Here is a 54286-nt window from a genome sequence, read left to right as displayed (position 1 = left end):
CGGACGACCCCTGCTCGGCGCTGTACCCGAGCCCGCGGCGCGCGAACGACGACCACAGGGTGCACTGGTTCTCGCCACCGGTCAGCACGCGGTCGGCGGCGAGGATGGCGTCACGCCCGGTGACGAACCCGGGAGCGCAGCCCTGCATCTTGAGACCGTCGATGACGAGCTGGTAGGCGAGGTTGTTGCCGCCGGTGTCCCAGGCCTCGTAGATGTTCGGGTTGAACCCGTGCCGGTCGATGAGGTCCCACGTCATGTCCCACAGCACGGACGCCCAGCCGTGGCCCACGCCGTGCGGGGTGGCGAGGGAGCCGCCGTCGAGCCAGCCGCCCGTCTTGATGCTGTCGTACGTGAACGGCTGGATCTCCATGTTGCGGGAGTAGGGGCGGGGCCGGATGCCCGCTCCGGTGCGGTCCTCGTTGAAGACGGCGTAGGCGCCCATGCCACGCGGACCCTCCGGGTGGTCCAGCTCGGGGTCGATGAGCGCCGCGAGGGCGACGTAGTCGCTCCAGCCCTCGCCCATCTGCTCCTGCCCGGACAGGCAGTTGATGCCCGGCCCGCCGGTGAGGCGGTTGGAGAGCCCGTGGCCGTACTCGTGGAAGATGATGCCGGCGTCGAAGTCGCCGTCCCGGATGCCCGGGTGCTCGGGGTTCTTGCGCAGGGCGCCCACCGTGTGACCGGCAGCCACGGCGTCCTTGATGACCGCACCGTCCTGGGCGGTGACCGCCACCGCGGGGATGCCGGGCATGCCGTCGGCGAGGGAGCCGCTGAGGATCGGTGCGGCCTGGTCGGCCACGGGGTGCACGACGACGACGCCGCTGGCCCCCAGCGACTCGGCGACCCGCACGCGCTGCAGGTAGCCGCAGGCGGAGGTGTCGCCGTCGACGACGGCCAGCCACGCGCCCGTCTGGACGCCCGGGTACTCCGCGGTGGTGCAGCCCTGCCCGCCGACGACGAGGCCGAGGTCTGCCACCCCCTCGGAGGTCACCGGGGGAGTGAAGCGCGCCCACGACGCACCGAACGACCCGACGCCCTCGACCCGCACCTCGTTCTGCGCGCCGAACTGGTTGCCGGGCCACACGTACATCTGCATGCGGGGCGTGCCGCCGTCCTGGGCGGGGGTGGAGAAGTTGGCGTTGTTGACGCCGTTGCCGTCCTGCGCCTCGGCGCGCACGTAGTCACCGGCGACGCCGCCGCGGCCGTAGTTGTTGGCCTGGAAGTTCCCGGAGGCCTCGTCGAACCCGTACCGGTAGAAGATGTCGTGCACCACGTTGTTCCAGAAGAACAGGTTGGTGACGGCGGCCTCGCGGCTGGCCTGGGCGTGCTCGCCCAGCGCCACGGGGAAGTCGAACGTCAGGCCGGGCCCGCCGTCGGGGCTGCCGCCCGCGTCCGGCTGGTTGTTCGCGTCCTGGTCCAGGTAGGCGTGCACGTTGTTGCCGCGCGTGATGGTGTGGTCGGCACCGGGGGCGCCGTCGGTGTCGTGCCAGCCGAACGGCGAGGCGAGCGCGTCGGCGGGGTTGTGGACGACGTCGTGCCCCGTCTCGTACGGGCTCTCGGCCGGCGGCCCGAACACCCGGTACGACGAGCCGTCGTCCACCGTCTGCGGGGAGCGGAGCGCCGAGGCGAGCAGGGTGCCGGACGCCGCCGACGACGCGACGTCACGGCCCAGGGTGGCCTGCAGGTCGTCCGCGTGGTCGTGGTCGGTCCAGTCCTCGGCCTCCAGCAGCTCACCGGTGGAGGCGTCGACGACGGCGCTCCACAGCGACTCCGAGCTCACGTCGTCGATGACGAGCTGCCAGGCCAGGCGCAGGCCGCCGTCCGTGGGCTGCCAGCCCAGGCGGGCCGGGATGGCCTCGGTGGAGACGCCGGCTCCGTCGACGAGCGTCTCGCCGTCGGCGCTGCGCTGCCCCAGCACGCGGGGTGCGGTGGGCTCGGGCAGGTCGAGCTCGTCGGCGGCCGCCTCCACCGCCTCGACCGGGTCGACGGCGGGCTCCGCCGCGCGCCGCGTCGTCGGGGCCGCGACGCCGGGGGCAAGCCGGGCGCCGACGTAGGCGACCTCGCCGTCCGCCGTGAGGGTCACGGTCACGTGCCCGCCGAAGACCTCCAGCCCGTCGCGGTGCTGGAGCAGGTTCACGTGGCGGGCGCCGGTGTGCGAGCTCTCGTAGCTCGACAGGACGCCCAGGTCGGCGACGTCGGCCGCGGTGACGCCGAAGTCCTCCGCGTGCTGCTGCACGTGCTCGGCGGCGAGCGCGTCCAGGTCCAGGGAGTCGGGAGCGGCGCCGGCCGTGCCGGGGACGGCGAGCCCCACCCCGGTCAGGCCCAGGGCGCCGGTGAGGGCGAGGGCGAGCGGACGGGAGCGCGGTCTTCCGTGCGGTGGCATGGTTCCTCCGTGATGCGTCGTAGCAGGTCACGGCGTCCCGGGGGCCGGGCGCCGGCGGAGCACCTCTCTGGTGGGAGCAGCGTGTTCCGAGCGTGCTCCCAGAGAGACCTCAACAGACGTCCGGTGAAATTTCCTACTGGAACGGTGAAATCTACGTAAACTCGCCGCCGACGCGACCGCCCTCTAGGAGCCCTCGTAGCCGGTGACGCGGTCGAGCACCGCACCGGCCACGTCGTCAGGCCGCGTCTCGGGCAGCCAGTGACCGGCGTCCAGCTCCACGAACCGGTACGGGGCGTGCACGTACCCCTCTGTGCTCTCCGCCGCCCAACGGCCCAGCGCGGGGTCGGCCGAGCCCCACACGTACGTGGTCGGCACCGCGACGTCGCCCACCGCCGGGCGGGACAGGGCCAGCGCCCGGTACCAGTTGAGGGCCGCCCGCATCGCCCCCGGCTCCCGCATGCGGGCCGCGTAGCGCGCGGCGTCGTCCGCGGGCAGCCCCATCCGCACCAGCGTCCCCTCCAGCGTCCGCCGCATCCCCACCTCGGGCAGCACCGGCACCTGGAAGAAGCCCACGTACAGGGACCGCAGAGCCTGGCCGGAGCGCACGAGCGAGCGTGCGAGCGCCGCAGGGTGGGGGACGGACAGCACCGTCAGGCTGCGCACCCGCTCCGGTTCCCGGGCCGCCAGGGCCCAGGCCACGTTGCCGCCCCAGTCGTGCCCGACGACGTGGGCGGGCCCCGTGGTGTCCAGCAGGTCCACGACGTCGTCCACCAGGTGCTCCAGCCGGTACGCCGACCGCTCACGCGGTCGTGCGCCGGGGGAGTAGCCGCGCTGGTCCAGCGCGACGGTGCGCAGGCCCGCCTCGTGCAGTGCCGGGAGCACCCGGGACCAGCTGCTCGAGTCTTGCGGGAACCCGTGCAGCAGCACGACGGGCACGCCGTCGGCAGGGCCGTCGTCGTGCACGTCGAAGACCAGGCGGCCGCGGCGGAGCGTGGTGATCCGGGGGAACGTCACGCCTCCAGCGTGCGGACGGCGGCGCGCACCGGCAACGGGAAGGGTGCGGTGCGGGACCGCCTGCGGAGGAGTTCCTCAGAGGAGGAAGGGGCGACTGCGCTGCACGACGCCTGCATGCCGACGTCAAACAACAACCCTGCTCGCGGTGGGCAGTCTCGGGACCCGATGCCGTCCAACGGCACCGACGCCACCTCGGCGAACTGGGCGAACCGGATCCCGTCCGCACAGTTCGTCCAGAAACACGACGACTGCGGGGTGCCGGGCCGGGATCAATCCTGGCCGGGCACCCCGCAGTCTCGAGTCCGTACGGCTTCGCGCCGCGTCTGCGCCACGGGGTCCTGCTCGGAGAGCGCATGACCGGAGGTCGAGGATGCTATGGCCTCAGCAGGATGCGTGCGAGGAGGTCGCCGTTCCGCACAGGGGTTCTTCCAGCTCAGGGGCAGTGTTCTGCGGACCCCATTCCAGCACCGTGGCTCGGTAGAGCAACGTGCCGTCCGCATCGAATATGCGAGTCTCGAGGAGAGTGCCGTCGCCGGGATTCAGCATGAGTACGAATCTCTCCAGGCCCTGGTCGGAAAAGTCAGCTTCCACGGCAGTCACGGTGCGACTGGCACTGTCTGTCGTCTTTCCGAGCAGCTCGATGCCAGGGATGGAGGCCGCGACCTCCCACAGAGCCCGCCGGAGCTCAGGGCTCGCAGGGCTCTCCTGCAAGAGGCTCGCAGTAGCTTCCCACAAGGCCCAGTCCTTCCCGTGGCCCGATTCGGGAAGGTTGTCGGTGAGCCATTGCTTGAGGCGGACCGGGTCTGTCGGCAGTCGTTCGAGCTGCTCCCATGTCACGCTCACGCCGTCACCGAACGGTGGCACCACACCGTCCTGATTGGTGATCTCCTCGACTCGCACCAACTCAGGATCCAGCGCCTCCTTGCCCTCCTGCGCAGCACGGAAGGCCGCTGACTGCTCGTCGCGCAGCACGGAACGTTCCTTGGATCGCCAGATCTCGCGCTGGTAAGGAATCGTCTGCGGGTCCTTGACCTGAGAACGCACGTACCAGTACTCGGAGGTCACGGCAGGCTGACGCGCAGCGTTCTCGGCCGCCTCGAGGAGGACGCGTTCGGCCGAAGCCGGCATGGTGGCGAAGACGGTGGCACCGATGGCAGCGAGCACGGTGAGGCCGGCTGCGGCGGCTCTGCGGCCGATCCTGGAGGCCTGTCGGGGTGCCCGGGCAGGCCGACGAGGGCCCGTCATGATCCGATGCAACAGCGCGTCTGCGCGGAGTTCCTGCGTGCGGGTCAGCGGCCGCACGGGAGCAGGATCCAGCTCGGCGAGCTGCTTCAGAACTGGGTCGTTCATCAGGCGGTTCATGACTTGCTCCTTTCAGCGAGCACGGAGGTCGAGTGCCGGATGACGGCCTCGGACCCGGGCTCCAGCACGGCTTCCTTCGCATCGAGCAACCGCTTGAGCCGCCGGCGGGCCCTGGTGAGACGGATGGAGAAGGCGGCCCGGGTGCAGCCCAAGACCTGGGCGGCCTCTCGGCCCGTCATGCCGTCCCATGCGACGAGGCTCAGGACCTCTTGATCGGTGGCGGACAGCCGCGCCCAGGCGCGACGTAGATCGAGCGTCGTGTCTGTCAGGGACGTTTCGTCACGCTCGACGGGCCGGTCGTTCTCGACGCGCAGCTCCAGTCGTCGATGCCGGTCTCGAGAACGACGGCTGCTCGCGGTCAGGGTCCGGGCCACACCGAAGAGCCAGGGGCGCATCTCGTCGAGCGGGATCCGACCCCAGCCGTCCCAGGCGATCGCAAAGACCTCGGCAGCCAGGTCCTCGGCGTCGTGCGGGTCGACACGGCGCGCCAGGAAGGCCAGCACGGCGGGGTACGTCGCCCGGAACATCTCGCTGAAGGCGGCGTCCGACCCGGAACCAGGGTCGGGCCTCATGTTTTCATCCTTGCTCGCACGCCTATACATGGTCGCCGGGTGTTCGGGTGCAACACCACCGTGTCAGTGAGCATCTCGACGGCACTCATGACCGCACCGCTTCGGCAGGCTCGACGCGGCTGGCGGCGACGGCGGGCAGAAGCCCACCGAGGAGCCCGAGAACGAGAGCGCCCAGGAGCGGGATGAGCAGGAGCCGGAGGTCGAAGATCGACTGCCACCTGGAGCAGGGCGTTCCGTCATCCCGCGGCGGCGCGCGTGGCGGCGAGGGCCTGCCGGGTGGAGGCGATCTGGTCCGCCGGTGCACCGTCGGCCTCGCGCAGCCGCAGCGCCTCCGTGAACCGGTCCAGCGCCTCGGCGTGCCGCCGTTGGTCGAACAACGACTTGGCGGAGTGCTGCAGCGCGAAGGCTGTCAGCGCGGTGTGCTCGAGCCGTCGAGCCTGTCGCAGCGCGTCGTCGAACAACGCGTCTGCCTCGGCGAACCTGCCCTGCCACTGCAGCACGTGAGCGAGGCGCAGGAGAGCTGCCGCGTGCTGCGCCGTGCCGGGCTCAGCCCGCTGCACGACGGCGCGCCCGAGCCTCGCCGCCTCGTCCAGCTCGCCGAGCACCCGCAGCCAGAAGACACGTTCAGCATCGCCGTCAGGGCCCCGCGCAGTGAGCGCGGCCACGTGCGCGCGAGCGGCGCCGACGTCGTCGGGCACCTCCCGGAGCGTGACGGGGTCGATCGTGTACGAGGGCATCTCAGCCCTCCGGACGGGCCGCCGCTGGCGCGTACGGGTGCGCCACCAGCTCCACCTCGAACCCCGCCTCGTCCTCCAGGTACGCCGCGTAGTGGTCCGGACCGCCGGCGAACGGGTGCCGGTCGGGGAACATCAGCGTGAACCCGTGCCCGGTGGCGCTCGCGGCGAGCGCCTCCACCTCGGCCGGGGTGCCGGCGAAGAACGCCACATGGTTCATGCCGGGCCGGGTGCGCTCGTGGGGTGTGTCGACGACGTCAGGCCCCGACTCCAGCACCACGTACGAGCCGCCGAGGTGCCACGACTCGCCCGATCCCCAGGTCTGCTCGCGCCGATACCCGAGCTCGGCGAGCAGCCAGGGCAGCCCGGAGTCCGGTGAGGGCGCCTCCCGGAGCCAGATCTCCAGGTGGTGCAGGTGGCCGCGCGTCGTCATGGGCGGACACTATCGAGCGTCAGCGCACCATCCGCAGGGTGGTGGTGTCGTCACCCTCTCCGAGCACGTCCACCGCGCCGTCCGGCTCGAACCCGTGGCGGCGGTAGAACGCCTGAGCCCGGGCGTTGCCCTCGGCCACCCACAGGAAGCACGGGGCGTCGCCGACGGCGGCCTCCAGCAGCACGTCCGCCGTGCCCGTGCCGTACTCCGCGGCCAGCACGTAGAGCCCCACCAGCTCCAGGGGGCGCACCGCTCGTGCACCGGTGGCCTGCGCCCAGCTGAAGCCGACCACCTGGCCGGAGCGTTCCGCCAGCCAGTAGTGGTCGCCGCGGGCGTCCGAGAGGCGCTCGGACCAGCGGGGCCGGGCGGTCTGGGCGTGCCGGGCGATCACCTCGGCCGAGAGCAGCGAGGAGTAGGCCTCCTCGTAGGAGCGCACGTGCACGTCGGCGATCGCGACCGCGTCTGCCGCGTCGGCCAGGCGCACCCGTGCGGGCCTGCGCGGGACGACCGGGGGCTGGGGGCTGATGGCGCTCACCCGCGCGAGACTATCCATCCCTGGCACTCCTGAGGACTGCCGGCTCCTCTCCGCCGTCATGGGGCGTTGTGACCTTGCCCGTGAAAACTTGACCACTTCCAGAAAAGCGCGCACCGTGGACGGCATGACCACCGCGATCGACGCCGAGGAGATGCTGCGTGGCGCCTCCTTGCGCGTCACGCGGCCGCGGCTCGCCGTCCTCGGGGCGGTGCACTCCCTGCCGCACGCCGACACCGACTCGGTGATCGCCGCCGTCCGCGACGAGCTGCAGGACGTCTCGCACCAGACGGTCTACGACTCCCTGCGCACCCTGACCGACGCCGGGCTGCTGCGCCGCATCCAGCCCGCCGGTTCCGTCGCCCGGTACGAGACGCGGGTGGGGGACAACCACCACCACCTGGTGTGCCGCTCGTGCGGCACCATCGTCGACATCGACTGCGCGGTGGGGGAGACGGTCTGCCTCACGCCGTCCAGCGACCACGGTTACCGCATCGACGAGGCCGAGGTCGTCTTCTGGGGCCTGTGCCCCGACTGCGCGGCGAGCTCCACCGTCGACGCCGGCTGAGCGTGAGCGGCCATCCCTGCGTGCTCCGCTGACGGGGCCGCCCCGGGCGCCCTGGACCCGTGGCAGGCGCTCGCCCTTCTGCGTCTGGCCTGCGACCATCCCGCCATGGACCCACGCGTGCACGTGATCCACGACCCGTCCCGGGCGGCGTTCGACGGCGGTGGCGCCCGGCCCGTGCGGATCTACGAGTGGCGGGCGCCGGCCGCCGAGGCGCCCCTGGTGGTGCTGTCGCACGGCACCGGCGGCGGCGCCCCTGGCCTGGCCTGGTGGGCGCAAGCCCTCTGCACGGCGGGGTTCGACGTCGTCGCGCTGGACCACCACGGCAACAGTTACCTCGACGACTACGTGCCCGAGGCGTTCGTGTGGTGGTGGGACCGGGCGCTGGACGTCACGTTCGTGCTCGACCACGTCACCGCACGCGGCCCGGCAGGGGTGGGCGGCTTCTCCATCGGCGGGTACACGGCTGCGGCGGTCTGCGGGGTGCGGGTGCGCGCCGACCGGTTCGAGGCGCTCATGACGGGTGCGCTCTCGGTCGGCGCGGCCCCGGAGTACCCCGGCCTGGCTGACGAGCTTCAGGAACGCTACGACCACCGGACCCGCGCGGCGTGGGCGGAGCCTGCCGCTGCCGACCTTCGTGATCCGCGGGTGTCCGCGGCGTTCCTGCTGTGCCCCGCAGCCGGTCCGCTGCTGGACGAGGCCAGCCTGGCCGCCGTCGAGGTCCCGGTGGCCGTGCGATGGACGGCGGCTGACCGGATGGCGCCGCCGGGGGAGAACGGGGTGCGTTACGCCGCCCTGATCCCGGGAGCCGAGGGCGGCACGGTGGGCTCGACGGAGTCGGGCCACTACGGGTTCGTGCTGCCTGAGCACGACGACCCGCAGGCCAAGGCCGACGTCGCCGAGCAGTCCGTCGACTTCTTCCGCCGCACGCTCATGAGGCACGTGCCCTGACGTGGGCGGCGGCGGGTCAGGGTGGGTCCAGCGGCCGCACGAGCACCGCGCTGCGGTAGACCTTGCCCGGCCACTGGATGGTCTCGACGCGGGCGAAGCCCCAGCGCTGGTAGAGGGCGAGCAGGTGGGTGGCGGGTTCGGCGGTGTCGATGCCGACCGACGTGGCACCCTGGGTCCGCGCCCAGGCGAGCCCGTGGTCCAGGAGGCGGCGTGCCAGGCCTGCCCCTCGGTGCTCGGGGGCGACGGCGAGCTGGTTGACCCATGCACGTCCAGGCCGCCCGGCCTCCGCGCTGAGGCCGCGCAGCGCCTCGCCCGGCGGGCACGACACCGCCACGGTGGCCACGATCGCGTCGCCTTCGGTGATGACCCAGGACGCCCCGGCAGACGCGCGGTAGAGCGTCGTGGCCACCGACTGGTCCACCGCCGTGAAGTTCAGGCCCTGGGCGCCCAGCTCCGCGTAGGCGCGGTGCAGCATCCGGGTCAGCGGCTCGGCGTCAGCAGGGTCGAACGGGCGCAGGTCCATGCCGGGACGGTAGCGCCCGCTACTCGACGACGGTGAGCACGTCCGAGCGCACCACCGCGCCGTCGTCGGCGGTCATCTCGACCTCCAGCTCGGTGCCGGGGTCGACGTCAGGCACGAACATCTGGGCTCTGAAGGTGCCGTCCGGCTCGGCGGTGAACGGCTGGGGCTGCTCGGGCTGCGGCTCGTACGGGGCGCCGTCGGTCAGGAGGGTGACGGTCAGGCCGGTGAGCGGTGCTGCGTCGCCGTCCTGCGTGCCGTCCGCGCCGGTGTCGTCGCAGCCGGTCAAGAGGTGGGCGCCCTCGAGGAGCACGTCGTCACCGGCCCGTGCCGTGGGCTCCGTCCAGCGCAGCTCGGGGGCCGTGCACGACGCCGCGGAGCCTGGTGCTGGTTCGGTGGGGCCTCCGCACCCGGCGGCAGTCCCGGCCACCATCATGAGCGCCGCTGCTGCCATCCACAGGCGTCGGTGCACGGTGGCCTCCTCGTCGGGTGCGTTGCGGTCACCGTAGCGGCTCCCCGCCGGGCGGTCCCGACGGCCGCCCGGCCGTCAGTCGTGCCCCACCCCGAGCAGCCGCTCCAGCACGCGCACCACGCCGTGATCGTCGTTCGACGGCGCCCGGAAGCGCGCCCGCTCCAGCACCTGCGGGTGGGCACCCTCGACGGCGAACGACCACCCGGCGGCGTCGAGCATCTCCACGTCGTTGAGGTAGTCGCCGAACGCCACGGTCTGCTCCCGCGTGACGCCCAGCTCCTCCTGCAGCCGCTGCACGGCGTCGCCCTTCGTCACGCCGGCGGACATGACGTCGACCCAGTGCCGGCCCGAGATCACCACCTGCTGGGCCGGCCGCTCGGCCGAGTCGCGCCCGAACGGCTGGAGCGCCGGCGCCACGGCCACCTCGACGTCCTCGAAGTCGAACACGGCCACCTTGAGGATCTCGTCCTCGACGGCCGTGAGGTCCTCGACCTCCTCCAGCGCGGCGTAGTACATGGATGCCTGCTCGCGGAAGGGGGCGTCCGTGCGTTCCACGTACGCGGAGCGCTTGCCGCACACCACCGTGCCGACGTCGCGCCCGCCTGCGGCGACCTGTCGCACCGCCTGCACGACGTCGTACGCGACGCTGCCGCGCCGCACCCCGCCGGGGATGGTCACGGAGCTGAGCTCCACGCCGTCGCGAGCCACGTAGGAGCCGTTCTCCGCGATGATCGGCATGCCCTCCAGCGCGCCGGAGAACTCGCGGGCCAGCGTCGCGTACTGGCGCCCGCTCGCCGGCACGAGCACGATGCCGCGCTCGCGCATCAGGTCGAGCAGCGGCCAGAACCCGGCAGGCACGTTCTTCGCGGAGTCGAGCAGGGTGCCGTCCATGTCGGTGACCACCAGCCGCACGTCGGGCAGCGGCGTCAGGTCGGCGTCGGTGAGGGCGGGCGTGCCGGTTCCGGCGGGGGAGTGCTGGGTCACCCGTCGATCCTCCCACCCGGCAGCAGGCGTACCATCGATGGTGGCTCGGAGCGCACTCCCGGGCCTCAGAGACGACAGGAGCGAGAGATGCGGGACCACGCCGCGGGCTGCGAGGTGGCCGTCATGGCCTGCTCGGCCGACGCGCGCACCCGCGCCACGCACCGCTGACCCCATCGCGCCGAGCGCGGTCCAGGTCCGGCGGAGCGGGGTGCGGCCATGCCCCCTGCCCTCCGCCGGTCGTGATGCCGCGCCGCGCACGTCGTCGTCCCTCCCCGGGCCGACGGCGGCGCTGGCCACCTGCAGCGGACGCCCGCCGCCACAGTGCACGTGGTGAGCGACGTCGTCGTCCGCCGTGCCTGAGCACGACGCCGGCAGCCCTGTGAACCTGGAAGCCGAGAAGACCCATGAACCCCCTCACCGAGAAGCAGATCCGCGCGTCCTTCGTCAACGCCTCGAAGCGCGAGGCCGCCCAGGCCACGCTGCCCGACCTCGACGCCGTCGACTGGGCCGCCCTGGAGTACCTGGGCTGGCACGACCGCAAGGCGCCGCTGTCCGCCTACGTGGTCCTGGAGATCGACGGCGAGCCGGTCGGCGTGCTGCTGCGTGCCGGCGACGCCAAAGCAGGCCGGTCGCGCCGCAAGGGCGTCTGCGCGTGGTGCGAGGACGTCGTCGTCACCGACGACGTCTCCCTGTACGTGGCCCGGCGCGGCGGCGCCTCGGGCCGCAACGGCAACACCATCGGCACGCTGATCTGCACCGAGTTCCTCTGCTCGCGCAACGTGCGCCGGGTGCCGCTGATCGCCGAGGCGTCGACTCCGGAGGAGAAGGCCGTGCTCGTGGAGCGGCGGATCGCCGGGCTGCGGGAGCGGTCCGCGCGGTTCGTCGCCGAGGTCCTCAGCACCCGCTGACCCCGCCTGCCCGGCGGCGCACGGCCCAGCCGCGCCGCCGGGCGAGCGCGGCCGCCCGGTGCCACGGTGGAGCCTGCCGTCGAGGGAGGTCACCGTGCCGAGCCGGATGTCGCAGCTGAGCGAGGTCGCCGAGGGCGTCCACCGCATCGACCACGCCTACGTCAACGTCTACCTGGTGTCCGACGGCGGCCGCGTGCTCGTCGTGGACACCGGGCTGCCGGCCACCTGGCCGCTGATCGGCCGTGCCCTGCGGGAGATCGGGCACCGGCCCGACGACGTCGCCGCCGTGGTGCTCACCCACGCCCACTTCGACCACACCGGCTGCGTGGCCCGCGTGCAGGAACGCCTCGGCGTCCCCGTGTGGCTGCACGCCGAGGACCATCGCATCGCCGCCCACCCCTACCGGTACGCGCACGAGAACGTGCGCGGCCTCTATCCCCTGCGGTACCCGGGCGCCCTGCGCACCCTCGGGGCGATGGCCGCCGCCGGTGCGCTGCGCGTGCCCGGGGTCACGGGGCTGCGGCCGATCGAGCCGGGCACGCAGCTTCCCGTGCCCGGCTCCCCGCGGGTGGTCTTCACCCCGGGTCACACCGACGGGCACTGTGCCCTGCACCTGCCCGACCGGGACGTGCTCATCACCGGTGACGCCCTGGTGACCCTCGACCCGTACACCGGCAAGCAGGGCCCCCAGATCGTCGCCGGGGCCGCCACCGCCGACAGCGCCCAGGCGCTGCGCTCGCTCGACGCTCTCGCCGCGACCGGGGCCGGCACGCTCCTGCCCGGTCACGGCGAGCCGTGGGCGTGGGGCGTGGCCGGGGCGGTGGACCAGGCGCGCAAGATCGGCGCGCACTGACGCGACGGCGCACACCGAGGTCCCGCAGCGGGGGCGGCCGGGAGGCCGACGATCGCCGAGCGCAGCCAGGGGAGAGACGCCGAGGCCCGGGCGCCCGCCGTCACGGCGGGTGCCCGGGCCTCGCCGGCCGGTGCGCGATCAGCTCGTGAGCTTCTGCCGCGCCACGGACACGACCTTGCCGGCGTTGACCGTCCAGCCCACCCCGAACACGCGCGGGCTGATCACGTTGTCGCCGTCCGGGTTCCACAGGCGCTCCTTGATGCGCTCCACCGTGGGGAACCGGAAGTCGTAGGGGACCACCGAGGCGACCTTGCCGTTCCACGTGCGCTGGCCCTCCGGCGTGCGCAGCTCCTTGACCACGGCGGCCACGGTCAGGGCGGCGGTCGCCACCGTGACGAGCTTGCGGAGCCCGCCCTTCTTCTTCGATCCCATCGGGTACCTCCTGGGTCTCGACATCGTCGTCCCCATCCTGGCGCAGGTGGCGCCGCTCGCTCGGCGGGCGGCGTCGGACCCGCGCCGTACGCTCGCGGCCATGCCCTCCCTGCGCGTCCTGCCCGACCGGTTCACCCTGGAGCACCAGCCCGGGGCCACGTTCCCCGAGGACGACGAGTGGGTCGCCCTCGTCCGTGCCCCCGAGGGGCTCACCGTGCTGCGGCACGCCTCCCCGTTCGCCGGCCCGGACGCCGAGCGGTGGGCCGGCTTCTACGGCGACCCCCACGGCCTGGACGTGCCCGGGGTGCTCGCCTCCGTCGTCGGGCCGCTCGCCGGGGCGAGCATCCCCGTGTTCGTGGCCTCCACGTTCCACGCCGACCTGGTGCTGGTGCACGAGCACCGGCTGGAGCTCGCTGCCGACGTGCTGCGCGACGCCGGGCACACCGTGGCGGCCTGACCCCGCCCGGTGCCCGCCGGTCGGAGCGCCGACCGGCGGGCCCTGACGTGTCGTGGCACGACGGCAGCCCCGCTGCCGTGCGGGTTACTGTCGCCCTCTCGTCCGCCGTCCTGGGAGGGGCCGTGCCCGTTCGTTCGATCGTCCTGTTCGCTCTCGCCGCCCTCCTCGAGATCGGCGGTGCCTGGCTGGTGTGGCAGGGGCTGCGTGAGCACCGCGGCTGGGTGTGGGTGGGCGCCGGGGTGATCGCGCTCGGCCTCTACGGGGCGGTGGCCACCCTCCAGCCCGAGGCCAACTTCGGGCGGATCCTCGCCGCGTACGGCGGAGTCTTCGTGGCCGGGTCGCTCGTGTGGGGGATGGTCGTGGACGGGTTCCGGCCCGACCGCTGGGACGTCGCGGGAGCCCTCGTGTGCCTGGTGGGCGTGGCGATGATCATGTACGCCCCGCGCCCGAGCTGACGCCGGCCGCCCCGGACCACGCCCGTCGTGGGCGTGCGGGTGGGTCAGTCCCGGCGGCGCAGCAGGCGCAGCGCGACCAGCACCGCAGCCCCCGCCAGCACCACGGTGCCGCCGGCGATCGCGAGCACCGCACCGAGCGGCACGGTGCCGTCGTCCACCTGCGCGGTCGCCGGGCTCGCCGACGGCGTGGCGTCACCGGACGTGCCGTCGCCGGCCTCGGCGGCGCCGTCCCCTCCGGCGGAGCCGGGCTCGTCAGCCCCCGTGCCGTCGTCGGCGGCCTCCGGCTCGCCCTCCGCGCCGCACGCCGGCCCCGACGTGCCGGCCACGGGCGTGACGCCCTCCGGCGGCTGGTAGTCGAACGTGAAGTCACCGCTGATGGGGTGCCCGTCGGCCGAGACCACGCGCCACACCACCGTGTACGTGCCACCCTCACCGAGCGCCGCGGACGCCGAGACGGTGCGGTCGAGGATCACGGGGCAGGACGTCTCGTGGTGGGTGCCGTCCGGGCCGGTCACCTCCAGGGCGGTGCCGGTGCCGTTGCCGTCGAGGTCGAGCAGCACGTCGTTGAACGTCACGGACACCTGGTCCACCGGCTCCGACGTGGCCTGGCCCGCGGCCGGCACGGTGCCCACCACGTAGTTGTGGGCGGACGCCGGGCCGGCGGCGGCGACCGTCACGGCGAGGGAACCGGCCATGCCTGCGCCCACCGCACCGAGCACGGCGAGGGCGAGCACCGCCGCCGTGCCGGCGGCGCTCCGTGCGGTCGTGGCGAGGGTGCGCCGCGTCATCGGTCGCCCTCCGCGCCGTCGTGCCCGGCCGGGGTGCGACGCCCGCTCCCGTCACGCCCGCTGCGTGCGAGGGCCACCACGCCGGTCACGGCACCCACGAGACCCAGGCCGAGGCCCGCTGCCCCGAGCGCGGCGGCGAGGCCGGGTCGGTCGTCCGCGGCGCCGGCGCTCTCCTCCCCGGAGGCGTCGCCGTCGGCGGGCGCGGCCCCGTGCCCGCCGCCGGACCCTGCCGAGACCCGCAGCAGCGGCGCGGGGTGCGCGGGTTCCTCGCCCGAGGCGGGCGTCTCCTCGTCCCAGGTGACCACGGTGCCGTCGGAGTACGTCTGGGTGGCGGGCAGCAGCACCTGCTCGACGTCGGGCACCGGCCCGGCGGACACGACGAACCGGCGGAACTCGCCGTCGTGGACGGCCGCGGCGTCGTCGTCGGCGGTCCAGGTGATGGCGGACGGCGCCTCGGTGACGGTGGCGCCGTGCACCTGCACCGGCTCGGGCAGGGGTGCGCGCTCCACGGTGGCCGTCCAGCCCGGCACGGGCTCCACGGACACGCTGGTGAAGGGGGTGTCGGTGGGCAGGTCGACGCGCACCTGGGTGGTGGAGGCGGTCTCGGACTCGTTGGGCACGCGGAACGTGAGGACGGCGTACCCGCCGGCGGTGGCGGTGCCGTCGCCGCCCGGGTCGACCCGGACGTGGGCGGCGGCAGGGCCGGCGAGCAGCACGGCGGCGGACAGGCCGAGCAGGGTGGCGCCGGCGGTGGTGAGAGCGCGCGGGGCGCGCGCGGAGGTCGTGGACATCGAGGGCTCCTGTGGTCGGAGAGGAAGGCGGGGCGCCCGCTCCTCTCGTGACGGCAGGAGCGGGGTCAGGCGAGCGCCGTCCGCAGCACCGGGACGGGTGCGGACGGCGTGGCGGCGCGGTGCGGCGGTGGCCCGCGGAACCGCAGCCCGCCCGCGGCGAGCAGGTCGGCCAGGCGGCGCGGCAGCAGGGGGTCGACGACGGCGGCCGGGCGCGGCGTCGGGCGTGCCGCGTGGGAGGCGGCCCGCACCAGGAGGACGACGGCGGACAGCCAGGCGGTCAGGCGGGCGGCGGCGCGGTCCCCGCCGGCCAGGACCAGGGCGGTGAGCAGCAGCGCGGCGGCGTGGGCGGCGAGCATCAGCCCCGAGGGCACGAGCTCGACGGCGTCCGGCTGGGGCAGCGGGACGGGCAGGGGCGTGTGGCCGGCGTGCGGGCCACCGTGGGCGAGCGCGTGCGGGGTGCCGTGCCCCGACAGGACGGCGAGCTCCACGTGGAGCGCGACCTGGAGCACGGCGAGGGTGGGCAGCAGCCGGGGGAGGGTCAGGCGGCGGCGTGCGGTCACGACGGCGACCGGCGCGGTGGTAGCGACCAGCGCGGCGAGCGCGAGGCCGGAGGACGGCAGGCCGCCGTCGGCCAGCGCGTGAGCGCCGACGGCGAGCGCGAGCGCGGTGACGGCGACCAGCACCGCCCGCACGCGCACCACGAGACCGTCCACGGGGGCCACCCTAACGAGGGGTGGCGGGGGTGTCGCCAGCCCCTGGGACGCACGCCGTGCCCGCGCTGGGCGCCGGCTCGGCGTGGGCGCTCAGGCGGTGCGGCGGTCGTCGTACGTCTCACGGGCGGCGAGCACCCCGGACAGGTGCTGCACCGACCACTCTTCGAGGGCCTTGAGCGGGCCGGTGAGGGTGCGGCCGGCGTCGGTGAGGGCGTACTCGACGCGGACGGGCACCTCGGCGTGCACGGTGCGGGTCACGAGGCCGTCCCGCTCGAGCTCGCGGAGCGTCTGGGTGAGCATCTTCTGGGAGATGCCCTCGACGCGGCGGCGCAGCTCGGAGAACCGGGCGGTGCCGCCGGACAGCACGCCCACCACCAGCACCGTCCACCGGTCGCCGATGCGGTCGAGGATGTGGCGGGTGGGGCAGCCGTCCACGTAGGGGTCGCCCTCGGGGTAGGGGGTGCCGTCGGGCCGGGTGCCGAGGCGCACGGCGTCAGCGGCCGAGGTGGTTACCACGAAGTGCCTTCTTCCCCTAGGAGTGCTGGTCTCCTACGGTAACCAACGAGGCCACCGCGCCGGAAGGGCCGGTGGCGAGACGACTCAGGAAAGGGCGATCCCCATGAACATCACCGTCGTCGGAGGCACCGGGTACGCGGGCGCCGCGATCGTCGCCGAGGCCGCGCGCCGAGGCCACCAGGTCACCGCGCTGAGCCGCAGCACCCCCGCCGAGCCCGTCGAGGGCGTCCGGTACGTGCAGGGCGAGGTGCTCACGGGCGACGCCGTGGCGCAGGCCGTGGCGGGCGCCGACGTCGTGGTGGGTGCGCTGTCCCCGCGCGGCGAGCTGGCCGGCCACCTGGGCGAGGCCTACGGCCGCGTCGTCGAGCAGGCACAGGCCGCCGATGCGCGCTTCCTCCTCGTGGGCGGCTGGAGCACGCTGCGCACCGAGGAGGGCGGGCCGCGCGTCGTGGAGACCGACCAGGTGCCCGCCGAGTTCGCCGGCGAGGCCCGTGAGGTCGCCGCCCTGCTGCCGTGGCTCCAGGGCACGCCCGAGTCGTTCGACTGGGTGTTCGTCAGCCCGGCCGCCACCTACGGCGCCTACAACCCCGGCGAGCCTCGTGGTACCTACCGCGTCGGCGGGGAGGTCGCGATCTTCGACGCCGAGGGCAAGTCGGAGATCTCCGGCGCCGACTTCGGCCTGGCCGTCGTCGACGAGGCCGAGAAGGCGGCGCACCACCGCGAGCAGATCAACGTCGCCTACTGACGCCTGGCCCCCCGCCGACGGCTACGGATCGTCACGCAACCCGCCCCGGTTGCGTGACGATCCGTAGCCGTCGGCGGGGGTGGTCGGCGCGGGTCGGCCACCCGGCCCGCGTCCCGTGCGAGCCTGGCGCCCATGGGCGCCGGACACCTGCACACGCACCTCGATCACAGCGCCGCCGCACCGTCGGGCAGTGCCGCCGCACCGGCGTCGGCGCGCCCCGCGCCGGCCTCCCTCCGCACCCGCGTGGTGCTCGCCGTCGCGCTCCTGCCGGCCCTGCTGGCCACGGTCTGGGGCGCGTTCGCCCTGTGGCCGGCGGCCGACGAGGTCCCCGCGCGCGAGCCGGTCGTGGCGCAGGGCAGCAGCCTGGTCGACGTCACCGTCACCGGGCCGTGGGACGCGGAGACGGGCACGTTCCCCGTCGAGCTGCCCGACGGCGGCACCTCCCGCATGCAGTGGTCCAGCGGCACGCTCGAACCGCAGCCGGGCGACACCGTCGTCGCCCTCCACATCACGCAGATCGGTGACCTGCCCGCCCCGTACGCGTTCATCGACTTCCAGCGCGAGGCGCCCCTGGGCCTCCTGGCCGTCGCGTTCGTGCTCGTGGTGCTCCTGGTCGCACGGTGGCGGGGCCTCGCGGCGCTCGCGGGCCTCGGGTTCGCGTTCGCCGTGTTCCTCCTGTTCACCGTCCCTGCCCTGCTGGCCGGCCACAGCGCCCTGCCCGTGGCCCTGGTGACGTCGTCCGCCGTGATGTTCGTGGTGCTCTACCTCGCCCACGGCTTCACCACCCGCACCACGACGGCGCTGCTCGGCACCCTCGTCGGCCTCGCCCTCACCGCCGGCATCGGCACCTGGGCCATCGGTGCCGCCCGCGTCACCGGAGCCGCCGACGAGCGCGCCGCCTGGCTGCCCCAGATGGTGCCCGGCCTGTCCCTGCAGCAGATCGCGCTGTGCGGGCTCGTGCTCGCCGGCATGGGCGTGCTCAACGACGTCACCATCACCCAGGCGTCGGCCGTGTGGGAGCTGCGCGAGCTCGCCCCCCACGCCCCGCGTCGCGTCCTGTTCGCGCGCGCCATGCGCATCGGCCGCGACCACATCGCCTCCACCGTGTACACGATGGCGTTCGCCTACGTGGGTGCCGCGCTGGCCGTGCTCATGAACCTGTGGCTCATGGAGCAGCCCGTCGCCGACGCCCTGTCCTCCAACGAGATCGCCGAGGAGATCGTGCGCACCCTCGTGGGGTCCATCGGCCTGGTGCTCGCCATCCCCGCCACCACCGGGATCGCGGCGCTCGCGGTGCCGGGCCCGACGGCGGAGCCCGTTCCGGTGGGTGAGGTCAGCGTGCCGGCGGGGCCGACGGCGCCAGAACCCGCCGCAGCCAGCTGACCGGCGCCGCCAGGGCGTCCTGCGAGACGCGTGCCGAGCGCACCGTGCCCGCGAACCCGTGGAACCCGCCGGGCCACACGTGCAGCTCGCACCGCCCGCCGGCCTGCCAGATGCGCTGCGCGAACGCCACCGTCTCGTCCCGGAACGTCTCGGCCGAGCCGACGTCGAGGAACGTGGGCGGCAGCCCCGACAGGTCGGTGGCCCGCGCAGGGGCCGCGTACGGGGGCACGTCGCCGGTGCCGTGGAGGGGCCCGAGGTACGCGCGCCAGCCCAGCTCGTTCGCGGTGCGGTCCCACATGCCCAGCCCGTCGAGCTGGCGGGCCGACGCCGAGTCGTTCCGGTCGTCGAGCATGGGGCACAGGAGGAGCTGGGCGGCCACGGCCGGGCCGCCGCGGTCGCGGGCCAGCAGCACGGTGGCCGCTGCGAGCCCTCCGCCCGCCGAGCCGCCCGCCACCACCAGCCGGTCCGGGTCCACGCCCAGCTCGGCGGCGTGCTGGGCCGTCCACACCAGGCCCGCGTAGCAGTCCTCGACCGGTGCCGGGTACGGGTGCTCGGGCGCCAGGCGGTACTCGACCGACACGATCGTCAGCCCCAGCGCCTGGCCCCAGTCGAGGGCCAGGTCCATGCCGGTGGCCCGGTCGCCGAAGACCATCCCGCCGCCGTGCACGTGGAACACCACGGGCGTGGCGACGTCGTCGGGCACCGACGTGGGCCGGCACACGAGCAGCGTGACGTCCGGGGCGCCGTCGGGCCCGGGCACGGTGCGGTGCCCGACGGCGAACGCGCCGTCGCGGGCCAGGTGCTCGTCGCTCGCCGAGAGGCGGCCGAGCGCCGCCGTCGCGGCGTGCACGGCGGGCAGCTCGTCGAGGGTGGGCATCGTGCCCGTCGGCGGGGCGGTCGCGAGCCAGGCGGCGAGCTCGTCGTCGTACGGCGGGGGTGGGCCGAGCGGAGCGGGCGCTGCGGGCGCGGGTGAGGCGGCTGGTGCGGCGGGGGCGGTGGTGGACTCCGGTGTCACGCGCCCACTCTGCCGCCGACGGCTGCGGAAAGTCACGCAGCTGGCCCGAGCTCCGTGACTCTCCGCAGCCGTCGGCGAGAAGGGGTCAGCGCGTGGCGGCCCACCAGGACACCGCGACCAGGGCCACCGTCGCGACCGGCGTCGACAGCGCTACGACGATCGCGGCACCCCGACCCTTGGTCGGCTGCCGCCTGCGTCCGCCCGCACCGGCGCCTGCGGCGGGCAGCGGTGGCACCACCGGGTCCTCGACCAGCTCGGAGGGGCGCAGGTTCCACGCTGCGACCACGAGGACGGCGAGCACGCCGGCGACCAGCACCGGCAGCGCCGACATGTGCACCGCCTCGCGGCTGAGCACCAGGTCGGTGGTGAGGCCGGCGACGCTGGGTGCCACGACGACGGCGATGGCCGCCATGCTGGCCAGCCACGCTCGGAACGGGTGGTTGACGACGGCGCGGACGACGGGGTCGGTCCACCGCAGGAGGGCGGTGATCACGGCGATGCCGAGCGCCACCGCCGTCAGGATTCCCCACGTGAGCGAGAGGTCCTCCTGGCGGGCGACGGCGGGTGCTGACGTGATCGCGAGCATCATCCCCGCGAACGAGACCGCGTTCGGCAGGAGCATCTGGAGGACCGACCGTCCGGCCTGCTGCTCGCTCTGGGGCAGCTCGAGGCTGCGGGCGTAGGCCGCGGGGTCGCCGAACGCGACGTCGGCGGGGGTGCCGCTCTCGGCCACGTGCGAGTCCACCTCTGCCAGCGCCTGCCCGATGTCGTCCCCGCCCACGCCCTGCAGGCGCAGCTCGAGCAGGAACGACTCGGCCCACCGCTCGTCCACGTGCGGGGCGAGCGCGCGCTCGATCTCGTAGCGGTTCTCGTGGGCGCGCTGCCGCAACCTGGTGATCATCGTCGTGCCTCCGTGGTGCCGTGCTCGGTGCTGTCCTCGGTGCTGTGCTGCCGTGTCCCGCCGGGGGCGGCGTGGGCCACGAACCGGCTGGTGGCCCGGGAGAACGCGAGCCACTGCGCCGAGCGCTCGTGGAGCACGGCCCGGCCGGCGTCCGTGAGGTCGTAGTACTTGCGGCCGGGGCCGCCGTCTCCGGGGCGCCACTCGGTGCTGACCCACCCGGCGGCCTCGAACCGCTTGAGCAGCGGGTAGAGGGTGCCGCCCTTGGTGGTGCCCAGACCGCCCTCGGCCAGCGCGGCGGTGATGGCGTACCCGTAGGTGGGGCCGTCGGCGAGCACGCGCAGCACGCACACCTCGAGCACCCCGCGCAGCCAGTCGCTGGGCCACGGCTGTATCTCGTCCACGACTAGATGGTCACACCAACTAGCAAGGAAGGCAAGTCACCTCGCTTCCCTGGACGTGCGAGAGCCCCCACGGCCTGGCGGCAGCGGGGGCTCCGGTCGGGCGCTCGCCGGGGGCGGGCGCCGGGGCGGGCGCTCGCGGAGCGCGGTCAGTCCTTCTCCGGCGGCTTCGTGGTCGAGGCGTGCACGGCTGCCTGCGCCTTCGGGGGGAGCACCGCGCCCGTGGCGGCCTGCATCTTCGCCTTGAACGACCGCACCACCACCTTGTCGTCCCCCTTCAGCAGACCCTTCACGGCCTCCTTCGCCACCTTGACCGGGTCGTCCTTGGGGCCCTGACCCACCGGCAGGTCCTCCATGTCGTTGTCCTCGAAGAACTCCGTGTCCGTGGGGCCGGGCACCAGGGCCGTCACTGTGACCCCCGTGTCCTTGAGCTCGTGCCGCACCGCCTCCGCGAACGACAGCTCGAACGCCTTCGACGCCGCGTACGTCGCGTACCAGGGCCCCGGCATCGTCCCGGCCACCGAAGACGTGACGAGCACCGCGCCCTCGCCGCGCTCCACCATCGGCGGCACCAGCTTCTTGGCCAGGTACACCACCGCGGTCACGTTGAGCGCCACCACCTCCAGGTCACCCTCGAGCGGGGTCTCGACGAACGGCCCCGCGTTCGCGACGCCCGCGTTGAGCACGAGCGCGTCCACCGGGCGCCCGACGGCGTGCACCGCCTCCACGAGCGAGTCCAGCCCCTCACGGGTGGTGAGGTCCGCCTGGACGGCATCCACCCTGCTTCCGGTCAGCGCCAGCTCCTGGGCCGCTGCCGTGAGCCCCGCGTCCTCCGCGGTGACGATGACGTCGAACCCCTTGTCGATCAGCTCGCGCGCGATCTCCAGCCCGATCCCGCTGGACGCCCCTGTGACGACGGCGACCCGGTTCGTCCCTGCCATGGCTCCTCCTCGCGTCGGTGTCCTCTGACGCTAGGCAGGCGGGCGGTCACCAGCACGCGGTGCCGGTGCCACCAGCGGCGACGACCCGGGGTCGTCACGGTCTTGGACGAGCGTCCGATACACCTCTTCGGTGTCACTCGCACGGCGGGCCGGACTTCACCCTCTTAGGCTGTGGACGGCCTGGAAAACCGCGGATCCTCCGCCCGGGCTCACCCACTACAGTGAAACGACCGCTGCCTCGCCGAGCGGCGCCGCCGCGCGCCCGCACCAGTGAAGGAGACTCATGTCCGTCCTCGCCCCCGAGCACCTCGCACAGCTGCTGGAGGACCAGAGGGAGGTGGTCAGGTCCGTCTGGCTGGAGGCTGCGTCCGCCGAGCTGCGCGGGCGCACCTCGCGAGGCGAGCTGGAGCGTGAGCAGGACGAGCTCTACGACGCCCTGGTGGCCGGTCTGAGGTCGGGTGCCACCGACCTGTACTCCGGCGCGTTCGACTCGCTGCGCGGCATCCTCGCCGACCTGTCGACCGCGCGCGCCCGCCTCGGTTTCACGCCGCGCGAGACGGCGGTGGCGATCTTCGCCCTCAAGGAGGGCCTGTACCAGGTCACGAGCGCCTCGGCCGCCCAGCTCGCCCCCTTGCTGCGCCTGGTGGACGACCTGGGACTGTTCACGTTCGAGACGTTCGCCGCCACGCGTGAGGGCATCATCGCGGAGCAGAGCGAGCAGCTCCTCGAGCTCTCCACCCCGGTGGTCAAGCTGTGGGATGGCATCGTGGCCGTGCCGCTGGTGGGCACGCTCGACTCGGCCCGCACCCAGGTGGTGATGGAGAAGCTCCTCAGCACCCTGGTGGAGACGGGCAGCGAGCACGCGATCATCGACATCGCCGGCGTGCCGGCGGTCGACACCCAGGTGGCCCAGCACCTCCTCAAGACGGTCGTGGCCGCCCGCCTCATGGGCGCCGAGTGCACCATCAGCGGCATCCGGCCCCAGATCGCGCAGACGATCGTCGCGCTCGGCATCGAGTTCGGGGACATCCGCACGCGTGCCTCTCTGGCGGACGCGCTCGTCGACGCGCTGCGCGTGGACCGGCGCGCGGCCGGACAGGGTGGCTCGACGGCGGTGGGGACCGGCGCATGACCGACGTCGTCCCGATCCTCAAGATCGGCTCCACGCTCCTCGTCTCCATCCAGACGGACCTGCAGGACGACACGGCGCTGCGCCTGCAGGAGGACCTGGCGGAGCAGATCACCCGGACGGGCGCCCGCGGGGTGCTGATCGACATCTCCGGCCTGGAGATCGTGGACAGCTTCATCGGCCGCATGCTCGCCTCGATCGCCGGCATCTCGCGCGTCCTGGACGCCGCCACGGTGGTGGTGGGGATGCGCCCGGCGGTCGCCATCACCATGGTCGAGCTCGGTCTGTCTCTGGGTGGTGTGCGCACCGCCCTGGACGTCGAGCGCGGGCTGCGGGTCCTCGCACCCGTCGAGCAGTCGCCGGAGGAAGTGCTCCTCGCCGCGGCCCAACGAGCCGGTGAGTGACCTCGGCGTGCGCCCGGGCACGGCCGACGGCGTGCTGACGATGCCGGTGGACACCGACGCCGACGTGGTCAAGGTCCGCCAGGCCGTGCGCGGGCTCACGCAGCAGGCCCGCCTGTCCCTCGTGGACCAGACGAAGTTCGTCACCGCCGCGAGCGAGCTGGCCCGCAACACCCTGGTCCACGGTGGCGGGGGCCACGTCGAGGCGCAGGTCGTGTCGGAGGGACGCCGCACCGGGGTGCGTGCCGTGTTCGTCGACGACGGTCCCGGGATCGCGGACATCGACCTGGCGATGACGGACGGCTGGACCAGCGGCACGGGCCTGGGGCTCGGCTTGTCCGGCTCCCGCCGGCTGGTGGAGCGGTTCGTCATCGACTCGGCCCCGGGCGCGGGCACGCGCGTGGAGATCGTGTCGTGGTCGCGATGACGCCGGCCGAGGTGGCGTCCACCGAGGACGTGGAGTGGGTGGCCGTGGACCACGAGAGCGCGGTGGGCGCCGCGCGGCGGGCCGCCACGGCGCTCGCGGTGCGTCTGGGCTTCGCCGAGGCGCGCCGTGCGGAGGTGGCCCTCGTGGTCAGCGAGCTCGCCACGAACCAGCTGCGGCACGCGGGCTCGGGCTCGGTGCTGCTGCGGGCGCGGCGCACGGACCAGGACGCCGCGGTCGAGGTGCTCGCCGTGGACTCCGGCCCGGGCATGCGGGACGTCACCGCGGCCATGCGCGACGGCGCCTCCAGCGCCGGGACGCTGGGGATCGGGCTCGGTACGCTGCCCCGCCTGGCGTCCGCGTGGGACGTGTGGTCGGCGCCGGGGCAGGGAACCGTGGTGGGGGCCACGTTCGGACCCGATCGCGACCCGGTGCCGTGGGCAGCGAGCGCCACCAGCGTCACCCGCACGATGACGGGACAGTCGGTCTGCGGGGACGCCTGCGCCGTGCGGTCCGACGACGGCGTGGTCACGGCGCTGCTGGCTGACGGTCTGGGGCACGGGCCGCTGGCCGCGGCGGCCTCGGGCGAAGCGGTGCGCGTGTTCCTGCTGGGCCCGGCGCGCGGCCCTGCCGAGCACCTGCGCGCGGTGCACCGGGAGATCGCCGGCACCCGCGGTGCGGCCGTGTCGGTGGCCCAGGTCGTGGGGTCGACGGTGCGGTTCGCGGCCCTCGGCAACGTGGCGGCGTTCCAGCTCGGGCAGGGCCGGCGGCGCAGCATGGTGACCCACCCCGGGATCGCGGGGTCGGGCAGCGCGCAGGTGCGGGAGACGACGTACCCGGTGGAGGCGCCGGGCGTGCTGGTGCTGCACAGCGACGGCCTGACGGAGCGGATGGACCTGGGCCGGTACGCCGGTCTCACCGCCCGCACACCGCTGGTGGTGGCCGGGGTGCTGCTGCGTGACTTCGGCGTGCGGCGCGACGACGCGAGCGTGCTGGTGGTGCCGCTCGGTGACAGGAGCGCGGCGTGACGCCGGGCGGTGGGCTGCCCGGCAAGGAGCTGCTGCGGTTCCCGGTGCGCAGCGACGCGGACGTGCTGGAGCTGCGGCGCACCGGGCGCTCGGTCGCGGAGGGGCTGGGGCTGGACCTGCAGGACCAGGTGCGGTTCGCGACGGCGCTCTCGGAGGTCGGGCGCAGCGCGGCCGCCGCCGGGGGCGGTGTCGCTACGGTCACGGTGCGGCAGGAGACGGGGGAGAGCGTGCTGGCGGTCACGCTGACCACCACGATGACGATGCCCGTCTCGGGCCAGGCGGAGGACGGCGGGGTTCCGGCCGCGCGTCGTCTGGTGGACGACGTCGTGGTCAGCTCGGGCCCGCCCACGGAGGTGACGCTGGTCAAGCCGCTGCCGGCGCAGCCGAGCACCGACCGGCTGGAGTCGCTCCGGGCGGCCCTGGACAGCCACCCGGACACCGACGCGCTGTCGCAGATGCGCGCGCACAACGCCGAGCTGATCGACATGCTCGAGGAGCTCAGCAGCACGGCCCGGCAGCTGGAGGCGACGAACGCCGAGCTGGAGGAGACGAACCGGGGCGTCATGGCCATGTACCGCCAGCTCTCCGACGAGCTGGAGGAGACGAACTCCGGCGTGGTGGCGCTGTACGCCGAGCTGGACGAGCGTGGCCGCCAGCTCGCGGCGGCCAACGAGGCCAAGACCCGGTTCCTGCGGCACGTGAGCCACGAGCTGCGCACCCCGGTGAACTCGATCATCGGCCTGGTGTCGCTGCTGGACGACTCCCCGCTGGACGCCGAGCAGCGCCGCCAGGTGAGCTTCCTGCAGGACAGCGCGACGGCGCTGCTGGGGCTGGTCAACGAGCTCCTGGACCTGGCCCGCGCCGAGTCGGGCCGCCAGGAGGTCACGCTGTCCGACGTCGACCTGCCCGCGCTGCTGGCCGAGCTGCACGGCACCACGGCGCCGCTGGTGCGCGACGGCGTCGTGCTCGAGGTGGCGGACGCGCCCCGCGCGGTGGTGCGCACCGACCGGCACCTGCTGGCACGGGTGCTGCGCAACCTGCTGACCAACGCGGTGAAGTTCACCGAGCGGGGCAGCGTGCGGCTCACGGTGGAGGAGCGGGACGGCGAGCTGTGGTTCGCCGTCACGGACACCGGCATCGGCATCGCGCCCGAGCACCTGGAGGAGGTGTTCGAGGAGTTCGCGCAGATCCCCAACCACCTGCAGCCCACGGTGCGCGGCACGGGCCTGGGCCTGCCGTACGCCCGTCGTCTCATGGAGACGCTCGGTGGCCGGCTGGAGGCGTCGAGCGTGCCGGGAGAGGGCAGCACGTTCGTGGCGGTGCTCCCGCCGGCTCTCCCTGACGGCACTGCAGCGGGCATCGCCGCCTCGTCCGGCAGCAGCGCTGGAGCCGGCGCTGGTGTCGCTGAGGGCGCGATGGGTCCAGTGGCGGGGGCGGCGGCGGAGGCCGACGCACGGTTCCCCGGCCGTGCCCTGGTGGTGGACGACGACGACGCGTACCGGGCCCTGGTGGTCGAGAGCCTGCGCGGGGCCGGTGCGCGGGTGACGCAGGCCGCGACGGTGGCCGCCGCGGTGGACGCGGTGCGCGGTGCACAGCCCGGTGAGGCCCCGGACGTGGTGGTCCTGGACGTGCGGATGCCCGACGGTGACGGGGTCGAGGCGGTCGTGCGTCTGCGCGAGCTGCGTCCTGACCTGCCCGTGGTGCTGATGTCGAGCGGGCCGGCGCCACAGCTCCCGCCGCAGGCCCGTGACGTCCCGTTCGTGGGCAAGGACTCCAGGGACCGCACGGCGCTGCTGGCGGCGGTGCGGAGGGTGGCCACGGCGCCGGGAGGTGCAGAGGGCGCATGACGGAGACGATGACGGGCACCGTGCTGGTGGTGGACGACACCCCGGCGCACCGCTACGTGATGACGAGCTGGCTGCGGCGGGCGGGGTTCACCGTCGTCGAGGCGGGGACGGGCAGCGAGGCGTTGGCGCTGTCCGGTCCGGACCTCGACGCGGTGGTGCTGGACGTCAACCTGCCCGACATCCCCGGCACGGAGGTGTGCGCGCGGATCAAGGCTGCGGAGGAGACGGCACACCTGCCCGTGCTGCACGTCTCGGCCACCTCCACCGACGTCGCCTCTCGCACGGCCGGGCTCGAGCAGGGGGCGGACGCCTACCTGGTGGAGCCGTTGGACCGTGGGGAGTTCCTGGCCACCGTGGGCGTGCTGTGCCGCACGCACGAGGCGCACCGCGACGCCGACCGCGCGGCGCAGCGCATGGAGCGGCTCAGCGCCGCGCTCGTGCCGCTGCACCGGGCGCGCTCGTACGACCGGTTGGCGGACGACGCGGCCGTGGGCGCGTCCCAGGTCCTGGGGCGCCCGGCGCTCGCGATCGCCGGCGTGGAGCACGAGGACGTGGTGCGTGCGCTGTGCGTGCGGACGGACGCGCCGCTGGTCCGGTCGCGCAGCCGTGACCCCATCACGGGGCTCGACCCGGCCGGGCCGTCGGTGCTGGCCGGCTCGGCCGTGCCGCCGACGTGGCGTGACCTGCTGGCACGCATGGACCGGCAGCCGAGCGGTTGGTACACGACGGTGCTGACGGACTCCTCCGGCGCGGTGGTGGGAGGCCTGGCCGTGGGGGTGGACGACCGCGAGCCGTTGCGCTCGGAGGACGTCGACGCGGTGCACCGGCTCTCGGAGGCGATGAGCGTGGCGCTGTCGAACCTGCGCTCGTTCGCCGAGGAGCACCGGGTGGCCCTGGCGCTGCAGTCCGCGATGCTGCCGGGGGCGCTGCCGGCGGGCGGGCCGCTGGAGATCGCGGCCCGCTATGTCGCTGCGGACGAGATGCTCGCGGTGGGTGGCGACTTCTACGACGCCTTCGAGCTGGGCGAGGGGCGCACGGCCCTGGTCATCGGCGACGTCCAGGGGCACTCGCTGCGTGCCGCCACGGTGATGGGCCAGCTGCGCACCGCGCTGCGCGCCTACCTGATCGAGGGGCACCCGCCTGCTCGGGCCACGGAGCTGCTCAACGTGCTGCTGCGCCGGTCGCACCCGGAGTTCGTCACGGCGTGCGTGTGCGTGGTGGACACCGCCACGGGGCGGCTCGAGATGGTCAACGCCGGCCACCTGCCGCCGCTGCTGGTGGGTGCGGACGGCACCGCGCGGTTCCTGCGCGGCACGACGCGCCTGCTGGGCATGGACGCCGACGAGCCGCGCACCTCGCGCACGGAGCAGCTCAGGCCAGGGGACACGCTGCTGCTGGTCACGGACGGTCTGGTGGAGCGGCGTGGTGTCTCGCTGCGCCACAACCTGGGCGTGCTGGAGTCGGTGACGGCCGGGCTGGCGGGGACGGACCCGCAGGAGCTGTGCGACGCGGTGCTCCGGCACTTCGACGACGGGCACGAGGACGACGTCGCGGTGCTCGCGGCACGGTGGGTGGGGCCGCCGGTCCCGGTGGCCGAGGTGCAGAGCCCGGTCATGGCGGGCACCGGGTCCTGAGGCCCGGTCGGCGCGGGGCGGCGCGGGCAGCCCAGGCGCCGCCGGTCCGCGGCGCCTGCCCCGTGGCGCCCCCCGCGGCACCTACGCCTCGCTGCCGCCGTCGCGCACAGGCCGGTCGATGACGCGGGACATGACGACGGCGGTGCGCGTGCGCTCGATGCGCCCGCTCGTGCGGATGCGCTCCACGGTCTGCTCGATCTCGGCCATGCTCTCCGCCATGACGCGCACGATGGCGTCGGCGTCCCCGGTGACGGTGGCGACCTCGACCACCTCCGGGATCGCGCCGAGGTCTCGTCGCAGCACGGCGGGGGAGACGATGCCGCGGCAGAAGATCTCCACGTACGCCTCGATGGCCCAGCCGAGCACGTGGGGGTCCACCTTGACGGTGAAGCCGGTGATCTCGCCGCGTGCCCGCATGAGGTCGACGCGGCGCTTCACGGCAGGGGCGGAGAGCCCGACGGCCTCGCCGATCTCCTGGTAGGTGGCCCGGCCGTCCTGGAGCAGGTGGCCGACGATCTTGCGGTTCAGGGCGTCCACCACCTCAGGGTACGAGCGGATCGTTCAGGTCGAGCCTCTGTGCCGCAACGGATCGCCGTCAGATGTGCAAGAGATCGTGGTTCGTTGCGCAACGGGTGGTTCGTAGTGTCGGGGGCATGACGCTGACCGACCTCCCCGGAGCCACGCCCGGGCCGCCGGCCCCCGCCGCTGTGCCCACTGCCGCTGCGCCCACCGCCGTCGCCGCGGCCGACGGCGCCCCCGCTCTCGCCGCTCCGGAGCGGACGGCGACGCCGCGCCGGTTCCTCATGTGCCCACCCACGTACTTCGACGTGGTCTACGCGATCAACCCGTGGATGGACCTGTCGGTGCCTGTGGACAACGCTCTGGCGGTGGCCCAGTGGGAGGCGCTGCGGGCGGCCTACGAGGCGCACGGCCACACGGTCGACGTCGTGACGCCCGAGCCGGGGCTGCCGGACATGGTCTACGCGGCGAACGGCGGCGTCGTCGTGGGCGGCCGTGCGCTCGCCGCCCGCTTCACGTTCCCGGAGCGGCAGGCTGAGGGCCCGGCGTACGAGGCGTGGTTCGACGCCGCCGCTCCGGCCGGCGCGCTCGGAGAGCACGCGGTGAACCTGGGGCAGGCGGCCGAGCAGAACGAGGGCCAGGGCGACTTCCTCCTGGTGGGGGACCTGCTGCTGGCCGGCACCGGGTTCCGCACCTCGCGCGCGGCGCACGTCGAGGCGGTGCGCCGTCTGGAGCTGGCCGCCCAGGGCGTCACGCTCGTCACGCTCGAGCTGGTGGACCCTCGCTACTACCACCTGGACACCGCCCTGGCCGTGCTCGACGACGGCAGCGTCTCCGGCGAGCGCACCGTCGCCTACCTGCCGGAGGCGTTCAGCCCGCAGTCGCAGGAGACGCTGCGCGCGCTGTTCCCCGACGCGCTGCTCGCCGCACCGGAGGACGCCGCGGTGCTGGGTCTCAACGCCGTCTCCGACGGCCGGCACGTGTTCCTCACCGACCGCGCCACCGGGATGCACGCACGGCTGCGCGAGCGCGGCTTCGAGCCCGTGGGCGTGGACCTGTCCGAGATCTTCAAGGGCGGCGGCTCGGTCAAGTGCTGCACGCTCGAGCTCCACCCCGCCCGCACGCCCGTGCCAGAGAAGGAGGCCCGCGCATGACCACCGTCCCGTTCCTCGACGTCCCCTCCACCGCCCGCTGGGTGGCCCGCCGCGGCCCCGAGCAGGTCATCAAGGCCCTCACCGATGCGCTCGAGCGTGACTTCGCACGCTGGCCCGAGCTCGAGAAGCGTCCCCGCATCGCCTCGCACTCGCGCGACGGCGTCATCGAGCTCATGCCGACGCAGGACGCCACCACCTACGGTTTCAAGCTGGTCAACGGCCACCCCCTCAACCCGGTGCGCGGCTACCAGACCGTCACCGCGCTCGGCGTGCTCGCCGACGTCCACAACGGCTACCCGTCGTTCCTCGCCGAGATGACGATCCTCACCGCGCTGCGCACCGACGCGACGTCGGCTCTCGCCGCCCGCTACCTGGCGCCGTCGGGCGCTCGCACGGTCGCCCTCGTGGGCTGCGGGTCGCAGGCGGAGTTCCAGGCGCTCGGCATGCGTGCCGAGCTCGGCGTCACCACCCTGCGTGTGCACGACGTCGACCCCGCCGCCGCGGCCAAGCTCGCGCGCAACGCGCGAGCCCTCGGCTTCGAGGTCACCGTGTGCGACGACGCGTCCGACGCCGTGCGGGGCGCCGACGTCGTCACCACCTGCACCGCCGACAAGCAGAACGCGACGGTGCTGCACGACGCCGACGTCGTCCCCGGCCAGCACCTCAACGCCATCGGCGGCGACTGCCCGGGCAAGACGGAGCTGGACCCGCGCATCCTGGAGCGGGCGTCGGTGTTCGTGGAGCTGGAGGAGCAGACGCGCGTCGAGGGGGAGATCCAGCGGCAGCCGGCGGACTTCCCCGTCACCGAGCTGTGGCGCGTGGTCACCGGTCAGGCGCCGGGCCGGCGCGACGCCCAGGAGATCACCGTGTTCGACTCGGTCGGGTTCGCCGTCGAGGACTTCACGGTGCTGCGCATGGTGCGCGACGAGCTGGTGGGCACCGCCGAGGGTGCGGTGCTGCTCCAGCAGCTCGACCTCGTGGCCGAGCCCGCCGACCCCAAGGACCTGTTCTCGCTGGTGGTGGCGGCTGGGGCGGACCGGTCGACCGTCCCGGCCGCCGCGGTGGCGGCCGGCCGGGCGGCCGAGCCGTCGCTCGCCTGAGGGGGCGTCCCGCTGCCCGGGTGCCGGGCAGCGGGTGCCACCGGGGGCACGGGTCGTCGGCCGTTCGGGCTGCGAGGACCGCGCTGCCGTGATGCCCTGGAGTCAGCGGGGCATTCGAGCAGACGGTGCCCGCGGACCCCGAGGACGGCCTACCGGCCGTCGGCTGAAGGAGTGAGCGACATGGGTCTCGGTGACAAGATGCAGCACAAGGCCGAGGAGCTCCAGGGCAAGGCCAAGGAGGCCTTCGGCAAGGCGACCGACAACGAGAAGACGGAGGCGGAGGGCAAGGGCCAGCAGGCCGGCGCCAACGTCAAGCAGACCGGCGACAAGGCCAAGGACGCCGCCGACGACGCGTTCGGTCGCTGACCTTCCCCCGTCGGCCGGCGTGCCCCTCGCCGGCCCGGGATCGAGGCGCCCGCACCACCCCCTGGGTGCGGGCGCCTCTCCGTGCCCGGAGCGTGGTGGACCGCTCGCGCGCCGTCTGTCGAATCGATACGGCCGCCGGGGCTAGGGTCAGGGGCATGTCGACCCTCCCGCTCTACGCAGCCGACCCCGCCCGGTACGACGGCTCCATGACGTACCGCCGCACCGGGCGCTCTGGCCTGGACCTGCCCGCGATCTCGCTGGGCCTGTGGCACAACTTCGGTGACGACGTCCCCCTGGACCGCCAGCGGGCCGTGCTGCGCCGCGCGTTCGACCTGGGGATCACCCACTTCGACCTCGCGAACAACTACGGCCCGCCCCACGGCTCCGCGGAGACGAACTTCGGGTACCACCTCGCCCGCGACTTCCGCCCGTACCGCGACGAGCTGGTCATCTCCTCCAAGGCCGGCTACGACATGTGGCCGGGCCCCTACGGCCAGGGCGGCGGCTCGCGCAAGTACCTGCTCGCCTCGCTCGACCAGTCCCTCGCACGGATGGGCCTGGACTACGTGGACATCTTCTACAGCCACCGGTTCGACCCCACCACACCGCTCGAGGAGACGATGGGCGCCCTGCACACCGCCGTGCAGTCGGGCCGGGCGCTGTACGCCGGCATCTCCTCCTACAGCCCGCAGCAGACCCGCGAGGCCGCGCGGATCCTCGCCGACCTGGGCACGCCGCTGCTCATCCACCAGCCCAGCTACTCGATGCTCAACCGGTGGATCGAGACGGACGGGCTGCTCGACACGCTCGCCGAGGTGGGGGCCGGGTGCATCGCGTTCTCCCCGCTCGCCCAGGGGATGCTCACCGACAAGTACCTGCACGGTGTGCCCGAGGGCTCGCGCGCCACGCAGGGCAAGTCGCTGGGCGAGGGGATGCTGAACGACGAGGCGCTGGGCCACGTGCGCGCGCTGAACGAGATCGCCGCGGGGCGCGGCCAGTCGCTCGCGCAGATGGCGCTGGCGTGGGCGCTGCGGCACGAGCGGGTGACGTCCGTGCTCGTGGGGGCCTCGTCCGTGCGGCAGCTCGAGGACAACGTGGGCGCCCTGCGGAACCCGGGGTTCTCCGCCGACGAGCTCGCCACGATCGACGAGCACGCCGTCGACTCCGGGATCGACCTGTGGAACGCGTTCCGCGGTGGTGAGATCACCCACCGCTGACACCCCGACGACGTCGTGGGCGGGAGGCGTGCCGCAACCCTCAGGGTCCCGGCACTCCTCCCGCCCACGACGAGGAGAGGTGCTTACTGGACGGTCACGCCCTGCGGCGTCCCGTGATGGCGCCCCAGATCAGCAGCACGATGATCGAGCCACCGATCGCCAGGAGCCAGGTCTGGATCGAGAAGAAGTTCTCGAGCGGAGCGTTGAACAGCAGGCTGCCGAGCCAACCGCCGAGAAGTGCGCCGACGACGCCGACGAGCAGGGTGGCGATCCAGCCGCCGGCCTGCTTGCCCGGCAGGATCGCGCGGGCGATGGCGCCCGCAAGCAGACCAAGAATGATCCATCCGATGATGCTCACGGAGATTCCTCCTTCTGTCGGATACCGACCCCTTGACACTGGCACGGGTCTGTGGTGTTCGCACGTCGATGCAGGTGAGGTGCGCTTCCGGTGGCGCTCCGTGCCTGTTCGCGGGATCATTCCCGGCCCCGAGCCGCGGGTGGCATCATGTGGCCGCAGATCCGGCGCCCAGGATGAGCGCCGGCGGACGGGGGAACGGTGAGCACCACGCAGGACGACGTCGCGCACGGGCGGCTCCGCACGGGCGAGCGCGCCGTCGACGACGCGCTCGAGCGCATGCGCCGGCTCCTGCCCGGCACCGCTCCCGGCGAGCCCGGGTCCGCGGAGCCCGACCTGGTGCGCACGGCGCTCGCGGGCCTGCACCACGACCACCAGCGCCTGCTGTGGCTGCGGCACGTGGACGGCCGCAGCGACGCCGAGGTGGCCGGGGCCCTCGGGCTGCCGCTCGGGTCGGTGCGCCGGGGGCTGCGCGAGGCCGAGCGTGCCCTGTCCGCCGGGTTCGCCGCCGCGCACGCCCGTGCGGCGGCGTCGGCCCCGCAGGCGTGCGCCACCACTCGCGGTGCGCTGGGCGACTACGTGCGCCACCGTGTCGCACCGCAGGCCCGGCGGGTGCTCGAGGACCACCTCTTCGGCTGCCAGGACTGCATGCGCGCCTTCATCGACGTGCGGCAGGCGGCGTGGTCGCTGCGGGACGCGGCGCCCGTGCTGCTCGCGGGCTCCACCGGGCTGGCCCTGGGTGGCCCGATGGTCTACGGCACGATGGCGGCCCCGGCCACCGCGGCGGGGCCGCTCGCAGCCATCGGGTCGGTCGGCGTGCTGCTCTCGGAGGCGGGCGACCGGGCCGGGGCCGCCGTGCGCGCGCTCTCGTCGTCGGGGCGTCGCCTGTCGCTCGTGGTGGGCGCGGGCGTGGTGGCGGTCGTGGCGGCCGGCGCGGTGGCCGCGGCGGTGGTGCTGGACGACGACCCGCCGTCCCGGCCCGCGGCGTCCGCGCCGGGACCGGCCTCGTCGCAGGCCCCGGCGCCGCCTCCGGGGGGCGGGGCGCAGGGCACAGCGTCGGAGCCGCCGGCCGGTGCCCTGTCGGAGCCGTCCGCCGCGCCCGCCGAGGAGGAGGCCCCCGGCCCGCAGGACCTGCCCGCCGAGGCCCCGGGGGAGGCCGCCGTCGTGCCCCAGCCGGCGGGGGGCTCCGCGGGCGGTCGCGGTGAGGGGAGGCCCGCACAGCCGCAGCCGCTCCCCGAGGCGCCTCAGGCGGCCGATCCGGGGGCCCCGGCGCTCGCGGAGCCGCCGGCCGGTCCGGCGCCTGCGGAGCTGCCGGACGCGCAGCCCGCCGCTCCGCCCGCGCCGGCGCCCGGCCCCGAGGTGCCGGCTGCGCCGACAGCGCAGCCGACGCCGTCGCAGCCCGCGCAGCCGCAGCCGTCTCCGTCGGCTCCGCCCGCAGGTCCTGCGCCGGACGGCCCGACGACGACGCGGCTGCCGCTCACCGTGCCCGCCTCGTGCGTGCCGGGGTGGCTGGGGAACCGGGTACCGGACGGCACGGTGTATCACGTGGAGGTCGGGGGCCAGGTGCTCACGGGCGGCGCGGGCCGGGTGGCGGGCGCCGTCTGGCCAGGGAGGGACGGTGCCTGGCGGGTCGCGAACCTGCGCGTCTCCTGCAACGCCTGGACCACCCACGTGCACCTGCACACCGCGGTGCCGGTGGGCACGGCGGTCACGCTGGTCCCGGCCGGCTGACCCGGCGGGACCGCCCGAGGTCGCCCCGGGGCCGCCGCCGAGCGCTCAGACTCGTTCGAGCAGGGTCAGCACCTCGTAGTGGCGGGTCTGCGGGAACATGTCGAGCAGGCGGGCGCGCACGGGCCGCAGCGACGGCATGTGCTCGAGGTCCTTGGCGAGCGTGACGGCGTTGCAGCTCGAGTACAGGACGTGCCGCGCGCCGGACGCCTCGAGCCAGGCGGCGAGCTCCGGCCCGACGCCGCGCCGGGGCGGGTTGACGATCACGAGCTCGGGCACGTCGTCGGGCGCCGCCGCGAGCGCGAACGCGGTGGCGTCGCCCGCAGCGAACCGGACGCCGGCCATGGCGTCGGCCCCGGCCGGTGACGCCGCCGCGATCTCGCCCCGGCTGACCTCGGCGCTGGCCACGGCCTCGGCGGAGATCTCGATGCCCGTCACCTGCCGGCCCGGGGCCGCGCAGTGCAGGGCGAACCCGCCGACGCCGCAGTACAGGTCCCACAGGCTGGCGGGCGCCACCTCGTCGACCCAGGCCACGGCCTGGCGGTAGAGGGCCGCGGCCACCTCGGTGTTGGTCTGGAAGAAGCTCTGCGGGCGCAGGTGCAGGGTCACGCCGTCGAGCCGCATGGGGAGCGTCTGCCGCTCGGTGAGCACGATCTCGAGGTCGCCCTCCAGCACGGCCTTGTGCTCCGGCTGGACGTTGACGCTGAGCACCGCCAGGTTCGGCAGCGCCTCCTGGAGCCACGGCAGGTGCTTGCGCAGCCGGGCCACCGGCTCCTGGGACCGCACCACCAGGCGCACCAGCAGCTCGCCGTCGGGCGACATCGTCACCAGCAGGTGCTTCAGCTCCCCGCGCCGGGCGGCGTCGCGCGGCGTGACGCGACCGCGGGCGGGCGTGAGGTCGTACGGCTGGAGCCTGGCGCGCGTGATCAGCTCGCCCAGCGGGCCGAACGCCGCCTGGAGGATCGGCGGGTACAGCGGGCAGTCGGTGAGGTCGACGCCCGCGTGGGCGAACCCGGACTCCATGTCGGCCATCGGCTGGGCGCCCAGGATGCCGAGCACCGGGGCCTCGACCGTGCCCGTGACCACCATCTTGCCCTTGTTGCGGAACCCGCCCTCGACGCTCTCCACCGGGGGCAGCCACTCGACGGCCGCGGCGGCCGGGCCCAGCACCGGCTCGAGCAGCTCGCGCACGTGCCGCTCCTTGTCCGCGACCTGGGTGGGGTACGCGACCTCCAGGAGGGTGCAGGAGTGGCACCGTCCGGCGTCGTAGTGGTGGCAGCGCACCGCACCATTCTCCCCGACGCCGCGCCCGCCGGGTCGGTAGCGTGGGGCACCACCAGGGAGGTGGTGACGATGGCCGGTGCCTACCCGACCGTGAGCCAGGTGGTGCTCGACACCACGGACGTGCGCGGCCTCGCGGAGTTCTACCGCGAGCTGCTGGGCCTGGAGTACCGGGAGGGCGACCAGCCCCCCGGTGCGGGCGAGGCCGACGACGCCGACTGGCTGGTGCTGCGCAACCCCGGCGGCGTGCAGCTCGCCTTCCAGGAGGTCGAGGCGCTGTCGCCGTCGACGTGGCCCAGCGACGAGGTGCCGCAGCAGCTCCACCTGGACTGCACGGTGGCGGACGTCGAGGAGCTCGACGCCCAGACCGACCGGGCGCTCGCGCTCGGTGCCCTGCTGCTGCTCGACGTGTCCGACGACGAGGAGGAACCCTTGCGAGTCTTCGCCGACCCGGCCGGGCACCCGTTCTGCCTGTTCGTCGCGTGAGCCCGATGAGCACCCCTGTGACCGGTGAGCGGGCACCCGTCCCCGGGAGGTGGCCGGCGCTCGCGGCCGGTGGCGCCGCCCACGACGTGCTGCGGCTGACGGCGGCTGCCCTGGTGAGCCTCTCGGCCGTGCTGCTGTTCGCGGTGCACGTGCGCCCGTTGGCCTACGTGCCGCTCGTGGCGGGCGTGGCGCTCGGGCTGCTGCTGGACCGCGCGCTGGGCCGGGACCTGCTGCTGATCGGCGGGGCGCTGGCGATCATCTCGGCGATCCCGCTGGAGGCGGACCTCTCCGACGCCGGCATCGCCCGGTTCGCGGTGGCGCTGTCGCTGGCGGTGCTGGTGCCGTGGGCGGTGTCCCGCTACGTGTACCGGGACGACGCCGTGCGGTTCCCGGTGCTGACGGGCAAGCGGTGGACGTCGGGGCAGTGGGTGTACCTGGTGGTCGTGGTGGTGGTCGGCTACCTGGTGCTGCCCTGGTACTTCCTCGGGTCGGGCGCCTACCTCAACTGGCCTCCGCTGGAGGGATCGCAGGACATCGCGCGGCTGTTCGTGGGCGTCAACGCGGTGGGCATCTGGGACGAGCTGTTCTTCATCTGCACCTGCTTCGCGCTGCTGCGGCGGCACTTCGGGCTGCAGGTGGCGAACGTGCTGCAGGCCGTCATCTTCGTGTCGTTCCTGTGGGAGCTGGGCTACCGCGAGTGGGGCCCGCTGCTGACGGTGCCGTTCGCGCTGGTGCAGGGGTGGATCTTCGCGCGGTACAAGTCGCTGAGCTATGTGGTGACGGTGCACCTGCTGTTCGACGCCGTGGTGTTCGGTGTGCTGGTGCACGGGCACCACCCGGAGCTGTTCGACGTGTTCGTGACCGCTCCGTAGGGGCGTGGTGCGACCGCCTTGCATGGGCGGGCCTGGTCAGAGCCCGGCGAGGATGTCCCGCATCCGGTTGATCTCGGCGGTCTGCCCCACGGAGGTGTCGGTGGCGATCTCGTTGGCGTAGAGGTCGCTGCCGTCCCGCAGCGCGTCGTCGGCCATGTCCACGGCGCCGAGGTGGTGGCGGATCATGAGCTCGAGGAACAGGCGGTCGAACTCGGTGCCGCTGGCGGCCTCGAGGGCGGCGAGGTCGTCGTCGGACACCATGCCGGGCATGTCCTCGTGGCCGCTCTGGCCGTGCCCGCCGTGCCCGGGGGCGCGCGGCCCGGAGCCGGCAGGGGCGGAGGGGCCGGGCTCGGCCTGGTCGAGGTCTGCCTCGGGGGGTCGGGGCAGCTCGCGGGCGTCGAGCCACCCGGCGAGCCCGCGGATCTCGGCGGCCTGCGCGCCGGCGACCCGGTCGGCGAAGGAGAGGACCTGCGGTGAGCTGGCGCGGTCGGGGGCGAGCGCGGCCATCTCGAGGGCCTGGGCGTGGTGGACGATCATGCGGGTCACGAACGCGACGTCGGCGTCGTTGTGCGGGCCCTCGGCGGAGCCCTCGTAGGTGTAGTCCTCGGGCGCCACGGTGCGGTTGTCCTCGCCGGGCCGGCCCGGCTGGACGACCACGGAGCTGGGCGTCACCGTCGGTTCCTGCGGGCTGGTGCACCCGGCTGCGAGCAGCGCCGTCGCCAGGACGACGACGGCGCCCGGGACCGCCGCGTGCGGGCGGCAGGCGTGCTCTGGTCGAGGGCTGTCCGGTCGGAGCCTGGGAGGTCTCTCCACGGCCACTGTCACCACCCCGTTAAATCTCGGGCCGACGTCTGGTGATCGGCGTCACAGTAGTTCAGAGTGGGGGGACCCTACCAAGGAGGTGTTACGCCCGTGCATCGTCTCGACGCCAAGCACAGACGCTCCACCCTGGCCGTGGGTGCCGCCGTCGGCGCCCTCGTCCTGACTTCCCTGGCCGTGGCTCCCGCGTCCGCGGAGCCCTCCGACGGCTCGCCGTCGGCCACGACCCGCCTGCTGGAGCAGGCGTCCCCCTTCGCCGCGGGAGCGGCTCCCGTGCTCGGTGCGGGGGAGATCGCGAGCAGCCCCAACATCGAGCTCGTGGCGAACATCCCCAAGAACGGTGCCTTCGCCCCCGAAGGGCAGTACAGCTCGGACCTGGCCTTCCAGGGCCGGTACGCGTTCGCCGGCAACTACGGCGGCTTCACGGTCTACGACGTCGCAGACCCGCGCGCACCGGAGCAGGTGGCCCAGGTGGTCTGCCCCGGGTCGCAGAACGACGTGTCCGTCTACGGCAACCTCCTGGTGCTGTCCACCGACTCCTCGCGCAGCAACGACTCGTGCGACAACGTGGCCCAGTCCGCCACCATCAAGGACTCGTGGGAGGGCCTGAAGGTCTTCGACATCTCGGAGCCGACGTCGCCCCGGTACGTCGCCTCGGTCGAGACGCTGTGCGGCTCGCACACCCACTCGCTCGCCCCGTCCAAGGACGGCAAGAGCGTCTACGCGTACGTGTCGTCCTACGGGCCGAACGCCGCCTACCCGGACTGCCAGCCGCCGCACGACCTGATCTCGGTGGTGGAGATCCCGCTCGCGGACCCGGCGTCCGCCGCCGTGGTGTCCACCCCCGTGCTGTTCCCCGACGGCGGCAACCCGGGCGGCAACGGCTCGAGCACCACGAGCGGCTGCCACGACATCACCACCTACCCGGAGAAGGACGTGGCGGCCGGTGCCTGCATGGGTGACGGCATCCTGCTCGACATCTCCGACCGTGCGAACCCGGTGGTCACCGAGCAGGTGCGTGACACCGAGAACTTCGCGTTCTGGCACTCGGCCACGTTCAACAACGACGGCACCAAGGTGGTGTTCACCGACGAGCTCGGCGGTGGCGGTGCCCCGACGTGCAACTCCGGCATCGACCCGGAGAAGGGTGCGGACGCCATCTACGACATCGTGGACGGCAAGCTCGTGTTCCGCAGCTACTTCAAGATCGACCGCGAGCAGTCGGACCTCGAGAACTGCGTGGCCCACAACGGCTCGCTGATCCCGGTGGCCGGCCGCGACATCATGGTCCAGGCCTGGTACCAGGGTGGCATCTCCGTGTGGGAGTTCACCGACTCGGCCAACCCCGTGGAGCTGGCGTGGTTCGACCGCGGCCCGCTCTCGGACGAGCGCCTGGTCATGGGCGGCTCGTGGTCCGCCTACTGGTACAACGGCGCGATCATCTCGAACGACATCCAGAAGGGCCTCGACGTCCTGCTCATGGACGACCCGGCCGTCGCGCCCGCCACCGTGGTGCGGCAGGACGAGTTCAACCCGCAGATGCAGCCGTCGTTCCAGGCGCCCGACCACTGGTCGGCCTCGAAGGCGTACGGCGAGGGCGACCACGTGTACCGCGACGGCGCGCTGTGGAAGGCGTCCTGGTACACGAAGAACCAGGTGCCGGGCGACCCGTGGGGCCCGTGGCAGGAGATCGCGCTGCCGGGGGCCGAGGGCGTGGCGGCGTGGACGCCGAGCCGCATCTACGACTCCGGCCAGACCGTGCTGCACGAGGGCACCGTGTACACCGCCAAGTGGTGGACGCGGAACCAGGCGCCCGGCGACCGCTGGGGCCCGTGGGAGCCGGTGTCCTGACGCGCTCCTGATCCTGCCTCGCGCGAGGTGGGCCGACGGCGGTGCCGGCCTGCGGGCCGGTGCCGCCGTCGTCGTCTCCGGGGACCGGGCGCTCGCCCCGGTGTCAGCCGGGGAACCGTCCGGCGATGCCGCGGAGCCGTTCCAGGTGCGCCGCACGCTCGGCGTCGGGCGTCCAGACGTTGCTGTTGCGAGGACTGAGCCCCACCGCGCCGTCGATGCCCTCGCGCAGCACGTCGGCGTGGCCGGCGTGCCGCTGGAGCTCGGCAAGCAGGTGCACCAGCACGGTGTGGAGGTCGACGTCCCCGTCGGCGCCCCACCACGGCACGTGCCCGCGCGCGTCGAGCGGGAGGTCGGCGACGGTGGCGTCGGCGAAGGTCTGCGCGCGGCGGTACAGGTCCAGGATGCCCGCAGCCGTCTCGTCGGCCGTCGCGTACATGTCGGCCTCGGGGTCGTCGTCCGGGGCGTCGGGGTCCGACCAGGCTGCCATCCACGGCACCTCGTGCGGGTGCGGCCACGGGCGGCCGAACGTCACGCCGAGGTAGCCGATCTCCACGCTGGCGCAGTGCTTGACCAGACCGAGGAGGCTGGTCCCGGTCGGGGTGCGGGGCGTGCGCAGCGCCCGCTCGGACAGGCCCTCGGTCTTCCACACGATCGCCTCGCGGGCGTGCCGGAGGTAGCGGTGGAGCGTGGCCTTGGGGTCGGCGGCCGGAGCGTGGTGAGCCATCTGCCGATGGTGGCACGGGCTGGTGGCACGGGCTCGGGACGTTCGGTGCCGGGGGCGGGACCTTCGGCCGTGGGGCCGGCACGGGCGCGCTCGTAGCGTGGCCGGTGAGGCGCCTGACGGGGCGCCGGGCCGTGGCTGCGACGGGGCACCACGGCTGCTCGTACCCGGTCGTGGCAACCGGGTGCCCGAGCCCGCGCGGCCTCCTGAGGCGGGCCGCGCCGAGGGGCCGTGGTCCGTGGTTCGCGGGCCACGGTCCCTCTTTGTGCCAGAGCGAGCGTGGGGAGGGCCCTGTGCCGGTTCTGGCACGGGCGGTGCGGTCAGCGGCGCCGCCGGCGGGTCGTGAGCGCCGGGACGGCGACGGCGACGAGCGTGAGCGCGGCGCCCACGTAGGTGGCAGCGCCCGGGGGCTGGGCGCCGGGCGTGACGACGTCGAGCAGCAGTGCGCCCACCACCTGCCCGGCGATCATGCCGAGCCCCAGCAGCAGCACCCCCACGCGGTGCACCACCGCCGCCGAGATGGCGATGAACGCGATGCCGATCAGGCCGCCCGTGTAGAGCAGCGGCTCGGGCGGGAGAGCGCCGTGCGGTACGCCGCGCACCAGCACGGAGATGCCGAGCGCCACCAGCAGCACGGCCGTGCCCACCACGAAGTTCAGGAACGTGGCGGCGACGATGCCGCCCGACCCGGTGCCCGCGGCGGCACGGACCCGGCCGTTGACGGCCTGCTGCCACGCCGAGCCGACGCCGGCGAGCAGCGGCAGCACCGCGAGCGCGAGCGTGGCCGGGGAGCCGAGGTCGCCCCAGACGGCCACGAGCACCGCCACCACCGTCAGCGCCGGGCCCACCGCGCGGCCCACGGTGATCAGCCGCACCCCGCCGGGGGCCAGGCCCAGCCGGTCCACCAGCAGCGAGCTCACGGACTGGCCGGCGACGATCGCGACGATGAAGATCGCCACGCCCAGGGCGCCCACGGTCAGGCCCTGCGTCGCCACCAGGAAGCCGCCGGCGGCACCGCCCAGGCACTCCCACCAGCGCAGGCCGCCACCGCGGGGACCGCCCTCGCGCAGGCGGGTCACCACCTGGCCGAGCGCGGCGCGCGAGCGGCGTGAGACCACCAGCGCCAGCGCGAGCCACAGCAGGCCCGAGCCGAACGAGATCGCGGCGGCGAGGAACCCGCTGTCGACCCGGTCGGCGAGCGTGCCGTTGACCCGGCTCTGCAGGGCGACGCCGAACCCGGCGACGACGGCGAGCGCGACGCCGAGCACCTTCAGGGCCTCCGAGGAAGCGTCGTCCGCGGGCACCGGGCCCGGCTCGACGGGATCGTCGGTCATGGCCGCGAGTGTATGCCCGGGCATCGTTCGTCGAAGGTCACGGGGTCGTTCGCCGGGTGCAACACCCCCGAAACGCCCGGAGGTCACGCTGGGGGCGGTGCACCGCCCGTGCACCGCCCCGGAGCACAGGAGCCCTCATGGAAGCGAACCCCTCCGTCCTCGCTCGCCGACGGCCGGCCCGGGCCGAGCCCGCGCGGCCGCGGCAGAGCCCGCGCCGCGACGACCTCACCGTGGATCCTGGTGACCGCCGCCGCCGTGCGAACGCGGCCCTGCTCGAGCTCGTCGTCGAGCGCGGCGCACGTCGCGCCGGGTGAGAGCCCGACCGGGGGAGCCCGGGATCGCCGCGGCGGTACGGCCGCGCGGCTAGTGTCGGCGTCGTGGCCCCACGCCGTGGTTCCGACGACACCTTCACGTTCGACCTCGTGCCGGACGACGAGGTCGACGAGCCGCTGCCTGGCACGGAGGACCAGGAGCCTGCTCCCGGCAGGGCGCCCGACGGCGATCCCGGCCAGGACGGCGGCAGCCGCCCGTGGTGGGTGCGTGTGCGCGGTGCGTCCCGGCGTCGGACGGTGGCCGCGGTGGTGGTGCTGGTGGCGCTGCTCGGCACGGCCGGCACCGTCTCGACGGTGCGCGACCGCGAGCGCACCGAGCGCCTGCGGGCCGCACCCGGGGGTGTGGCCGACCTGAGCGTGCCCCTGCGCGAGCGCTGGACGTACGGCGAGGGCGACCCGTGGCCGGTGGCCGCCATGCGGGACCTCGTCGTGGTCATCACCGGCACCGGGGCCCTGGCCCTGGAGCAGCAGTCCTGGTTCCAGCCCGAGCCGCTCACGCCGCAGCCCCAGGGCGGGGTGCTGCGCGGGATCGACCTCGACACGGGGCGTGAGCGCTGGCAGGTGCCCGTCGAGCGGGTGGAGAACTGCGGCCCCAGGGCGGACGGGGCGTTCGGCGTACGGCCACGCATGCCGGTCTCCGAGGTGGTGGTGTGCGTCGTCGAGGTGGACGGGCAGCGCTCGGTGCTCACCGTCGACGGGCAGGGGCGGACGACCGTGCGGGCCTTGGAGGAGGCGGGCCCCGCGGGTGACGTCGCGGTGGCTGCGGGAGGAGCCGTGGTGCGGGCGGAGACCGCGGGCGAGATGCCACCGCTCCTGCCGGATATCGTCGGCGACGAGCGGATCGGCTGGGACGTCAGCGAGGCGTTCCAGCCGCCGGACGTGCGCGTGGTCATGGAGGACGCCCGGACGGGCGAGGTGCGGTGGGAGCGTCTGCTCCCCGTGCCCGAGGTGCGTCCCGGTGGCGACTGGTGGGCTTGCGCGCAGTGGTCCGGAGGGGGCGACCCCGTGCTCGACGTGGGACGGGTCTCCCTGGGGGGTGGGGATCCCGTCGTGGTGACCGCCTGCGGCCTGACGGCTCAGCTGACGTCCTCCGGTGAGGTCGTGGCCGGGTCCGGCCTCGACGAGAGCGGGCGCAGGTACGAGACCTGGGCGCACGCGTTGGCCGACGGCGGGTTCGCCGTCGTGGACATGTCTCGCTCCGGCGACCTCACCAGGGGGCCGGCTCGTGTGCTGGACCGCGACGGGCGGGAGGTGGCGTCGCCGGACGGTGGCGTGCTCGACCCGTTGAGCACCGACGGGACCCAGGCCGACCTGGTGCTGACCCGGGACGGCGGCGAGGTCGTCGCTCTCGACGCTTCCGGGCGGGAGGTGTGGCGGGCCGAGGGCCTCTCGGGTGTGCGAGGCGCCGTGGCGCGTGCCGGTGGCACCGCCGTGCTGCTGCGCGACGACTCGGGCCGGTTCCTCGTGGGACTCGACCTGGGGACTGGCCGGACCCTGTGGACGTGGCCGATGGACGTCGGGACCGGGGCCTCGCCCGGATACGTGCCCGGGGTGGACGAGTACGTCCGGGGCGCCTGGACCGACGGGCGGGTGCTCCTGGTGGCAGGGCCCGGGTACGGCGCGACCGAGCGGCCCGCGTCGTGGACGGCGCTCGACCTGCGCAGCGGCGACGTGATGTGGCAGGTGCCGCAGGACGAGGCCGGCCCGTCCCTGCCCGGCACCGGCGTCTACCGGGCGGTCGACGGGCGGGTGCTCTTCTGGGACGGCACCCGGGTGACCCGCCTGGGCTGAAGGGAGCGCTCGCGACGACGGCGGCCCGCCCTTCGCGGGGCGGACCGCCGTCGTGCTCTCGTCCGGACGCCGCGCGCCGGCTCTTCGCGGCTGACCTGGCGCGCACGGCCCCGGGCGCTCAGGCCTCGCCGTCGGGCTGCTCCGCCGTGCCCGGTGCCGGGCCGTCGGCCAGCAGGCGGTACAGGTCGCGTCGGGCGGTGTCGAGCACCGCGGACGCCGCCTGTGCCTGCTCGGGCGTGCCGGTGCGGGCGACCTGCTCGACGGCGCCGAGCAGCGCCCCGACGGCCTCGCGCAGCTCGCGGCGGTGGCCGTGGCCCCGCCCGGTGCGGTCCCAGGGGGTGCCGAGCTCGTCGCGGTGCCGCTCGACGTGCTCCGCGCCCGCCTCGGTGAGGGAGGCGAGCTTGCGCCCCTCGTCGTCGGTGATGGCGACCAGGCCCTCGTCGGCGAGCATGCTCAGTGCCGGGTAGACGGCACCCGGGCTGGGCCGCCAGGAGCCCTCGGTGCGCTCGGCCAGCTCGGTGATGATCTGGTACCCGTGCATGGGCCGCTCGGCCAGGAGCAGCAGGATCGCGGAGCGCAGCTCGCCGCGGGCCCGGCGCCCGCCGCGGTGGCCGCTCCGCCGGCCGGGACCGCCGGGGCCGAAGCCAGGGCCGAACCCCGGCCCGCCAGGGCCGAAGCCAGGGCCGGGGCCGAACGGTCCGGGGCCGCTGCCTCCGCGGCGCCCGGGGCGCGTGGGTGCGGGCTCGCTGCCGTCCGGGGTGGGGCGGCCGGAGTGGTCGACGCCGTGGTGCCCGGGGCGGCCGTGCGGCGGCTCGGGGAAGGGGATGCGCATGGAGTCTCCGTGGGGAAGCGGGGCGAGGCTGCGAGGCTCGACCTGACAAATCCACGATAGGTCGACGATATATCGTTAAGCAAGACCCAGTGCTGCGGGCCGCGTGCGAGCCCGCGAGCCCGGCGCTGCCCGGCGGGTCCCCGCCCCGTCCGCCGCGCCGGGTGGTTCGCTCGTCGTGTGACCGGCTACGACCCCACGTTCCTCGTCCCGGCCCCCGACCGCACGCCCGGCGGTGCGCCCGGCAGCCCGGTCGCCGTCCCGCTCCCCGAGCCGCGCGACGGTCGCCCGCTGCGCCGCCTGGACCACCCTCGCTTCACGGTGCTGCTCGACCCGGCACGCCGGCTCGCCGCCGCCACGGCCGTCGGCATCGACGGCTCCGCCCTCCAGGCGCTGCCGCGCACCGGGTCCTGGCGGCTCGACCCGGGAGCCCCGCCCGAAGAGCAGGCCGGCCCCGACCTCTACCACCGCAACGACCTCGACCGCGGGCACCTCGTCCGCAGGCGCGACCCCATGTGGGGCACCGTCGAGGAGGCCCGCGAGGCGGGCGAGGCCACGTTCGTCTACACCAACGCCGCACCCCAGGTCGGCCGCTTCAACCAGTCCAAGGAGCTGTGGAACGGCCTCGAGGACCACGTGCTCACCTACGCCGAGGCCCACCAGCGGCGCGCCGTCGTCCTCACCGGCACCGTCCTCGCCGACGACGACCCGGTGTACCGGGGCGTCGGCATCCCGCGCCGCTTCTGGAAGGTAGCCGCCTGGGCCACCAGCCGCTGGCAGATGCCCGACGACGGTGCGAGCAGCGGGATCACCCAGGTGCTCACCCTCGCCTCGGCCGCGTTCGTGCTCGACCAGTCCCCGCTGCTCGACGACGACACCCTGGCGCACGCCACCGCCCAGGCGCTCGCCGCCGACCAGGCCCCACCCCTCGGCCCCTTCCGCACGTTCCAGGTGCCCGTGGCCGACGTCGCCGCGCTCACCGGGCTCGACCTCGGGCCGCTGCCCGCCGCCGACGTGCTCGGTGCGGCGGTGGCGCCATCGGCCGTGCTGCCGCCCCCGCCTGCCGTGCCGGCGGCCTGGACCGTGCTGGAGGGGCCGGGGGACGTGCGGGTCTGACGGGCCCGGCCCGCGCCGGCCCGCGCCAGGGCGCACCCCGGCGCTCGGGTGCGACACGGGATCCGCGGAGACGTCGGTACTGACGCCCGGGGCGACGAACAGGGAGGATGGCAGGCATGGACCCTCTGCTCGTCGCGGTGCTCGGTGCTGCCGCGGTCCTGACCGTGACCGCGCTCGCCCCCCGGACCGGGGTCTCGGCCCCGCTGATCCTCGTCCTGCTCGGCGTCGGCGTCAGCTTCATGCCGTTCGTGCCGCCCATCGAGATCGACCCCGAGTGGATCCTGGCGGGCGTGCTGCCCCCGCTGCTCTACTCCAGCGCCGTCTCCCTGCCCACCATGGACTTCCGCCGCGACTTCGCCGCCATCGGCGGGCTCTCGGTGGTGCTCGTGGTCGTCACCGCCGTGCTGCTGGGCTTCGTGTTCTCCGCCCTGCTGCCCGGGCTCGGCCTGGCCGGCGGCATCGCGCTCGGCGCCATCGTCAGCCCCACCGACGCCGTCGCCACGTCCATCGTCAAGAAGCTCGGCGCACCACCGCGCGTGGTCACCGTGCTCGAGGGCGAGGGCCTGTTCAACGACGCCTCCGCCCTCGTGCTGCTCCGCTCCGCCGTGGCCGCCACCGCCGCGTCCGTGTCCTTCGCCGAGGTGGCCGGCGACTTCGCCTGGGCCGTGGCAGCCGCCGTGGTGTGCGGCGCCGTCGTCGGCTGGCTCGGCCTGCGCGCCCGCCGCAGCATCTCCAGCTCCGCCCTGTCCACCGGGGTCTCGTTCGTGGTGCCGTTCCTGGCCTACCTGCCCGCCGAGCACCTCGAGGCGTCCGGCCTGGTCGCCGTCGTCACCGCCGGGCTCATCACCGGCCACGGATCCGCCAAGCACCTGCGCCCGCAGGACCGCGTCTCCGAGCACTCCAACTGGCGCACCGTCGAGATCCTGCTCGAGGGCGCCGTGTTCCTCGTCATGGGCCTCGAGCTGTTCGCCCTCGTCGAGGACGTGCGCGAAGAGCAGGGCAGCCTCTGGCTCGCCGCCGGCATCGCGGCGCTCGCCGCCGTCGTCGTCCTGGCCGTGCGCACCGCCTACGTGGCCCCGCTGCTGTGGCAGCTCGCCCGCCGTGCCCGGCGCGGCGCAGCCGTGCGGCCGATGCTGCGGACCGCCCAGGAGCGCATCGACGCACGCCTCGCGGACGCCGGTGCCGACCAGACGATCGTGCTCGCCCCCGCCCAACGGCCCCGGCCCGGGGAGCGGCCGGACCCGGAGGCGTTCGCCGAGGCGTTCGACGCCGTCGAGCCGACGGCGGACGGCGCCCGCTCGGTGCCCACCTCGCGCGTGCAGCGCGTGCGCAGCGGCCTGGTGCGGCGCGTGGCCGACATCGACTACCTCACCGCCAAGCCGCTCGGTCCCCGCGAGGGCGTGCTGCTCGTCTGGGCGGGCATGCGCGGCGTGGTCACCCTGGCCGCCGCCCAGTCGCTCCCGGCGGACTTCCCGCACCGGTCGTTCGCCGTGCTCGTGGCGTTCGGGGTCGCCGCCGGCACCCTGCTGGTGCAGGGCGGCACCCTGCCCTGGGTGGTGCGGCGCCTGGGGCTCGCCGGCTCCGGCAGGACGTCCAAGGACGAGCTCATGGCCGTGCGCCGCGTGGTCGAGGGAGCGGCGCGCGAGCTCCTCGACGAGCTCGGCGACGACGACGGCGCCCCCTACGCGCCCGACGTCGTGGCGCGCGTGCGGTCCGACGTCGTGCGCAGCCAGGCGTCCGACGACGTGGACGCGCAGGAGAGCGTGGCCCGCATGAAGCAGTACCGCGAGCTGCGGCTGCGCACCATCGAGGCGCAGCGGGCCGCGCTGCTCGAGGCGCGTTCCTCCGGCGTGCACGACTCACGGCTGCTGGAGCAGGCGCTCGACGCGCTCGACGCCGAGCAGATCATGGTGGAGATGAAGAAGCGCTGACCTGCGTGCGACCCGGAGCGCACCTGGGCCCCTCACCGCGCGGTGAGGGGCCCAGGCGCTCGCGGGTCGAGCGCGTCGTCAGGCGGACTTGACCTCGCGTGTCGCCACCCGGAACAGGCCGCCCACCAGCGGCGCCACCACCCAGATGAGCGACGACGTCGCGAGCTGCGCCCAGCCCTCGCCGTCGACCGGCTGACCCATCAGCAGCACCTGGCCGGAGGTGCCCAGGTCGATCCACGGCAGCGCGTCCTGGACGGCCGGGATCAGCATCACCACGAGCGAGAACACCGCGGGCAGCAGCAGCAGGCTCACGATCGCCAGCGGCGTGTTGAGCAGCAGCAGACCGAACCCGATGCCCTGCGCCATCCCGAGCACCGCGAGCAGCAGCATGCCGCCCACCACGCCGAGGTCGAGCGACCACGCCGGGTCCACGTCGCGGAAGAGGACCACGGCCAGGTGCGCCAGGGCGGCGAGCACCACGGCTGCCGCGAAGAACACGACCGCCGAGGCGAGCGCGCTCACCAGCTTGGCGAGCCCCACCCGCATACGGCGCGGCTCGAGCGTGAACGTCACCAGCGCGGTGCGCTGCGACCACTCCGACGTCGCCGCCAGCACACCCACGATCGGCAGCAGCATGGACATGGGGGTCGACGTGCCCAGCAGGAACGCCTGGAACGAGTGGTTCCCGCCGTTCACGATCGCCATGATGGTGAGCACCGCGGCCGTGATGATCCCGATGACGACGAGCAGCCAGCGGCCGGCGCGCGTGTCGAGCTGCTTGCGCCACTCGACCAGCGTGAGGGTGAGGAACGAGACGGGGCGTACGTCCCGCACGGCGGCGGCGGACGCCGTGGAGCGTGTGGTGGTCAGGGTGCTCATGCCGACACCGCCTCTCGGGCGTCGTCGGCGGTGAGCTCGAGGAACAGCTCCTCCAGCCCGCGCGACTGCGCGGCCCGCAGCTCCACCACGACGACGCCGGCACGGGCGGCGGCCCGCGCGACGTCGGGCGCCTCCGCCTCGGCCTGCACGCCGCCGGTCGCCAGCACCTCGGCGGCGATCCCCGCGGCCTGCAGCGCCGCGGCCAGGGCCGCGTCGTCGTCGGACCGGGCGAACGTGCCCGCCTGGCTCAGCAGCTCCTCCTTGCTGCCCTGCGCCACGATGCGGCCGCGACCGATCACCACGAGACGGTCGGCCACGAGCTCGACCTCGTTCAGCAGGTGGGAGGAGAGCAGCACCGTGCCGCCCTGGCGGGCGAAGCCCTGCAGCAGGTCCCGCATCCAGCGGATGCCTGCCGGGTCCAGGCCGTTGGCCGGCTCGTCGAGGATCAGCACCTCCGGGTCGCCGAGGAGGGCGTTGGCGATGCCCAGGCGCTGGCGCATGCCGAGCGAGTAGGCGCCCACGCGGCGGGCAGCCTCGCGGGAGGTCAGGCCCACCAGGTCGAGCACGGTCTCGACCCGCTCCCGCCCGACGCCGGTGGTCATCGCCGTGAGCGTCAGCACCTCCCGGCCGGTGCGGCCGGCGTGCTGCGCGGAGGCGTCCAGGAGCACGCCGACGCGGCGGCCGGGGTTGGTGAGCGCCGCGAACGGCACACCGAGCACGCGGGCGCTGCCCGACGTCGCCGGCGTGAGCCCGCACAGCATGCGCATGGTGGTGGACTTGCCGGCGCCGTTCGGGCCGAGGAAGCCGGTGACGTGCCCCGGTTCCGCGGTGAACGACACGTCGTCCACGGCGGTGTGCCCGCCGTATCTCTTGGTCAGGTGCTCCACGGTGATCATGGCTCCCACCCTGGCGCCCGGCCGGGCCCGCGCGCGTCGCCCGGACGGATGGACCTGCTCATCCGTCCGGAGGAACGCGGCGTCCTGCGTCGAGGCCCACGTCATCCTTCTGGACGACCCGCTGCAGCCGCCCGGTCGATGGAGGCCGGGCTCCGCCTGCTTAGGCTCGAGTCATGGCCCCCGCCGGAACGACGTCGCCGGGCGCAGCCGTGCCGGGCTCCGGCACGAGCGCTGCGCCGCCGGGTCCGCCCGTCCCCCTGCCGCCGGCTCCCGCGGCGAGACCGGCGCGCGGGCCTCGCCGCCCGCGCCTGGCCAGGCTCTGGGGCGAGACGTGGCGCATCCTCGCCGCCGCCGTCTTCGGGTTCTTCGTCTCGGGCTTCGTGGCCTACGAGGCGAGCATCGGTGACCGTGACATGTCCGGCGGGCGGTGGGCCCTGGACTTCGTCCTGGGCATCGCCTCTCTCGCTCTGCTCCCGCTGCGCCGCCGCGCCCCGACAGTGGTCGCCCTGGTGGTCAGCGCCGTCACCGCCTTCTCCGTCACCGCAGCGGGCACCGAGGCGATCGTGGCGATCTCCCTGGCCACGCACCGCCGCTGGTGGCGGATCGCCGCCGTCGGCGTCGTCTTCGTCGGGGCCGGCACGGCGTACGAGTGGCTGAACCCCGTGGAGGCGGCGCCGTCCTACCCTCTCGTGCTGAACGTCGTGATCATGGTGGGGGTCTACGCCCTGCTCGTGTGGATCGGGGCGTACATCGGCCTGCGGCGCGAGCACCTGGCCTCCCTCCGCGAGCGGGCCGAGACCGCCGAGCGGGAGCAGGCCAGCCGGGTGGCTCAGGCGCGGGCGAACGAGCGGTCCCGCATCGCCCGGGAGATGCACGACGTGCTCGCCCACCGGATGTCGCTCGTGGCCATGCACGCCGGCGCGCTCGCCTACCGCACCGACCTGCCGCCGGCGAAGGTGGCGGAGACGGCCGCCGTCGTGCAGTCCAGCGCGCACGCCGCGCTGGAGGAGCTGCGGGAGGTGCTGGGAGTGCTGCGCAGCACCGACGGCGAGGACAGGACCGCCGCGGACCATCACCCCGAGCGCCCGCAGCCCACCCTCGCCGACCTGGACGAGCTGGTGGCCGAGGCCCGCGCGGGCGGCACCCAGGTGCAGGTCGAGCGCCTCTCGGCCGATCTGGCGGGCCTGCCGGTCGCCGTCTCCCGCAACGCGTTCCGCATCGTCCAGGAGGCGCTCACCAACGCGCGCAAGCACGCCCCCTGGGCTCCCGTCACCGTGACGGTGTGGGGTGCTCCCGGGGACGGGCTCTCCCTGACGGTCCGCAACCCGCTGCGCACCGTGGGGCCGACCCCCGCCGAGCTGCCGCCCGTGTCCGGGCTGGGGCTCGTGGGGCTGACCGAGCGGGCCGAGCTCAGCGGCGGGCGGTTCTCCTACGGGGAGCGCGGTGGGCAGTTCGTGGTCTCGGCCTGGCTACCGTGGGCGCCGTGAGCACCGCGCAGCACCCCGATCCCGCGACCTCTCCCGCCGCATCCGCCGCCGGGTCCGCTCCCGTGGCGGGGGTCTCCGTCGTCCTGGTCGACGACGACGCCCTGGTGCGCGCCGGGCTCGGGCTCATCCTCGGTGGCTCGCCGTCGATCCGCGTGGTGGGGGAGGCCGGCGACGGCGCCGCGGGCGTCGACGTGGTGCAGCGCGAGCGACCCGACGTCGTGCTGATGGACATCCGCATGCCCCGGCTCGACGGGCTGGAGGCCACCCGGCGCCTCGTGACGGCGGGCGTGCCCTCCCGCGTCATCGTGCTCACCACGTTCGACGCCGACGACATGGTGCTCGAGGCGCTGCGCGCCGGTGCCGCCGGGTTCCTGCTCAAGGACACCCCGCCCGCCCGGCTGGTGGCCGCCGTGCACGCCGCCGCGGCGGGCGAGCCCACGCTCTCGCCGAGCGTCACGGCCCGGCTCATCTCGGCCGTCTCCGAGCGTGGCGGCTCCGACCGGCGCCAGGACGCCGCGCAGCGGCTGGTCCAGCTCACCGAGCGGGAGCGGGAGGTGGCCGTGATGATCGCGCGCGGGCTGCCCAACGCGGAGATCGCCGCCGAGCTGTACATGAGCGTGCCCACGGTCAAGACGCACGTCTCGCGCATCCTCACCAAGCTCGGGGCCACCAACCGGGTGCAGGCGGCGATCGTGGTGCACGACGCCGGGCTGGTCTGAGCGTCCGGACTCTTTCCTCTGAGGAAAGTCATGGCTAGGGTTTCCCGCATGGAAACTGAGCGGGTGGACGCCCGCGCCGCCCTCGCCGTCGTGGAGCGGACCCGCACGGTCAACGCCCAACGGCTGCAGCGCCCGCGCCGCTACTGGCTGATCGCGGGCGCCCTCTTGGCGGTCCACGGGCTGATCCCGCTCACCTCGGGCTGGCCCCTGGTCGCCTCCCTCGCCCCGCTCGCACTGCTCGTCACGATCGTGACGTTCGCCGCCCGGCGTCAGCCGTCGGCCGTCCGCAAGATGAGGCTCCGCGGCCACATGTGGCTGCCGCTGCTCGGCCTGGCGCTCGCCGCCGGCGTGCTCCAGGCCGTGAGCACGGTCCTGTACGGCACCTATGGGCTGTGGTGGACACCCGTGGTGGCCGCAGCGATGCTCTTCGGCGGCACCCTGCTCGCCGGCCCGGCCATCGACCGGCACTGGGCTCGTGAGGTGAGCGGCGTTGAGCGCTGAGCCGCGCGCCCTGCCACCGCTCGACCCTGTGATCCACCCGATCCAGAGGCTCCGGATCTGCGCTCTCCTCGAACCCGTCACCGAGGAGGAGTTCGGCACGCTCCGCGAGCTGCTCGGCACCAGCGACTCCGCGCTGAGCAAGCAGCTCGCCGCTCTCGGACAGGCCGACTACGTCCAGCAGCGGCGTGCCTCCCGTGGCGGGCGCAGCCGCGTCTGGGTCAGCCTCACGCCTCGCGGACGCCGTGCGTTCCAAGGCCACCTGGCAGCCCTGACGGCGCTCGCGGGCGGCTCTGAGGGCTGACTCGGCCCTGGGTCCTGAGCCGGCCCCCGGGGTGGGCGGTCAGGCGAGATGCTCCCGCAGCCAGGCGATGTCCGGGGCCATGTCTCCGTGGGTCTCGCACACCACGGGAGCCCCGGCGGCCGCGACGACGCCGGCCAGCAGCTCGCCCGGGATGGTGCCCTCGCCGAAGTGGGCGTGGCGGTCGGCGCCCGACCCGGCGGTGTCGCGCGAGTCGTTGGCGTGCACCAGGTCGATGCGGCCGGTGATGCCCGTGATCTGCTCGACGGCGGTGTCCAGGTCGATGCCGCCGGCCCAGGCGTGGCAGGTGTCGAGCGTGAAGCCGACCACCGACGCGTTGGCCGAGGACATGACGGCCTCCCACAGCTGCTCGATCCGCTCCAGGCGCCGGGCCATCGAGTGGTCGCCGCCCGCGGTGTTCTCGATGAGCACGGGCACGTCGGTGTCGAGCGAGTCGATGGCCTTGCGCCAGTTGTCGAACCCGGTGGCCGGGTCGTCCTTGGCCGTCACGTGGCCGCCGTGCACCACCACGCCCTTGGCGCCGATGGCGGCCGCGCCGGTCATGGTCTGCTGCAGCAGCTTGCGGCTGGGGATGCGGATGCGGTTGTTGGTCGACGCCACGTTGATGACGTACGGGGCGTGCACGTACAGGTCGATGCCCGCCGCCTCGGCGTCCGCCCGCAGCGCCTCGGCCCCGCCGGGGTAGCCGGTCTCGCCGACCTTCCACGACTGCGGGTCCCCGAGGAACACCTGGGCCACCTCGGCACCGATGGCCTTGGCCTGCTCGACGGCGTCGGCCGCCTCCACGTGGGCACCGATCCTGATGCTGCTCATGGCGCCCACCCTAGGCGCAGGGCCCGACGCCGGCCGCCGGCGCCGGGCCCTGCCCGGGAGCGTCCGCTCAGCGACGGCGCAGCCGCACCGGCACGAGCTCGGGGCGCACGCGGCGCAGCACCATCAGGGCGGCGCCGGTCAGGAGCAGCGCACCGGCCACGAAGGCCGCGACGAGGGTGCCGCCGGTGAGCGCGAGGATCCCGCCCGCCTCCACACGGCTCCCCGGCAGCGCCGCTGCGGTGTCACGCAGGTCGGTGTGCGCCATGAAGCGCTCGTCCTCCGCCGTCGTCTCCTCGACGGCGGGGGCGGAACCTGCCTCTGCGTCCTCGGCCGGCGGCGTCGGCTCTGCCGGGCGGCCGGCGACCGGTGCCGCGGCGGGCTCGGTGGGTCGGGACGCCGCCGGCGCCTCCGGGGCGGGAGCAGCCGGGGTCGCCGCGACGGGGGCGGCGGGGGCCGGGGCCGCGGACGGCACGGCCGGTGCCGCAGGAGCCGGCCGGCCCACGGGCGCGGCGGGGGCCGGCACGGGCGGAGCCGGTGTCGCACGTACGGGCTGCGGGGCGGGGGCCGCGGGTGCGGCCCCCGCCCCGCAGCC

Annotated in this window: 60 protein-coding genes (1 of these 60 cut by a window edge); 30 read left to right on the top strand and 30 right to left on the bottom strand. The window is 74.5% G+C overall.

Going from position 1 to position 54286, the window contains the following annotated elements; all coding sequences use genetic code 11:
- The 7 genes from DNL40_RS08960 to DNL40_RS08930 all read right to left on the bottom strand — a co-directional run.
- Positions 1–2380, bottom strand: the 5' portion of a protein-coding gene (locus DNL40_RS08960) for a M36 family metallopeptidase (protein WP_111250914.1). Its footprint begins 425 nt before the window's first position; only the first 2380 of its 2805 coding nucleotides appear in the window; its start codon is at positions 2378–2380; its stop codon lies beyond the left edge, outside the window.
- A 183-nt stretch (positions 2381–2563) separates the two neighbouring features.
- Positions 2564–3394: an alpha/beta fold hydrolase gene (locus DNL40_RS08955; RefSeq protein WP_218926025.1), complete on the bottom strand. Its 831-nt coding sequence runs from the start codon at positions 3392–3394 to the stop codon at positions 2564–2566.
- A gap of 381 nt (positions 3395–3775) precedes the next feature.
- On the bottom strand, positions 3776–4756 hold the full coding sequence (locus tag DNL40_RS08950) for a CU044_5270 family protein (RefSeq protein ID WP_111250913.1): 981 nt from the start codon (positions 4754–4756) through the stop codon (positions 3776–3778).
- Positions 4753–5283, bottom strand: coding sequence for an RNA polymerase sigma factor (locus tag DNL40_RS08945; protein WP_281268448.1), 531 nt, complete (start codon positions 5281–5283; stop codon positions 4753–4755). The genes DNL40_RS08950 and DNL40_RS08945 overlap by 4 nt, the downstream gene beginning before the upstream one ends.
- Before the next feature lie 281 nt (positions 5284–5564).
- Positions 5565–6065: a tetratricopeptide repeat protein gene (locus DNL40_RS08940; protein ID WP_111250911.1), complete on the bottom strand. Its 501-nt coding sequence runs from the start codon at positions 6063–6065 to the stop codon at positions 5565–5567.
- 1 nt (position 6066) lies between these two features.
- Positions 6067–6495, bottom strand: coding sequence for a VOC family protein (locus DNL40_RS08935; RefSeq protein WP_111250910.1), 429 nt, complete (start codon positions 6493–6495; stop codon positions 6067–6069).
- Between the two features lie 19 nt (positions 6496–6514).
- Positions 6515–7030 (bottom strand): GNAT family N-acetyltransferase, encoded by a 516-nt coding sequence (locus DNL40_RS08930; RefSeq protein ID WP_179951014.1) that lies wholly within the window; start codon positions 7028–7030, stop codon positions 6515–6517.
- Between the two features lie 124 nt (positions 7031–7154).
- On the opposite strand from DNL40_RS08930, the gene DNL40_RS08925 reads away from it, so the two are divergent.
- Entirely contained in the window at positions 7155–7595 is a 441-nt protein-coding gene (locus tag DNL40_RS08925) for a Fur family transcriptional regulator (protein WP_111250908.1), read from the top strand.
- A gap of 105 nt (positions 7596–7700) precedes the next feature.
- Entirely contained in the window at positions 7701–8543 is an 843-nt protein-coding gene (locus DNL40_RS08920) for an alpha/beta hydrolase family protein (protein ID WP_146252058.1), read from the top strand.
- A gap of 16 nt (positions 8544–8559) precedes the next feature.
- On the opposite strand, the gene DNL40_RS08915 is transcribed toward DNL40_RS08920, so the two are convergent.
- The 3 genes from DNL40_RS08915 to DNL40_RS08905 all read right to left on the bottom strand — a co-directional run bounded on the left by DNL40_RS08915 (position 8560) and on the right by DNL40_RS08905 (position 10519).
- Entirely contained in the window at positions 8560–9066 is a 507-nt protein-coding gene (locus tag DNL40_RS08915; RefSeq protein WP_111250906.1) for a GNAT family N-acetyltransferase, read from the bottom strand.
- Positions 9067–9085: 19 nt separating this feature from the next.
- Positions 9086–9535 (bottom strand): hypothetical protein, encoded by a 450-nt coding sequence (locus tag DNL40_RS08910; protein WP_111250905.1) that lies wholly within the window; start codon positions 9533–9535, stop codon positions 9086–9088.
- 75 nt (positions 9536–9610) lie between these two features.
- Complete coding sequence (locus DNL40_RS08905) at positions 9611–10519, bottom strand: Cof-type HAD-IIB family hydrolase (RefSeq protein WP_342766638.1); 909 nt, start codon at positions 10517–10519, stop codon at positions 9611–9613.
- Between the two features lie 404 nt (positions 10520–10923).
- On the opposite strand from DNL40_RS08905, the gene DNL40_RS08900 reads away from it, so the two are divergent.
- Positions 10924–11427 (top strand): FBP domain-containing protein, encoded by a 504-nt coding sequence (locus DNL40_RS08900; RefSeq protein ID WP_111250903.1) that lies wholly within the window; start codon positions 10924–10926, stop codon positions 11425–11427.
- 106 nt (positions 11428–11533) lie between these two features.
- A complete protein-coding gene (locus DNL40_RS08895; protein WP_111250902.1) occupies positions 11534–12280 on the top strand; it encodes an MBL fold metallo-hydrolase in 747 nt (248 codons plus the stop codon).
- A gap of 138 nt (positions 12281–12418) precedes the next feature.
- On the opposite strand, the gene DNL40_RS08890 is transcribed toward DNL40_RS08895, so the two are convergent.
- Positions 12419–12712, bottom strand: a complete 294-nt coding sequence (locus DNL40_RS08890; RefSeq protein ID WP_111250901.1) for a DUF5808 domain-containing protein — start codon at positions 12710–12712, stop codon at positions 12419–12421.
- Here DNL40_RS08890 and DNL40_RS08885 point away from each other — a divergent pair.
- Together DNL40_RS08885 and DNL40_RS08880 are read left to right on the top strand one after the other, a co-directional pair.
- Positions 12681–13169 carry an ACT domain-containing protein gene (locus tag DNL40_RS08885; RefSeq protein ID WP_218926024.1) on the top strand — a complete coding sequence of 163 codons (489 nt, stop codon included), beginning with the start codon at positions 12681–12683 and terminating at the stop codon, positions 13167–13169. The two genes, DNL40_RS08890 and DNL40_RS08885, sit on opposite strands and share 32 nt — an antisense overlap.
- Positions 13170–13291: 122 nt before the next feature.
- Positions 13292–13624, top strand: coding sequence for a YnfA family protein (locus DNL40_RS08880; RefSeq protein ID WP_111250900.1), 333 nt, complete (start codon positions 13292–13294; stop codon positions 13622–13624).
- A 44-nt stretch (positions 13625–13668) separates the two neighbouring features.
- Here the strand turns inward: DNL40_RS08880 and DNL40_RS08875 are convergent, their stop codons facing one another.
- From DNL40_RS08875 to DNL40_RS08860, 4 genes are all read right to left on the bottom strand, one after another.
- Positions 13669–14412, bottom strand: a complete 744-nt coding sequence (locus DNL40_RS08875; RefSeq protein WP_245885791.1) for a copper resistance CopC family protein — start codon at positions 14410–14412, stop codon at positions 13669–13671.
- Entirely contained in the window at positions 14409–15203 is a 795-nt protein-coding gene (locus tag DNL40_RS08870; RefSeq protein WP_111250899.1) for a YcnI family copper-binding membrane protein, read from the bottom strand. Before DNL40_RS08870 ends, DNL40_RS08875 begins: the two co-directional genes overlap by 4 nt.
- A gap of 65 nt (positions 15204–15268) precedes the next feature.
- Positions 15269–15916 (bottom strand): hypothetical protein, encoded by a 648-nt coding sequence (locus DNL40_RS08865; RefSeq protein WP_111250898.1) that lies wholly within the window; start codon positions 15914–15916, stop codon positions 15269–15271.
- A 90-nt stretch (positions 15917–16006) separates the two neighbouring features.
- Positions 16007–16405: a winged helix-turn-helix transcriptional regulator gene (locus DNL40_RS08860; RefSeq protein WP_111251004.1), complete on the bottom strand. Its 399-nt coding sequence runs from the start codon at positions 16403–16405 to the stop codon at positions 16007–16009.
- A gap of 130 nt (positions 16406–16535) precedes the next feature.
- Here DNL40_RS08860 and DNL40_RS08855 point away from each other — a divergent pair, with 130 nt between their 5' ends.
- Both DNL40_RS08855 and DNL40_RS08850 read left to right on the top strand, forming a co-directional pair.
- Entirely contained in the window at positions 16536–17177 is a 642-nt protein-coding gene (locus DNL40_RS08855; protein ID WP_111250897.1) for an NAD(P)-dependent oxidoreductase, read from the top strand.
- 132 nt (positions 17178–17309) lie between these two features.
- The gene (locus DNL40_RS08850; RefSeq protein ID WP_111250896.1) at positions 17310–18560 is read left to right on the top strand and encodes a YibE/F family protein; all 1251 of its coding nucleotides are present in this window, start codon (positions 17310–17312) and stop codon (positions 18558–18560) included.
- Here DNL40_RS08850 and DNL40_RS08845 read toward each other — a convergent pair.
- The 4 genes from DNL40_RS08845 to DNL40_RS08830 all read right to left on the bottom strand — a co-directional run bounded on the left by DNL40_RS08845 (position 18511) and on the right by DNL40_RS08830 (position 21815).
- Positions 18511–19575, bottom strand: a complete 1065-nt coding sequence (locus DNL40_RS08845; protein WP_111250895.1) for an alpha/beta hydrolase — start codon at positions 19573–19575, stop codon at positions 18511–18513. The genes DNL40_RS08850 and DNL40_RS08845 overlap by 50 nt on opposite strands.
- A gap of 85 nt (positions 19576–19660) precedes the next feature.
- On the bottom strand, positions 19661–20476 hold the full coding sequence (locus tag DNL40_RS08840; RefSeq protein ID WP_111250894.1) for a hypothetical protein: 816 nt from the start codon (positions 20474–20476) through the stop codon (positions 19661–19663).
- The gene (locus tag DNL40_RS08835) at positions 20473–20877 is read right to left on the bottom strand and encodes a PadR family transcriptional regulator (RefSeq protein WP_111250893.1); all 405 of its coding nucleotides are present in this window, start codon (positions 20875–20877) and stop codon (positions 20473–20475) included. Before DNL40_RS08835 ends, DNL40_RS08840 begins: the two co-directional genes overlap by 4 nt.
- Positions 20878–21023: 146 nt before the next feature.
- Positions 21024–21815, bottom strand: a complete 792-nt coding sequence (locus tag DNL40_RS08830) for an SDR family NAD(P)-dependent oxidoreductase (protein ID WP_111250892.1) — start codon at positions 21813–21815, stop codon at positions 21024–21026.
- 283 nt (positions 21816–22098) lie between these two features.
- Here DNL40_RS08830 and DNL40_RS08825 point away from each other — a divergent pair, with 283 nt between their 5' ends.
- Genes DNL40_RS08825 through DNL40_RS08800 form a run of 6 tightly spaced genes read left to right on the top strand, consistent with a single transcriptional unit; the run spans position 22099 to position 28278 of the window.
- Complete coding sequence (locus tag DNL40_RS08825) at positions 22099–22947, top strand: STAS domain-containing protein (protein WP_111250891.1); 849 nt, start codon at positions 22099–22101, stop codon at positions 22945–22947.
- Positions 22944–23348, top strand: a complete 405-nt coding sequence (locus DNL40_RS08820; protein WP_111250890.1) for an STAS domain-containing protein — start codon at positions 22944–22946, stop codon at positions 23346–23348. Before DNL40_RS08825 ends, DNL40_RS08820 begins: the two co-directional genes overlap by 4 nt.
- On the top strand, positions 23341–23772 hold the full coding sequence (locus DNL40_RS08815; RefSeq protein ID WP_245885790.1) for an ATP-binding protein: 432 nt from the start codon (positions 23341–23343) through the stop codon (positions 23770–23772). Before DNL40_RS08820 ends, DNL40_RS08815 begins: the two co-directional genes overlap by 8 nt.
- Positions 23769–24797 (top strand): ATP-binding protein, encoded by a 1029-nt coding sequence (locus tag DNL40_RS08810; protein ID WP_111251002.1) that lies wholly within the window; start codon positions 23769–23771, stop codon positions 24795–24797. Before DNL40_RS08815 ends, DNL40_RS08810 begins: the two co-directional genes overlap by 4 nt.
- Positions 24794–26644: a hybrid sensor histidine kinase/response regulator gene (locus DNL40_RS08805; RefSeq protein ID WP_111250889.1), complete on the top strand. Its 1851-nt coding sequence runs from the start codon at positions 24794–24796 to the stop codon at positions 26642–26644. The genes DNL40_RS08810 and DNL40_RS08805 overlap by 4 nt, the downstream gene beginning before the upstream one ends.
- The gene (locus DNL40_RS08800) at positions 26641–28278 is read left to right on the top strand and encodes a fused response regulator/phosphatase (RefSeq protein WP_111250888.1); all 1638 of its coding nucleotides are present in this window, start codon (positions 26641–26643) and stop codon (positions 28276–28278) included. The genes DNL40_RS08805 and DNL40_RS08800 overlap by 4 nt, the downstream gene beginning before the upstream one ends.
- A gap of 81 nt (positions 28279–28359) precedes the next feature.
- On the opposite strand, the gene DNL40_RS08795 is transcribed toward DNL40_RS08800, so the two are convergent.
- Positions 28360–28815: an Lrp/AsnC family transcriptional regulator gene (locus DNL40_RS08795; RefSeq protein WP_111251001.1), complete on the bottom strand. Its 456-nt coding sequence runs from the start codon at positions 28813–28815 to the stop codon at positions 28360–28362.
- 116 nt (positions 28816–28931) lie between these two features.
- Here DNL40_RS08795 and ddaH point away from each other — a divergent pair, with 116 nt between their 5' ends.
- From ddaH to mgrA, 4 genes are all read left to right on the top strand, one after another.
- The gene (gene ddaH / locus DNL40_RS08790) at positions 28932–29951 is read left to right on the top strand and encodes a dimethylargininase (protein ID WP_111250887.1); all 1020 of its coding nucleotides are present in this window, start codon (positions 28932–28934) and stop codon (positions 29949–29951) included.
- Complete coding sequence (locus DNL40_RS08785; protein ID WP_111250886.1) at positions 29948–31051, top strand: ornithine cyclodeaminase; 1104 nt, start codon at positions 29948–29950, stop codon at positions 31049–31051. The genes ddaH and DNL40_RS08785 overlap by 4 nt, the downstream gene beginning before the upstream one ends.
- A gap of 180 nt (positions 31052–31231) precedes the next feature.
- The gene (locus tag DNL40_RS08780; protein ID WP_111250885.1) at positions 31232–31417 is read left to right on the top strand and encodes a CsbD family protein; all 186 of its coding nucleotides are present in this window, start codon (positions 31232–31234) and stop codon (positions 31415–31417) included.
- 155 nt (positions 31418–31572) lie between these two features.
- On the top strand, positions 31573–32634 hold the full coding sequence (mgrA, locus tag DNL40_RS08775) for an L-glyceraldehyde 3-phosphate reductase (RefSeq protein WP_111250884.1): 1062 nt from the start codon (positions 31573–31575) through the stop codon (positions 32632–32634).
- 94 nt (positions 32635–32728) lie between these two features.
- Here mgrA and DNL40_RS08770 read toward each other — a convergent pair whose 3' ends face one another.
- A complete protein-coding gene (locus tag DNL40_RS08770; protein WP_111250883.1) occupies positions 32729–32992 on the bottom strand; it encodes a GlsB/YeaQ/YmgE family stress response membrane protein in 264 nt (87 codons plus the stop codon).
- Between the two features lie 198 nt (positions 32993–33190).
- Between DNL40_RS08770 and DNL40_RS08765 the strand changes: the two genes are divergently transcribed.
- Positions 33191–34720, top strand: coding sequence for a zf-HC2 domain-containing protein (locus tag DNL40_RS08765; protein WP_111250882.1), 1530 nt, complete (start codon positions 33191–33193; stop codon positions 34718–34720).
- Between the two features lie 45 nt (positions 34721–34765).
- Here the strand turns inward: DNL40_RS08765 and rlmC are convergent, their stop codons facing one another.
- Positions 34766–36001, bottom strand: coding sequence for a 23S rRNA (uracil(747)-C(5))-methyltransferase RlmC (rlmC, locus tag DNL40_RS08760; protein WP_111250881.1), 1236 nt, complete (start codon positions 35999–36001; stop codon positions 34766–34768).
- Positions 36002–36070: 69 nt separating this feature from the next.
- On the opposite strand from rlmC, the gene DNL40_RS08755 reads away from it, so the two are divergent.
- Together DNL40_RS08755 and DNL40_RS08750 are read left to right on the top strand one after the other, a co-directional pair.
- Positions 36071–36484, top strand: a complete 414-nt coding sequence (locus DNL40_RS08755) for a VOC family protein (RefSeq protein ID WP_111250880.1) — start codon at positions 36071–36073, stop codon at positions 36482–36484.
- A gap of 5 nt (positions 36485–36489) precedes the next feature.
- Positions 36490–37356, top strand: coding sequence for a CPBP family intramembrane glutamic endopeptidase (locus DNL40_RS08750; protein WP_111250879.1), 867 nt, complete (start codon positions 36490–36492; stop codon positions 37354–37356).
- A 36-nt stretch (positions 37357–37392) separates the two neighbouring features.
- On the opposite strand, the gene DNL40_RS08745 is transcribed toward DNL40_RS08750, so the two are convergent.
- A complete protein-coding gene (locus DNL40_RS08745; RefSeq protein ID WP_111250878.1) occupies positions 37393–38028 on the bottom strand; it encodes a DUF305 domain-containing protein in 636 nt (211 codons plus the stop codon).
- 240 nt (positions 38029–38268) lie between these two features.
- Between DNL40_RS08745 and DNL40_RS08740 the strand changes: the two genes are divergently transcribed.
- Positions 38269–40026 (top strand): carbohydrate-binding protein, encoded by a 1758-nt coding sequence (locus DNL40_RS08740; protein ID WP_111250877.1) that lies wholly within the window; start codon positions 38269–38271, stop codon positions 40024–40026.
- Between the two features lie 103 nt (positions 40027–40129).
- On the opposite strand, the gene DNL40_RS08735 is transcribed toward DNL40_RS08740, so the two are convergent.
- Entirely contained in the window at positions 40130–40750 is a 621-nt protein-coding gene (locus tag DNL40_RS08735; protein WP_111250876.1) for a DinB family protein, read from the bottom strand.
- A gap of 317 nt (positions 40751–41067) precedes the next feature.
- Positions 41068–42081, bottom strand: coding sequence for a DMT family transporter (locus DNL40_RS08730; protein WP_111250875.1), 1014 nt, complete (start codon positions 42079–42081; stop codon positions 41068–41070).
- A 137-nt stretch (positions 42082–42218) separates the two neighbouring features.
- Here DNL40_RS08730 and DNL40_RS16415 point away from each other — a divergent pair, with 137 nt between their 5' ends.
- Both DNL40_RS16415 and DNL40_RS08725 read left to right on the top strand, forming a co-directional pair.
- Positions 42219–42395, top strand: coding sequence for a hypothetical protein (locus tag DNL40_RS16415; protein WP_179951013.1), 177 nt, complete (start codon positions 42219–42221; stop codon positions 42393–42395).
- A 63-nt stretch (positions 42396–42458) separates the two neighbouring features.
- Positions 42459–44204, top strand: a complete 1746-nt coding sequence (locus tag DNL40_RS08725; RefSeq protein WP_111250874.1) for a PQQ-binding-like beta-propeller repeat protein — start codon at positions 42459–42461, stop codon at positions 44202–44204.
- 118 nt (positions 44205–44322) lie between these two features.
- Here DNL40_RS08725 and DNL40_RS08720 read toward each other — a convergent pair whose 3' ends face one another.
- Positions 44323–45036: a PadR family transcriptional regulator gene (locus DNL40_RS08720; protein WP_111250873.1), complete on the bottom strand. Its 714-nt coding sequence runs from the start codon at positions 45034–45036 to the stop codon at positions 44323–44325.
- A gap of 177 nt (positions 45037–45213) precedes the next feature.
- Here DNL40_RS08720 and DNL40_RS08715 point away from each other — a divergent pair, with 177 nt between their 5' ends.
- Entirely contained in the window at positions 45214–46149 is a 936-nt protein-coding gene (locus DNL40_RS08715; RefSeq protein WP_111250872.1) for a DNA/RNA non-specific endonuclease, read from the top strand.
- 116 nt (positions 46150–46265) lie between these two features.
- Positions 46266–48080, top strand: a complete 1815-nt coding sequence (locus tag DNL40_RS08710) for a cation:proton antiporter (RefSeq protein ID WP_111250871.1) — start codon at positions 46266–46268, stop codon at positions 48078–48080.
- A 78-nt stretch (positions 48081–48158) separates the two neighbouring features.
- Here the strand turns inward: DNL40_RS08710 and DNL40_RS08705 are convergent, their stop codons facing one another.
- A complete protein-coding gene (locus tag DNL40_RS08705) occupies positions 48159–48959 on the bottom strand; it encodes a hypothetical protein (RefSeq protein ID WP_111250870.1) in 801 nt (266 codons plus the stop codon).
- Positions 48956–49855: an ABC transporter ATP-binding protein gene (locus tag DNL40_RS08700; RefSeq protein ID WP_179951012.1), complete on the bottom strand. Its 900-nt coding sequence runs from the start codon at positions 49853–49855 to the stop codon at positions 48956–48958. Before DNL40_RS08700 ends, DNL40_RS08705 begins: the two co-directional genes overlap by 4 nt.
- A gap of 173 nt (positions 49856–50028) precedes the next feature.
- Between DNL40_RS08700 and DNL40_RS08695 the strand changes: the two genes are divergently transcribed.
- The 4 genes from DNL40_RS08695 (at position 50029) to DNL40_RS08680 (ending at position 52863) form a co-directional block, all read left to right on the top strand.
- Positions 50029–51342 (top strand): sensor histidine kinase, encoded by a 1314-nt coding sequence (locus tag DNL40_RS08695; RefSeq protein WP_111250868.1) that lies wholly within the window; start codon positions 50029–50031, stop codon positions 51340–51342.
- Between the two features lie 62 nt (positions 51343–51404).
- A complete protein-coding gene (locus DNL40_RS08690; RefSeq protein WP_111251000.1) occupies positions 51405–52061 on the top strand; it encodes a response regulator in 657 nt (218 codons plus the stop codon).
- Between the two features lie 48 nt (positions 52062–52109).
- A complete protein-coding gene (locus tag DNL40_RS08685) occupies positions 52110–52562 on the top strand; it encodes a hypothetical protein (protein ID WP_146252057.1) in 453 nt (150 codons plus the stop codon).
- Positions 52552–52863, top strand: a complete 312-nt coding sequence (locus DNL40_RS08680) for a transcriptional regulator (protein ID WP_111250866.1) — start codon at positions 52552–52554, stop codon at positions 52861–52863. Before DNL40_RS08685 ends, DNL40_RS08680 begins: the two co-directional genes overlap by 11 nt.
- Before the next feature lie 39 nt (positions 52864–52902).
- Here DNL40_RS08680 and DNL40_RS08675 read toward each other — a convergent pair whose 3' ends face one another.
- Together DNL40_RS08675 and DNL40_RS16410 are read right to left on the bottom strand one after the other, a co-directional pair.
- Positions 52903–53694 (bottom strand): deoxyribonuclease IV, encoded by a 792-nt coding sequence (locus DNL40_RS08675; protein ID WP_111250865.1) that lies wholly within the window; start codon positions 53692–53694, stop codon positions 52903–52905.
- 67 nt (positions 53695–53761) lie between these two features.
- Positions 53762–54286 (bottom strand): hypothetical protein (locus DNL40_RS16410; protein ID WP_218926022.1); only part of this gene is annotated, 525 nt, incomplete at its 5' end.

The organism is Xylanimonas oleitrophica (genome assembly GCF_003244315.1).
In the GTDB taxonomy this organism is placed as follows: Bacteria; Actinomycetota; Actinomycetes; order Actinomycetales; family Cellulomonadaceae; genus Xylanimonas_A; species Xylanimonas_A oleitrophica.
This window is presented reverse-complemented; position numbering and strand designations above follow the sequence as displayed.

Bases quoted from the DNA above. Each gene is read 5' to 3' on its own strand.
- DNL40_RS08950 (WP_111250913.1), bottom strand. From the start codon at position 4,756: ATGAACCGCCTGATGAACGACCCAGTTCTGAAGCAGCTCGCCGAGCTG.
- DNL40_RS08945 (WP_281268448.1), bottom strand. From the start codon at position 5,283: ATGTTCCGGGCGACGTACCCCGCCGTGCTGGCCTTCCTGGCGCGCCGT.
- DNL40_RS08940 (WP_111250911.1), bottom strand. From the start codon at position 6,065: ATGCCCTCGTACACGATCGACCCCGTCACGCTCCGGGAGGTGCCCGAC.
- DNL40_RS08935 (WP_111250910.1), bottom strand. From the start codon at position 6,495: ATGACGACGCGCGGCCACCTGCACCACCTGGAGATCTGGCTCCGGGAG.
- DNL40_RS08925 (WP_111250908.1), top strand. From the start codon at position 7,155: ATGACCACCGCGATCGACGCCGAGGAGATGCTGCGTGGCGCCTCCTTG.
- DNL40_RS08920 (WP_146252058.1), top strand. From the start codon at position 7,701: ATGGACCCACGCGTGCACGTGATCCACGACCCGTCCCGGGCGGCGTTC.
- DNL40_RS08915 (WP_111250906.1), bottom strand. From the start codon at position 9,066: ATGGACCTGCGCCCGTTCGACCCTGCTGACGCCGAGCCGCTGACCCGG.
- DNL40_RS08900 (WP_111250903.1), top strand. From the start codon at position 10,924: ATGAACCCCCTCACCGAGAAGCAGATCCGCGCGTCCTTCGTCAACGCC.
- DNL40_RS08895 (WP_111250902.1), top strand. From the start codon at position 11,534: ATGTCGCAGCTGAGCGAGGTCGCCGAGGGCGTCCACCGCATCGACCAC.
- DNL40_RS08890 (WP_111250901.1), bottom strand. From the start codon at position 12,712: ATGGGATCGAAGAAGAAGGGCGGGCTCCGCAAGCTCGTCACGGTGGCG.
- DNL40_RS08875 (WP_245885791.1), bottom strand. From the start codon at position 14,412: ATGACGCGGCGCACCCTCGCCACGACCGCACGGAGCGCCGCCGGCACG.
- DNL40_RS08870 (WP_111250899.1), bottom strand. From the start codon at position 15,203: ATGTCCACGACCTCCGCGCGCGCCCCGCGCGCTCTCACCACCGCCGGC.
- DNL40_RS08855 (WP_111250897.1), top strand. From the start codon at position 16,536: ATGAACATCACCGTCGTCGGAGGCACCGGGTACGCGGGCGCCGCGATC.
- DNL40_RS08850 (WP_111250896.1), top strand. From the start codon at position 17,310: ATGGGCGCCGGACACCTGCACACGCACCTCGATCACAGCGCCGCCGCA.
- DNL40_RS08840 (WP_111250894.1), bottom strand. From the start codon at position 20,476: ATGATCACCAGGTTGCGGCAGCGCGCCCACGAGAACCGCTACGAGATC.
- DNL40_RS08830 (WP_111250892.1), bottom strand. From the start codon at position 21,815: ATGGCAGGGACGAACCGGGTCGCCGTCGTCACAGGGGCGTCCAGCGGG.
- DNL40_RS08825 (WP_111250891.1), top strand. From the start codon at position 22,099: ATGTCCGTCCTCGCCCCCGAGCACCTCGCACAGCTGCTGGAGGACCAG.
- DNL40_RS08820 (WP_111250890.1), top strand. From the start codon at position 22,944: ATGACCGACGTCGTCCCGATCCTCAAGATCGGCTCCACGCTCCTCGTC.
- DNL40_RS08810 (WP_111251002.1), top strand. From the start codon at position 23,769: ATGACGCCGGCCGAGGTGGCGTCCACCGAGGACGTGGAGTGGGTGGCC.
- DNL40_RS08800 (WP_111250888.1), top strand. From the start codon at position 26,641: ATGACGGAGACGATGACGGGCACCGTGCTGGTGGTGGACGACACCCCG.
- ddaH (WP_111250887.1), top strand. From the start codon at position 28,932: ATGACGCTGACCGACCTCCCCGGAGCCACGCCCGGGCCGCCGGCCCCC.
- DNL40_RS08785 (WP_111250886.1), top strand. From the start codon at position 29,948: ATGACCACCGTCCCGTTCCTCGACGTCCCCTCCACCGCCCGCTGGGTG.
- DNL40_RS08780 (WP_111250885.1), top strand. From the start codon at position 31,232: ATGGGTCTCGGTGACAAGATGCAGCACAAGGCCGAGGAGCTCCAGGGC.
- mgrA (WP_111250884.1), top strand. From the start codon at position 31,573: ATGTCGACCCTCCCGCTCTACGCAGCCGACCCCGCCCGGTACGACGGC.
- DNL40_RS08755 (WP_111250880.1), top strand. From the start codon at position 36,071: ATGGCCGGTGCCTACCCGACCGTGAGCCAGGTGGTGCTCGACACCACG.
- DNL40_RS08750 (WP_111250879.1), top strand. From the start codon at position 36,490: ATGAGCACCCCTGTGACCGGTGAGCGGGCACCCGTCCCCGGGAGGTGG.
- DNL40_RS08735 (WP_111250876.1), bottom strand. From the start codon at position 40,750: ATGGCTCACCACGCTCCGGCCGCCGACCCCAAGGCCACGCTCCACCGC.
- DNL40_RS08730 (WP_111250875.1), bottom strand. From the start codon at position 42,081: ATGACCGACGATCCCGTCGAGCCGGGCCCGGTGCCCGCGGACGACGCT.
- DNL40_RS16415 (WP_179951013.1), top strand. From the start codon at position 42,219: ATGGAAGCGAACCCCTCCGTCCTCGCTCGCCGACGGCCGGCCCGGGCC.
- DNL40_RS08720 (WP_111250873.1), bottom strand. From the start codon at position 45,036: ATGCGCATCCCCTTCCCCGAGCCGCCGCACGGCCGCCCCGGGCACCAC.
- DNL40_RS08710 (WP_111250871.1), top strand. From the start codon at position 46,266: ATGGACCCTCTGCTCGTCGCGGTGCTCGGTGCTGCCGCGGTCCTGACC.
- DNL40_RS08705 (WP_111250870.1), bottom strand. From the start codon at position 48,959: ATGAGCACCCTGACCACCACACGCTCCACGGCGTCCGCCGCCGCCGTG.
- DNL40_RS08700 (WP_179951012.1), bottom strand. From the start codon at position 49,855: ATGATCACCGTGGAGCACCTGACCAAGAGATACGGCGGGCACACCGCC.
- DNL40_RS08695 (WP_111250868.1), top strand. From the start codon at position 50,029: ATGGCCCCCGCCGGAACGACGTCGCCGGGCGCAGCCGTGCCGGGCTCC.
- DNL40_RS08685 (WP_146252057.1), top strand. From the start codon at position 52,110: ATGGAAACTGAGCGGGTGGACGCCCGCGCCGCCCTCGCCGTCGTGGAG.
- DNL40_RS08675 (WP_111250865.1), bottom strand. From the start codon at position 53,694: ATGAGCAGCATCAGGATCGGTGCCCACGTGGAGGCGGCCGACGCCGTC.